The organism is Streptomyces sp. LMG1-1-1.1 (genome assembly GCF_040815545.1).
Lineage (GTDB): Bacteria > Actinomycetota > Actinomycetes > Streptomycetales > Streptomycetaceae > Streptomyces.
In genome coordinates, this window is the sequence record NZ_JBFPNH010000045.1 from 1 (window position 1) to 53,706 (window position 53,706).

The window sequence follows — 53,706 nt, forward strand, 5'->3', positions numbered from 1 at the left end:
CCCCGGCCGCCAGGCACCCGGCGGTGCGCGCCCGCCCCGGCCGCCAGGCGACCCGGCGGTGCGCGCCCGCCCGAGGGGCGTCAGGCGACCCGGCGGTGCGCGTACTCCGTGATCTCGGCCATCGGGGGGCGCTCCTCCGTGTCCACGGCGTACGTGCGCGGCTCGAAGCCCCGCTCGCCGCGCTCGAACTGGGTGAGCCGGGGCCGCACGAGGTGGCCGCGGGAGAGCCGGAGCTGCGCCGTCCGGTAGATCGCGGCGGCCATCCGGCCGAGCGCCTGACCGTCCTGGTGCCGGTGCTTGCGCACCCCGACGTCCACCTGGGCGAGCGCGTCCAGGCCGACCGTGTGGAGCGCGTCCACGAGCAGCCCCAACTCCACTCCGTAGCCGACGGGGAACGGCAGCCGTTCGAGGAGCGAGCGCCGCGCCGCGTACTCGCCGCCGAGGGGCTGCACGAAGCCGGCCAGCTGCGGCCAGTGGAGGTTGAGGAGGGGCCGCGCCACCAGCTCGGTGACCCGGCCGCCCTGACCAGGGGTGTCCCCGAAGGGGCGGTCGTACATCGCCTTCACGAAGTCGACGTCCGGGTCGGTGAGCAGCGGGCCCACGATCCCGGTGACGAAGTCGGCGGAGAAGTCCCGCAGGTCCGCGTCGACGAAGCACACGACGTCCCCGCTCGTCACCATCAGTGACCGCCACAGCACCTCGCCCTTGCCGGGGACGGCCGGTATCCGGGGCAGGATCGCGTCGCGCGCGACCACCCGCGCCCCGGCCGCCGCCGCGACCTCCGCCGTGCGGTCCGTGGAGCCCGAGTCGATCACCACCAGCTCGTCGACGAGCGGCACCGCCTCCGACATCAGCTCGCGGCGGATCACGGCGACGATGTCCCCGACCGTGGCCTCCTCGTTCAGCGCGGGCAGCACGACGCTGACCTTCGTGTTGCGCTTGGCGGCGAGGATGCGCTCCAGCGGCCGGTCCGCCACGGACCAGGACCGGCGGTCCAGCCAGCGCTCCACCTCTTCCAGCACGTGATCTCCATCTCGCGTTACGGACGGCCCGTCCAAGCATCCGGGCCTTCGGTTACAGTCTTGAACAACGCGGATCCCCGATGCACGTCGGGGTGCCGACCGCGTGGGAGCGCAGGAACGAAGTCCATCGCGCTTCACAATCGAATACCGCTCATCCAGAGGGGCAGAGGGAAACGGCCCGTTGAAGCCCCGGCAACCCTCCAGTCGGTTTGTCTCGCCCACCCGTCTCCCGGCCACCACCCCTAGTGGTGTCCTGACGGACGTAGTTTGTTTGCGCGAGGTCCCCGGCTAGGGAAGGTGCCAAATCCGTCTCATGGCGAAAAATTCGTCATGGGAAAGATGAGGAGAAAGGGCCTCGCCTCCATGGCTGCACAGACTGTCGCCTCTGCCACCACCGTCGACCTCGGTCCCGCGTCCGGGCTTTCCTGTCGCGAATGCGGTGAAATCTTCCCGCTCGGTCCGATCTTCGCCTGTGAACTCTGTTTCGGACCTCTCGAAGTCGCGTACGACCTGCCCACCGGTGACCCCGAGGCGCTGCGCAAGCGGATCGAGGCCGGCCCGGCCAACATCTGGCGCTACGCCCCGCTGCTGCCCGTCCCCGCGGACGTCGCCGAGAAGCCGAACCTGAACCCCGGCTGGACCAAGCTCGTCCAGGCCGACAACCTCGCCCGCGAGATCGGCGTCGCCCCCGGCAAGCTGTTCGTCAAGGACGACTCCGGCAACCCGACCCACTCCTTCAAGGACCGGGTCGTCGCCCAGGCCCTCGAAGCCGCCCGCGCCTTCGGCTTCACCACCCTGTCCTGCTCGTCCACCGGCAACCTGGCCGGCGCCGTCGGCGCCGCCGCCGCCCGCGCCGGCTTCCGCTCCTGCGTCTTCATCCCGCACGACCTGGAGCAGGGCAAGGTCGTCATGGCCGGTGTCTACGGCGGTGACCTGGTCGCCATCGAGGGCAACTACGACGACGTCAACCGCTTCTGCTCGGAGCTCATCGGCGACCCGCTCGGCGAGGGCTGGGGCTTCGTGAACGTCAACCTCCGCCCGTACTACGGCGAGGGCTCCAAGACGCTGGCGTACGAGATCTGCGAGCAGCTCGGCTGGGTCATCCCCGACCAGCTCGTCATCCCGATCGCCTCCGGCTCCCAGCTCACGAAGATCGACAAGGGTCTGCAGGAGCTCATCAAGCTGGGCCTCGTCGAGGACAAGCCGTACAAGATCTTCGGCGCCCAGGCCGAGGGCTGCTCCCCGGTCTCCGTCGCCTTCAAGGCCGGCCACGACGTCGTCCGCCCGCAGAAGCCGAACACGATCGCCAAGTCGCTCGCCATCGGCAACCCGGCCGACGGCCCGTACGTCCTCGACATCGCGCGCCGCACCGGCGGTGCCGTGGAGGACGTGAACGACGAGCAGGTCGTGGACGCGATCAAGCTGCTCGCGCAGACCGAGGGAATCTTCGCCGAGACCGCGGGCGGCGTGACCGTCGGCGTCACGAAGAAGCTGGTGGAGGCGGGTCTCATCGACCCGGACCTGACCACCGTCGTCCTCAACACGGGTGACGGACTCAAGACCCTGGACGCGGTGGCCGACACCTCTCAGGCGACCGTCACCATCCGCCCGAGCCTGGACGCCTTCCGCGACGCCGGCCTGGCGATCTGAGTCCGCCCGCTTTCCCGGTCCTCCGAAAGGTTACGAAGACATGGCCGTGAACGTCCGCATCCCCACCATCCTCCGCACCTACACGGGCGGGCAGTCCGAGGTCCAGGCCGAGGGCGCGACCCTCGCCGAGGTCATCGCCGACCTGGACAAGAACCACACCGGCATCGCCGCCCGCGTCCTGGACGACCAGGGCAAGCTGCGCCGCTTCGTCAACGTCTACGTGAACGACGACGACGTGCGCTTCGAGCAGGGCCTGGAGACCGCCACCCCGGCCGGTGCCGGCGTCTCGATCATCCCCGCGGTGGCCGGCGGCTGCTGAGCCGTTCCGCGTCCCGTCTTTCTTGAATTGCCCCTTCCGCGCCTATAAGCGGAAGGGGCAATTCTGCATGGTTGAGCGGGGTAGAGTTGGGGAAGTCCCCTCCGCTGCTCATGCCGGACGCATATGAGAAAGCGTCTCCGTGCGACAAGAAGCAGCCAAAGTGCCTGCGCGTTGTGTACGTTCTGCGCCTTTTGCCGGGCCCGACTTGCCCCGGCATCCAGGGGATTCTCCCCAATTCCCCTTTCCGTCGCGCCGAGAATTCTCGCTCGAATGACCTGTTGCAGAGGGCAGTTGGGCAGATACATTCAGCGGCGGTCGACGCGTTCCGGCGCAGGGTCTGACCCGGGTCCGCGAAGTGCGGTCCCGCGCAAGGGCCAGTAATAGGGGAGTTAGGCATGGCTCAGGGCACCGTCAAGTGGTTCAACGCGGAGAAGGGCTACGGCTTCATCGCGGTCGACGGTGGTGCGGATGTTTTCGTCCACTACAGCGCGATCCAGATGGATGGCTACCGCAGCCTCGAAGAGGGACAGCGAGTCGAGTTCGAGATCTCGCAGGGCCAGAAGGGTCCGCAGGCGGACATGGTCAAGCTCGCCGTCTGAGCGCGGCGCGATCGGCCACCGACGCAACGCCGTCGAGGGGTCCGCATCCCTGAGGGGATGCGGACCCCTCACGCGTTCCCGCACGCCCCCGCGCGCCCCTCCTTCCACGTCCCGATCGCCGAGAGTCGCTTGCGCCCTCCCGTCACCCGACCGCCCGCCCCTCATCGACGTTCCTTCGGAACGGCTTGCACTCTCCTATGCCGAGTGCTAATCATTGGCGTTAGCACTCGGCAGGTGAGAGTGCTACTACGAGGATCGGGCAGATGAGGCCCGCGGCCGGACGGGGCAAGGAACCGTCGGGTGCGCAGGCCGTCCGTCGCGGGCATCGGCGCGGTCCTGGAGCGTTATCCACCCCATGTCCGGGAGGACCACTTCACATGGCCAAGATCATCGCGTTCGACGAGGAGGCCCGGCGCGGTCTCGAGCGCGGCATGAACCAGCTCGCTGACGCCGTCAAGGTCACCCTCGGCCCCAAGGGTCGCAACGTCGTCCTCGAGAAGAAGTGGGGCGCCCCCACGATCACCAACGATGGTGTCTCCATCGCCAAGGAGATCGAGCTCGAGGACCCGTACGAGAAGATCGGCGCCGAGCTGGTCAAGGAAGTCGCCAAGAAGACGGACGACGTCGCCGGCGACGGTACGACCACCGCCACCGTCCTCGCCCAGGCGCTCGTCCGCGAGGGTCTGCGCAACGTGGCCGCCGGTGCCAACCCGATGGCCCTCAAGCGCGGTATCGAGAAGGCCGTCGAGGCCGTCTCCGGCGCCCTGCTCGAGCAGGCGAAGGATGTCGAGACCAAGGAGCAGATCGCTTCCACGGCCTCCATCTCCGCCGCCGACACCCAGATCGGCGAGCTCATCGCCGAGGCGATGGACAAGGTCGGCAAGGAAGGCGTCATCACCGTCGAGGAGTCCCAGACCTTCGGTCTGGAGCTGGAACTCACCGAGGGCATGCGCTTCGACAAGGGCTACATCTCGGCGTACTTCGCCACCGACATGGAGCGCATGGAGGCGTCGCTCGACGACCCCTACCTCCTGATCGTCAACTCCAAGATCTCCTCCGTGAAGGACCTGCTCCCGCTCCTGGAGAAGGTCATGCAGTCGGGCAAGCCGCTGCTGATCATCGCCGAGGACGTCGAGGGCGAGGCCCTGTCGACCCTGGTCGTCAACAAGATCCGCGGCACCTTCAAGTCCGTCGCGGTCAAGGCCCCGGGCTTCGGCGACCGTCGCAAGGCCATGCTGAACGACATCGCCATCCTCACCGGCGGCACGGTCATCTCCGAGGAGGTCGGCCTCAAGCTGGAGAACGCGGGCCTCGACCTGCTGGGCCGCGCCCGCAAGGTCGTCATCACCAAGGACGAGACCACCATCGTCGACGGTGCCGGTGACAGCGAGCAGGTCGCCGGTCGCGTGAACCAGATCCGCGCCGAGATCGAGAACTCCGACTCGGACTACGACCGCGAGAAGCTGCAGGAGCGCCTGGCGAAGCTCGCCGGCGGTGTTGCGGTCATCAAGGCCGGTGCCGCGACCGAGGTCGAGCTCAAGGAGCGCAAGCACCGCATCGAGGACGCCGTTCGCAACGCGAAGGCGGCCGTCGAGGAGGGCATCGTCGCCGGCGGTGGCGTCGCCCTGCTGCAGGCGTCCAGCGTCTTCGAGAAGCTCGAGGCGTCCCTCGCGGGTGACGAGGCCACGGGTGCGAACATCGTGAAGCTGGCCCTCGAGGCTCCGCTGAAGCAGATCGCCGTCAACGCCGGCCTCGAGGGTGGCGTCGTCGCGGAGAAGGTTCGCAACCTGCCCGTCGGCCACGGCCTGAACGCCGCGACCAACGAGTACGTCGACCTCATCGCCGAGGGCATCATCGACCCGGCGAAGGTCACGCGCTCCGCGCTGCAGAACGCCGCGTCGATCGCCGCGCTGTTCCTCACCACCGAGGCCGTCATCGCCGACAAGCCGGAGAAGGCGTCCGCGCCGGCCGGCGGCGGCATGCCGGGCGGTGACATGGACTTCTGATCCTCCGGGATCGGTGGTTCATCGCTGAACGCGACCGAGGGCGGCACTCCCACCAGGGGGTGCCGCCCTCGGGCGTTCGGCGGATGCTGGAAGAGGCGGTCACGGCGGAGGGCCGCCGCGGGGGCCGCACGGAAGGGGCCGCGACCATGGTCACCCTGCTGACGACGCCGGCCGATCGCGAGCTGGTCATCACGCGCACCTTCGACGCGCCGCCGGCCCGGGTCTGGGAGGCCTGGACGGTCCCCGAGCACGTGCGGGAGTGGTACGGGGCGGCCGTCCTGACGACGACGGTCGTCGACATCGACCTACGGCCCGGCGGCGCCTGGCGTTGGGGACAGACCGCGCCGGACGGGCAGGAGATCGTCTTCTCCGGCACGTACGAGGACGTCGTCCCCGTCGAGCGGCTCGACTACACGGAGGTGTTCGAGCAGATGCCGGACGCCGATCCGGTCCGCGTGAACCTCGCCTTCGACGCGACGCCCGACGGCGGCACGGCCCTGACCAGCACGTCCTTCTGGCCCTCGAACGACATCAGGGACCAGGCGCTGGCCGCGGGCATGGAAGCCGGCGTCCGCGAGCAGTACGACCGCCTCGCGGACTACCTGACGTCGATGTGAGGGCCGGGCCCCTCGGGCAGGGCACCAGGCCGGACAGGGGCGCGGGGACTACTCGGGGCGTCGGAACAGGCCCGTCCAGAGGAAGGACTCGCCGAACGCGGGGGACTCCGCGGGCTCGTCGCGCATCCGCCGTAGCTCGACCTCCGTCAGGCCGGCGAAGATCGCGCGCAGCGAGTCGTCCGAGTAGGCGAGGCCGCCCTCCAGCTTCCCGCGCCGGTAGAAGTCGGCGTCCGGCAGCTCCGAGCCCATCCCGCCCTCGCCGGCCGCGAACGCCGTCAGGGCGAAGTGCCCGCCCGGTGCCAGGACCCGGTCCAGGAGCGCGAGGTAGCCGACGCGGCGGTGCGGCGGCAGGTGGTGGAAGCAACCGGAGTCGTACACGAGGTCGTACGGGCCTTCCAGGCCGGCCGCGAAGGCGTCTCCGCACACGAACCGGACGTCCTTCTCGACACCCGCCTCCCGCGCCCTCTCCCCGGCCCATCCGATCGCCCCCGCGGACAGGTCGACCGCGTCCACCTCGTACCCCAGTGACGCCAGGTACAGCGTGTTCCTGCCCGGACCGCACCCGAGGTCGAGGGCCCTTCCGCCGCCCGGCACCAGGCCCCGCCCCACGTACGACACCAGGCTCTCGTCCGGCTTCCCGACGAAGAACGGCACCGGCTTCTCCCGGTCCGCGTAGAACCCGTCCCACCAGTCCGCGCCCGCCTCCGTCCACCGGTCCGCTTCGGGTGCGAACAGGCCGTCGAGCAGGGTCATGACGTCGTCGATCGTGCGGATGTTCCGGTCCATGTGGATCTCCCCTCCGAGTCCCTCAAGAATAGTGGGAGGAGGGGTAAAAGCCCAGGTCAGAGGTGGTGTGCGGGGGTGCTGTGCGGGTCGTGGAGGGTGTGCGGCGCCACGGGTGGGCCCGCCCCTCACGCCCCCGCCGTCCCGCCCCTCGCAGGGCGCCTCCAGGCCCGTGGAGGGGCTGTTCAGGGCCGGGCGCGGGTCTCTGATCCAAGTGTTTTCCCGCGGTGTCCCCTCCGCGGCGGCAGGGAGGAAAGGCGTCAATCTGCCGGCCGCCCCGCCGTCGCGCCCCGGCCGAAAGCACCCCGGTGTGAATGCGGTCGTAACCGGCCGGAAGGGTCGTCCGGGACGTGTGGTGCTGTCCGGTGCTGTCCGGCTCTGTCCGGTAGGTGACGGAGGGGATTGGCCGGACTGCCGGGTTGTCCTCGACTCCGGGCCCCGCTAGCGGTATTGGCGGCCCCGGTCGGGGTCCCCATCATCGTCCCGGGTGTGACGGACCGGCACCCGGGGAGGGGAGGAGCCGTGGGGATGGCGGACGTGGTGAGGGTGGGCGACAGGTGAGTTCGTTCACCGGGCGGCGGCTGGCGGGGCTGATCGCCGAGCGGACGGGGCAGGCGGCACTCGGTCACGATGCCGAAGTCGTCGGCCGGGTCCTGCCGTTCAAGGTCAGCACGCATGTGGCCGACGAGCTCGTCGACTGGGCGCGGGCCCCCGACGATCCGCTGTACCGGCTGGTCATGCCGCACCGGGACATGCTGGCGCCCGCCGACTTCGCCGCCGTCGAGGCGGCGCTGCGGAGCGGGGACAGGGTTCGGCTGCGGCTGGTCGTGGACGGCCTCAGGGAGCGCCTCAACCCGCACCCCGGGGGGCAGGTGCACCTGAACGTGCCGGAGGACGGGTGGGGGCTCCAGCACAAGTACCCCGAGACGCTGCTGGTCTTCCCGCGCCAGGGGCAGACCTGTCACGGCTACTGCGCGTACTGCTTCCGCTGGCCGCAGTTCACCGGGGAGTCGGCGCGCCGGCAGGCGGTGGGCGGGCCCGAGGTGATGACCGGGCATCTGGCGCGGCACCCGGAGGTCACCGACGTCCTGCTGACCGGCGGCGACCCGCTGGTCATGCGGACCGAACTGCTCGACACGTACGTCGCACCGCTTCTCGACCTGCCCCAGGTCCGTACCGTCCGCATCGGCACCAAGGCGGTGGCGTTCCAGCCCGAGCGCTTCCTCACCGCGCCCGACGCCGACGACCTGCTCCGCCTCTTCGAGCGCGTCGTCGCCTCCGGCCGGCACCTCGCCCTGATGCTGCACGTCTCCCACCCGCGGGAGCTCCACCCCGAGCCGGCCCGCCGCGCCCTGCGCCGGCTCCGCGCCACCGGCGCGGTCCTGCGGACCCAGGCCCCCGTCGTCCGGCACGTCAACGACGACGCCGCGGTGTGGGCCCGCATGTGGCAGGAGCAGGTCGAACTGGGGCTCGTGCCCTACTACATGTTCGTGGAGCGCGACACGGGCCCGCGCCGCTACTTCGGGCTGCCGCTCGCCCGCGCCCTGGACGTGCACGCCGACGCGATCCGCCGGGTCTCGGGCCTCGCGCGGACCGCGCGCGGCCCGGTCATGTCCACCGAGCTCGGCAAGCTCGTCCTCGACGGCATCGCCCACCTTCCCGACGGTCCCGCGTTCGCCCTGCGCGCCCTCCAGGCCCGCGACCCGTCCCTGGTCGGGACCCTCGCCCACGCCCGCCTCGACCCGGCGGCCCAGTGGTGGGACGAGCTCATCCCGTACGGGCCCCGGGACCGTGCCCTGATCCCGGGGAAGCCGCTGACGCTCGAAGGCGTGGTGGGGTGAGGCCCCCCGGGGTGCCGGATCGCCTCGGGCCGGCGGGGGCGGGGGCGGAGGCGGGTGACTACGCGGCGGCGGCCCGGTGGGCGCGGTCCAGGCGGGTCAGGTCCTCGGGGGTGAGGCGCAGGGAGCCGGCGGCGACGTTGGCGGCGAGGTGGGCGGGGTCGCCGGTGCCGGGGATGGCGAGGAGGTGGGGGCCCTGGTGGAGGGTCCAGGCGATGCGGACCTGGGCGGGGCTCGCGCCGTGGCCCTCGGCGACGGCGAGGACCTCGTCGTGCTCGGTGGCGGTGACTCCCGTCTCGCGGGCGGCGGCGGCGATCGCGTAGAAGGGGACGAACGCGATGCCCTGCTCGCCGCAGTGCCGCACGAACTCCTCGTACTCGGGGCGGACCCCGATCCCGTACATGTTCTGGACGCAGACGACCGGGGCGATGGTCCGTGCCTCGGCGAGCTGGTCGGGCGTGACGTTGGAGAGGCCGAGGTGGCGGATGAGGCCCGCCTGGCGCAGGTCGGCGAGGGCCCCGAAGCGTTCGGCGATCGAATCGGTGCCGAGGACGCGGAGGTTGACGACGTCGAGCCGGTCCCGGCCGAGCTGGCGCAGGTTCTCCTCGACCTGTGCGCGCAGCGCGGCGGGCGTGCGGGCGTGCTCGCTCCAGGCGCCGGAGAGGTCGCGCGCGGGGCCGACCTTGGTCGCGATGACGAGGTCGTCGGGGTAGGGGCCGCCGAGGGCGCTGTTGATCAGCTCGTTCGCGGAGCGGAGCGGCGAGAAGTAGAAGGCCGCCGTGTCGATGTGGTTCACGCCGAGGTCGACTGCCTTGCGGAGCACGGATATCGCCCGGTCGCGATCCATCGGTACGGCGTTCTCGACGAGCGCCGCGCCGTGCTGCGGCAACCGCATGGCGCCGAAGCCGAGCCGGTGGACGGGCAGGTCGCCGCCGAGGAGCCAGGTTCCGGAGGCGGTTGCGTGTGCTGCGGGTTCCATGGGGGATCCACCTTGTGGTTCGAGGGAGACGATCATTGTGCGGAAGAGGCCGGGCCGGTGCACCGGGGTTTCCGAAGTGGGGGCGGCCGTAGGGGGGTTGGCCCCACCCGCGACCCGCCTGTCTGCCGGATGGGAGCCGTCGGCGCGGAACGAGAGGCTGTGCGCATGACGACGAACCGTGGACGCAAGGCCCTGATGCTCGCCCTCTCCGCCACCGCCGTGGCCGGTGCCGCCCTCGCCGGGGGCGGGATCACTCCCGCCGCCGCGGCGACGGGGCTCGACTGGGGTGGCTGCGCCCCGGCGGTGAAGCCGCTGCCCGGACAGCAGTGCGCGATGCTCTCCGTACCCCTGGACTACGCCCGACCCGACGGGGAGCAGATCCAGCTCGCCGTCTCCCGGCTGCGCGGCGACCGCCCCGAGGCCCGGCGCGGCACGCTGATGGTCATCCCCGGCGGCCCGGGCAGCTCCGGGGTCCAGCGGCTCGGCCAGAAGGGCGCGGCCCTGGCCGGGGAGCTGAACGGGGCCTACGACCTGGTGGCCTTCGACCCCCGGGGCGTCGGCGGATCGGCGAAGGCCCGGTGCGGGTTCGCGGAGGACGACCGGCGCCTGGTGACCCTGCGGTCCTGGCCCGCGGCCGACGGCGGCATCGGGGAGAACATCGCCCGCTCCCGCCGGATGGCCGAGGCCTGTGAGCGCAACGGCGGCGCGATGCTGCGCGGTCTGACGACCGCCAACCAGGTCCGCGACCTCGATCGGCTGCGGCAGGCCCTCGGCGAGCGCAAGCTGTCGGCGTGGAGCGTCTCGTACGGCACGTACGTGGCCGCCGTGTACGCGCAGAACTTCCCCCAGCACACCGACCGCTGGGTCCTCGACAGCAGCGCCGACCCCGACCCGAAGCACGTCGCCCAGGGCTGGCTGGCCGGCATGGCCCGCGGCGCCGAGGACCGCTTCCCGGACTTCGCGGCCTGGGCCGCCGACCCGGCCCGCCCCGCCGCCCTCCGTCTCGCCGAACACCCGGAGGACGTAAGGCCTTTGTTCCTTGACCTCGCCGCCCGGCTCGACCGCGCCCCGCGCCCGTCGACGACCCCCGGCGTCCCGCTGACGGGCACGGTCCTGCGCCAGGCCCTCCAGCAGGCGCTGTACTCCGACACCGCCTTCGAGTCCTTCGCCCGCCTGATGTCCCAGGCCCTCGACCCGAAGGGCGCGCCCGTCCTGCCGCCCGAGCTGACCGGGCCGATGCCCGACGAGGCGGCGGCCGTGAGCGTCGGCGTGATCTGCAACGACGTCGACTGGCCCCGCTCCGTCCCCGCGTACGAGCGGGCCGTCGCCGCCGACCGCGTCCGCCACCCGCTGACGGCCGGCATGCCCGCCAACATCACCCCCTGCGCCTTCTGGAAGGGCGGCGCCGTCGAGAAGCCCACCCGCATCACCGACCGCGGCCCCTCCAACATCCTCATGATCCAGAGCCTCCGCGACCCCGCCACCCCCCACTCGGCCGGCCTCAAGATGCGCGAGGCCTTCGGCGACCGCGCCCGCCTCGTCTCCGTCGACAAGGGCGGCCACGCCGTCTACCTCGGCAGTGGCAACGCCTGCGGCGACCAGTCCGTCACCCGCTTCCTGACGGAGGGGGTGCGCCCGGCGGAGGACGTCCTCTGCCGGTGAGTTCTCCGCGCACGAGTACGGGAAAGGGCCCGGCCGACTGGTGTCGACCGGGCCCTTCCCCCGTACTGCTTCGGGCTACGTGAAGGCCCTGACGCTCCGCCAGTCGATGGAGAGCACCGTCTTGAACGCCGCCTTGGTGTTGGTCGTCGACGGGTAGTAGACCTTCATGTTTCCGGTCGCCCCGTCCCGGGTCCACAGGTCCGGGACGCCGTTGCTTTCGACGTCCAGGGACCTGCTCACATCGGGGATGCCGATGACGGCCGAGACGTTCGCCTGCGTCCAGCCGGTGCCGTACGAGACGTCACCCTGCCGGGAGGCGGCGGACGTCATCAGGGAGGCCAGGGTGACGCTTCCGGTGACGCTGCCCGGCTTGCCGTGGCGGATGTACATGACGCCGGTGTTGACGTCCCGGAACAGCAGGTCGGGGGTGGTGTCCTTGTCGATGTCGGCGAGGTTGACGATGTCGCGGCTGGTCCAGGTCTCGCCGGTCATCTGGGTGGCCGTCTGGAAGTGGGCGCCCGTGTAGCCGGAGAGGACCCAGAAGTTCGCACCCGCGCGGACGAAGACGTCGGGCAGCTTGTCGCCGGTGATGTCGCCGACCGCCTTCATCTGCGTCCAGGTCGACGGCGCCGGTGCGTTCGACGGCAGCTGGACGGAGACCCGGTCCTCGACGTTGAACGTGCCGTAGCCGTCGCCGGGGTAGATCCAGAAGGTGCCGTCCGGCGCGAAACCGGCCGGCTCGACGCGGCCACCCTCCCCGCCGTCGGCGCCCTCGCCGCCGAGAAGCTCGTCGTCCGCTACAACAAGGACGGCCTGCCCCTCTCCATATCCGGCAAGGACTGGTACGGCGCCGAGACCGTCTACTCGCCGTACGGCCAGGTCATGCGCTCCACGCTCGGTGCCCAGCCGTACCGCGTGTGGACGCAGAACACCTTCGACGAGGCCAGCGGCGAGCTCCAGGAACAGCAGGTCTACCGCGAGCAGACCGGCGACACCTCCCTCGTCGGCGGCATCCTCGTCTCCAAGCGCTCCTACGCCTACGACCCGGCCGGCAACGTCACCGGGATCCAGGAGCACTCCACGGGCATCGACGAGCGGCAGTGCTTCTCGTACGACCCGCTGGGCCAGCTGAAGAAGGCATGGACCGACAAGAACCTCACCTGCTCCTCCGGCCCGACGAGCGCCGACGGTTCCGTCATCAACGCCACCTCCGGCGCCGGCAAGACCCTCGGCTCCGGCTACTGGCAGGAGTACGAGTACGACCTCCTCGGCAACCGCAAGAAGCTGACCGAGAAGAACCTCGCCGGTGACACCACCAAGGACGCCGTCACCGACTACACCTACGGCAAGGCGGACGGCTCCCAGCCGCACACCCTGACCAAGGTGTCCAAGGCGTACAAGACGCCGGCCGGCGCGGCGGTGAAGGCCGAGACCGAGCGGCTCTACGAGCTCACCGGCGAAACCAAGACGATCACCGACCCCATGACCGGTGACAGCCAGTCGCTGAGCTGGACGGTGGACGGCCAGATCGACCGGATCACCGGCCAGGGCACCGGCGGCAAGACTCCGTACACGGGCCTCGCCGCCAAGTGCCTCGACCTCAAGTCCGGATGGGCCGTCGCCGGGCAGCCGATCCAGCTGTGGGACTGCAACGCCTCGGCGGCGCAGAACTTCCGGTTCACCCCGACACCGGGGCAGGCCGACCCCAACCTGGGCACCCTGTCCGTGCACGACACCTGGTGCCTCCAGCCGACGGCGAACACCGCCGGCTCCGAGGTGCAGATCCAGAAGTGCAACAGCACGCCCGCGCAGCAGCTGCGGCGGAACGCGGTGGGGCAGCTCACCCACGTCGCCTCGGGCCTGTGCGTCGCCGTCAGGGACGCGGCCACGACCAGCGGCGCGCTTGCCGTCCTGGCCACCTGCAACAGCGCCTCCACCGCCCAGCAGTGGGTTCCGCAGAACGACACCCGTCACATCTACGGCCCCGACGGCGGTCGGCTGCTGACCATCAAGGGCAACCAGGCGACGCTCCACCTGGGCGAAGCCGAGGTCACCGTTCAGAAGAACGGCGCCACGGCCACCCCGATCAACTCCCAGCGCACCTACTCCGCGCCCGGCGGCGCGGTCGTGCGCGTGGCGTACGGCAACAGCGCCACCTCGTCCCTCAGTGCCCTCACGATGGACCACCAGGGCACCCCGTACGCCGAGGTCGCCCTCTACGGCGGCCAGACCGTCCGCATCCGCAAGCAAGACCCCTTCGGCAACCCGCGAGCCGCGTCGGTCACCACCGCCGGCCTGCAGACCCAGAAGGGATTCCTGGGCGCCACCGAGGACGACGCCTCCGGCTTCACCCCGCTCGGCGCCCGTCTCTACGACCCCGTCGTCGGACGCTTCCTGTCCGTCGACCCGATCGTCGACCTCACCGACCCCCAACAGTCCAACGGCTACGCCTACGCCCACAACAACCCGGTCACCCACGCGGACCCGACCGGTCTGGCCATCTCCCTCACCGCCTCCGAGAAGGCAGCCGCCCTCGCCGGCGCCGGCCTCAGCGCCGCCGAAGTCGCCCAGGCCCAGGCCACCATGGGCAAGTCCCTGAGCTCCGTGATCCTCTCGATCGCCTGGGAGACCCTCAAGGACTTCATCGGCATCAACGACGCCATGGCCTGCTTCGGCGGTGACATGTGGTCCTGCGGCAGCCTCATCATCGACGCCATCCCGTGGGGCAAGATCGGCAAGATCCCGTCCGTCCTCAAGGCCATCGACCGCACCATCGACGCCATCCAGGCCTTCAAGGCCGCCAAGAAGGCCGCCGAAATCGTCCTCAAGGCGGCGAAGGCCGCCGAGGCGGCCGCCCTCAAGGCCAAGAAGGCGGCGATCGAACGGGCCAAGAAGGCCGCCCAGGCCGCCAAGAAGAAAGCCGCCGACCAAGCCAAGAAAATCAGCGACGCAGCCGTCCAGAAAACCAAGAAAACCGGCAACCCCGTCCAGAAGCAGGCCCAGGCCAAGGCAGCCCCCAAGGCCTCGTCCGCGGCAGGCTCCGGCAAGGGCGGCGGCAAGTCCGGCGGCGGTGGCGGCGGAAAGGCCAGCACGACCAAGGCCGGCGGCTCCAACGGCGGTTCGTCCCGCAGCAACGGCGGGTCGAGCGGCGGTTCATGCCCGGGCAACAGCTTCGTCCCGGGCACCAAGGTCCTGATGGCCGACGGCTCCACCAAGCCGATCGAACAGGTCAAGGCCGGAGACAAGGTCATCGCGACCGACCCGGAGGCGGGTGAGACCCGCGTCGAGACGGTCACCGCGGAGATCAAGGGACAGGGTCGCAAGCACCTGGTCAAGGTCACCATTGACACGGACGGCCCGTCCGGCTCGAAGACGGCTCAGGTCACCGCGACCGACGGCCACCCCTTCTGGGTTCCTGAGCTGTCCAAGTGGATCGTCGCCACGGACCTGAAGTCGGGCCAGTGGCTCCAGACCAGTGCGGGCACGTACGTTCAGATCGCCTCGATCGAACGCTGGACCGCCCAGTCGGCCGTGGTCCACAACCTGACGGTCTCCGACCTCCACACGTACTACGTGCTGGCGGGGGTCGCAGCGGTCCTGGCCCACAACGCACTTCCGTGTCAAGCGGATATGGAGGATGGCCTCAACCGGGCACACCAGGCGGCGGACAATTTTGAGAACCCTGGTGGAATGTCAGGTCACGCCATCCTTGATGACGGCACCCGGTTTGACCTTTCGTCGGGAGGGGATGGCCGCAACCTTAGGTCTGACCATGTTGCGCCTCCCGGAACGACATCCGAGAACTTCCACCATCTCGAGAACCAGACTGCGGCCATCATGCGCCGTACCGGTCAGAACGCCACTCTTTACATCACCGGCACCTACGGAGCGTGCAGGTACTGTCTTCCGAGCATGAGGGCGATGGTGCCGCCTGGAGGCAGGCTGTTGCTGATCTGGCGGAACGACAATGGAGTGATCAGCAATCGGATGTTCATTGGAGGGGCTGACGACTAGCGACTGATGGAGTCCCCCTGGTCGGCAAACCAATGCCGACCAGGGGGCTCTGCTGTTTTCGCTATGTCCGGAAGGATTAGGAGTTCATGGCGGACGCGGGCATATGAGTGCCATAATGACCGAATGATCAATCCGTCTGATATCGATCTGTTCGACCTCCTCGGTCGCTGGCGTGGTGCGGGTCGCCTCCCCACGGCTCAACCGGAGGACCTGCCCCTTGGCCTGCCTGTACCGCTCGTGGAGTGGTACAGGATCACGTCTGGCTGGCCAGAGGTTCGTTCGGCTGGCACGAAAATTTACGAACCGTCCAGTGTGCGAGTGGGGGTGGACCGCGTTCCTTTTATGGAGGACTTGACTGGCGATTGGGTTTGGGTATTTGATCCGAGTCAGTCGAATGTGGTCTACGAGGGAGATCCCGGCGGTAGGCTGAGTGAGTCACCTGAAGGTCTTGCGGAACTCCTTCTGCATGCGACTATGAGGTCCATTATCTTGCTCTCTGGGTCTAGCAGGCTCGGTGCCCAGGTGCCGGACGTGGAGTTGCCTCGCATCCTTGATGGGTTGAAGCGTGTTGGTTTCGGAGGATGGAAATGGCCGCGGCCCGGGTATCGCCTCTTCGTTTCCGACAACCTCTTGGCGGAAGTTGGCCCGGCAGTTGATCCTGCGGCGCCGTGGCTCAGTAGGCCAGAGTATTCTGCCGTGCGAATTGCAGGCCTGAGTGGCTGCGACCTCTCCTATCTGGATTCGTTCGCTACGGTCTCGTGGATTGATACGGGATTCGATGGGGAGTGAACTTTTGATGAGGTGAGTTTCGGGCCTCTTTCGTTTGCTGTCGCAGATTTGGATGTGTGCAGAACGGGATGACCGGCCTGGCTGCTGCGCGGCTGGAGTCGGAGCCCCACGAGGACCTCGTGGGGCTCCGACGTTTCTGGGATGCGTATACGGCGGACCGCTGGGATTTCGCCTCTCGGCGTGGTCAGACCTTGGCGGGTTGTGGGGCCGGGTCCGGGGTCGGGGCAGGGGCGCCGTTGCCTGCCGCAACCGGTGCTTCCGTTGCTTCCGTCTCCGGGTTGAACTCCGCCAGGAGTTCCTGGCTGAAGCCCCAGAAGTAGGTGGCGACGAAGCCGACGAGGTAGCCGGTGAGGAGGCCGCCGGCGTAGATGGCGAGGGTGGCGCCGAGGTCGTGGTTGCCGTGGAGGAGGGGGAAGAGGGCCCAGCCGGAGGGGCCGATGGCGGTGGAGCCGACGGTGGTGCCGAGCATGGAGAAGAGGCCGATGAAGGCGCCGCCGGCGGCGCCGCCTACGCAGGCGGTGATGAAGGGGCGGCCGAGGGGGAGGGAGACGCCGTAGATGAGGGGTTCGCCGACGCCGAGGAAGCCGGCGGGGAGGGCGGACTTGATGGTGCGGCGGATGGAGCCGTTGCGTGGGAGCTTCAGGTAGACGGCCATCGCCGCGCCGACTTGGCCCGCGCCCGCCATCGCGAGGATGGGGAGGAGGGCGGTGTAGCCCTGCTGCTCGATGAGGGTGGTGTGGATGGGGATGAGGGCCTGGTGGAGGCCCAGCATCACGAGGGGGAGGAAGAGGCCGCCGAGGAGGAGGCCGGCGCCGGCGCCCGCGTGGGCGAGGAGCCAGTCGGCGAAGTCGCCGATGGCCTGGGAGATCTCACCGGCGACGAACATGAGGCCGAAGATGGTGACGAGGCCGGAGATCAGGACCGTCAGGGTCGGGGTGACGAGGACGTCGAGGGATTCCGGGACCCAGCGGCGGCACCATTTCTCGACGTACACCGCGAGGACCGCCGCGCCGAGCGCGCCGAGGACGCCGCCCTGGCCGGGGGAGAGCGTCTGGCCGAAGGCGTCGATCTTGGCGACGCCGGGGAAGACGATGATCGCCGCGACCGCGCCGCCGAGGATCGCCGTACCGCCGAACTCCTTGGCCGTGTTGTAGCCGACGAAGACCGCGATGAGCGCCATGAAGCCGCTGGCGATGGCGGCGAGGGCGGGGGTGACGCCGGGCAGCCAGCCGAGGTTGACGAGGAGGCCGTTGAGGCCGGCGATGATGCCGCAGCCGATGAGGGCGGGGATCAGCGGGACGAAGATGTTCGCGATCCGGCGGAGGAAGAGCTTGAACGGGGTGGCGTTCTTCGCCTTCTGCGCCGACTTCAGGGCCGCGCCCTGCGCCGCGAGATCCTCCGCCGAGTGTGTCCGCTGTGGGGCCGCCGCCACCAGTGCCTCGATCTCCGGGGTCACGCGGGCGACGGTGCCGGGGCCGAGGACGATCTGGTACGTGTCGTCCTCCACCACACCCATCACGGCGGGCAGGGCCTTGAGGGCGTCGTCCTGGACGAGGGAGCGGTCGTGCAGCCCCAGCCGGAGGCGAGTCATGCAGTGGGCCACGGTGCTGAGGTTCCCGGCGCCGCCGACGAGGGGGAGGATCGCGGCGGCGATGGCGCGGTTCTTGTCGTCTGTGCTCATGGTGCGGTGGTGCCTTGCTGTGAGGGGTGCCTCTGGGGGGGAGGGGTTACGGGGCGGTGGGGTCGGTCGCGTGCAGCGCCGCGCGCAGGTGGCCTCGGGAGTCGGTGAGCCGGCGGGCGGCCGTCGGGGCGTCGATGTCGGCGAGGAGCATGAGGATGGCGTTCTTGACCTCGCCGTCGGCGGCGGTGAGTGCGGTCTCGATCTGTTCGTCGGGGGCGCCGGTGGCGAGGGCGACGATGCGCCGGGAGCGGGCCTGGAGCTTCTCGTTGGAGGCGCGGACGTCGACCATGAGGTTTCCGTAGGTCTTGCCGAGGCGGATCATGGTGATGGTCGAGATCATGTTGAGGACGAGCTTCTGGGCGGTACCGGCCTTGAGGCGGGTGGAGCCGGTGAGGAGTTCGGGGCCGGGGACGACTTCGATGCCGTGTTCGGCGGCGGCGGCGAGCGCGCTGTCGGCGTTGCAGGAGAGGCCGATGGTGAGCGCGCCGAGGGTGCGGGCGTGTTCGACGGCGCCGATGGCGTACGGGGTGCGGCCGGAGGCGGAGATGCCGACCACGGTGTCGTCGGGGGTGAGGCCGAGTGCGGTGAGGTCCTGGACGGCGAGTTCCTTGGAGTCCTCGGCGCCCTCGACGGCCTTGATCATGGCGGAGGGGCCGCCCGCGATGAGGCCGACGACCTGGGCGGGGTCGGTGTTGAAGGTGGGCGGGCATTCGCTGGCGTCGAGGACGCCGAGGCGGCCGGCGGTGCCGGCGCCCATGTAGACGAGCCGCCCTCCGCGGGCCATGCGGGCGGCGGTGGCGTCGATCGCGGCGGCGATGGCGGGGAGCTGGCGGGCGACGGCGGCGGGGACGGTCTGGTCCTCGCCGTTCATGGTCCGGGCGATGTCCAGGGTCGGGAGCTGGTCGATCTCCGCGAGCTCGGGCCGGAACGCCTCGGTGGTGAGGGTGGCGAGCTGGGCGCGGAGTTCGGAGTACGTGGAAGCGGACATGGGCGGCTCTTTCGGTGCGTGGACGTCGTCGGCGGCGTCGGCGTCGACGTATGACGCTCGGCTGGCGGGGGGTTTCAGCGGTTCCGGGGTGAGTGGCGGTGGGCGAGGGCTTCGTACGAGGCGGCGAGGGCAGGGGCCGCCGTCTCGTACGTGCGCTGGGTGACGCAGGTGAACAGGCAGTCGATGACCAGGAGTTGGCTGGTGCGGGACGACATGGCCGCGGGGCGCAGTTCGCTCTCGCGGGCGGTGGAGGTGGTGAGGACGTGGTCGGCGTACTGGGTGACGGGGCCGTCCGGGCGGCCGGTGATCGCGACCGTGGTGGCGCCGTGGTCGAAGGCGACGCGGAGGGGTTCTATGACGTCGCCGGTGGAGCCGGAGTGGGTGATGGCGATGGCGACGTCGCCGGAGCGGAGCTGTACGGCGTTGGTGACGGCGAGGTGCGGGTCGCTGTGGGCGTGGGCGATCAGGCCGATGCGGAGGAGTTTCTGCGCGAGGTCCTGGGCGACGAGGCCGGAGGCGCCGACGCCGTAGATGTCGACGCGGCGGGCGGTGGCGAGGGCGGCGACGGCGGCGCCGAGCTGGACGGTGTCGAGTCCGGCGGCGGTGTCGGCGAGGGTCTGCTGTTCGTCGTGGGCGAGTTTGGCGACGACGTCGGCGATCGGGTCGTCGACGGCGATGTCGGCGGTGACGGCGGGTGCGCGGCCGGACTGCTGCTGGGCGGCGAGGCCGGCGAGGGCGAGCCGCAGGTCGCGGTAGCCGGGGTAGCCGAGGAGGCGGGCGGTGCGGACGACGGTCGCCTCGCTGGTGCCGGTGAGCTCGGCGAGGCCGGTGACGGTGAGGGCGGCGCAGCCGGCCGGGTCTCCGGCGACGGCTTCGGCGACCCGCTGCATGGAGCGGGTCATGGAGGGTGCGAGGGTGCGCACCTTGGCGGCGAGCGCGGCGGGCGGTGGCGGCGCGTCGCTTGTGAAACTTTCCTTCACGTCATTGGTCACATCTGAAAGATACTTTCGGCCCGGTGGGGCGACAAGACCCCCTCCGTCCCGGACGGGTCCCGGAAACGGACGGGCCGGGTCCCGGAAACGGCCGGGACCTTCGTCCTTTCCCCGCTCCGGGTGACAATGAGGGCATGGACGACATCGACCCCGTGGAGCAGGCGCTGCACTCTGCGCGTGCGCTGGTGCTGGCCGACCTGGTGGCCCGGGACGTGGCCGCCGCCGAGGTGGTGTCGATGGTGGAGGACGCCGTGACCCACCGCCGCTGGTGGGTCGAGCAGTGGCCCGAGGGCATCGCGTACGTCGCCGGGCTCGTCGCCCAGGACGTGCAGGACGCCCTGCTCGAACAGTACGGACGCTGGCCCCTCTGCCCCGTCTGCTCCTCCGGCGACCCGCACGCCCTCGACGTCGAACCCGAGCTCGGCCCGGACCCGCACTGGGTCTGCGGCAAGCAGGGCGTGGTGGTGGCGCCGGTGGGGGCCCTGAAGTGACCCGCACGACGGAGGTCGACGCGTGACCCTCTACATCGACCCGCCGACCTGGCCGGGCCACGGCCGCATGTGGTCCCACCTCGTCAGCGACGTCTCCTTCGACGAGCTCCACGCCTTCGCCGCGTCCATCGGTGCCCCGCCCCGCGCCTTCGAGCGCGACCACTACGACATCCCCTCCGACCGCTACGCGGACGCGGTGGCGGGCGGCGCCGTCGAAGTGGGCTCGAAGGAACTCCTGCGCCGCCTCACGGACGCGGGACTGCGCCGCCCGAAGAGCCGGCCCGCGTCCTGACGTGCCCGGGGGACTCGGTGGGGCGGGCGTCCGGCACCTGCGCCTCGTCGGCCTCGGTGCTCTCGGCGGACACCCCGGTTTCGGCGGACACCCCGGTTTCGTCGGATACCGCGGTTTCGGCGGACACCCCGCTTCCGTCGGCCTTGGTCCGGCGCCTCACCACGTGGGCGGAGGCGATCAGCAGCACGGCGACGGTCCCGGCGATGGCGGGCCAGTACACGTAGCGGTAGTTGGACTCGGGCGAGGTGGGCAGGTAGGCCAGCACGTACAGGACCGAGCTGGCACCGAGCAGCCGGAGCTCCCGGGTGTAGGGGCCGATCCACCGGCGGCGCAGCATGAGGACCAGGGAGACGGCCAGCCAGAACCAGCCCTGGAAGAGGAACGGCACGTCGCGGACGAAGCCGAGCACGTAGTACCGCAGGCTTGACTTCAGCGTCTCGTTGGCGGGTGTGTCCACGATGGCGTCGGGCTGGTCCGCGGGCTGGGCCCGCGTGCCGTCCTGGAAGGGGTAGTTGCTCTGGAAGAGCAGCTTGGCGAAGAGCTGGAGGCGGTACTCGGCGTAGCCCTTCCAGTGCTTGGGCATCTGCTGGGTCCACATCTCCAGCATGACGTCGACGTTCCGCGGGGACAGGGGGTCCGGTGCGGTGTCGCGCCGGTAGCAGTGGAAGTAGGCGTCCGAGGGGATCTTCTTCGCCTGGCACGTGGTGGCGGCCGAGGCGAGGGCGTCGCGCAGGGCCGGATCGGCGCCTGCCCGGTCGGCGGCGGCGCGCACCTGGGCCGGGGTGAGTACGTGGACGAGGTCGTCCAGCGGGATCTGCGCGTACTGGCGGGAGGGCAGTGGATCGGCGACGGCGTTCACGGCCGCATTGGCGCCGGCGGTGACGGCGAGGAGCACCCCGGTGGCGACGAGCCAGCGGCGGCGGCCCGGGGCGGGCCAGAGCGCGAGGACCAGCAGGACGAAGACCGGGATGACGGCGGGGAAGGCGTTCTTGCGGACCAGGATGGCGTACGCGAGGAACAGCACGCCCACGACGAGGAGTGCCCAGCGGGTCTTGGTCCGGCCGGCCGGCAGTTCGTGTGCGAGGAGCGCGACCGCGCAGGCCGCGAGCAGGACGTACGCCATGTGCACGTCCTTCCACACGACGCCGGTGAAGGTCACGACGTGCGGGGCGAGGCCGACGGCGAGCATCGCGAGGGAGAGTCCGCGGCTGCCGGTCCTCTTCCACACCAGGACGGCGAGGAGCCACAGCGACGCCCACAGGACGACGGCCTGCAGGGCGGCCATGGCCGACACGGCGCCCGTGGAGTCGATGAGCATCTTCCACAGCAGGGCCATCACCGGGGGGTGCCAGTCGTGCATCGGCGTCTCGCCCAGTGCTTCCCTCAGCTGGACGAGGCTGTCCGCACTGAAGTATCCGGGGTGGAACACGACGGACACGGCGTAGGCGCAGACCGCGGCGAGGGCCGCGAGGGCCCACGGCCAGAGCGCGCCGCGCCGCCGGGTGTCGCGTAGCGATGCGGTCCACCGTTCGATGCTGCCGGGCACGTGGGTCGGGTCCTCTCCTGAGCGGGTGAACACGAGGCTGCGGTAGGCGACGAAGCGGAGCAGTGTCGCCGCCGCCCAGCCGACGAGCCGGGCCGCGTTGTCGCCGAAGGGCGACCCGAGGCCCAGGAGTTCGTGGGACACGTACACGGGGAGGGCGGTGACCGCCATGCCCACCAGGTTGACGCCCACGAACAGCGTGAGCTCACGCCGGTCGACGGCGCCGCGTCGGTCGCGGTAGGTCCAGTAGCGGTTGCCGACCCAGCTCACGGTCATGGCGAGGAGGGTGGCGAGGACCGAGGCGAGGACCGGTGCGCTGCCGAGGGCCCCGCCGTCGGAGGACGGGGAACCGAAGATCAGGAGATTGAAGCTCGCGGTCTCCACGACGAACGCGAGTGCCCCGACGACGCCGAAGGCCGCGACCTCACGCCCGATGTTCCGTGCCCACGCGGGCGCGTGTCGGCTCCAGGCCGTCAACCGCATCATGGCGGAAACGTAAACTTGTGCGACCGAAATACACAAACGCGAGGTAGCATCCCCACGAATTTCACGGACAGGCCACGCTGCTTGTCGTTACTGGGGGGAACCTTCGCATGAGTCCGGTGATCGCCTGTGTCGTGCCTTGCTACAACGAGGAGGCGGCGATCGGGAAGGTCGTCCGCGACCTGCGCGCCTCGCTCCCCGAGGCCGTCATCTACGTGTACGACAACGCCTCCACGGACAACACCCTCGCCGAGGCCCTCAAGGCCGGCGCGATCGTGCGGCAGGAGCCGCGCAAGGGCAAGGGCAACGTGATACGCCGGGCCTTCGCCGATGTCGAGGCCGACGCGTTGCTGATCATCGACGGGGACGACACCTACGACGCCTCGCGCGCCCGCGAGATGGTCGACCTGCTCTTCGAGGGCCCCTACGACCAGGTGGTCGGCGCCCGTCGCGAGATAACCGACACGGCTTACCGGGCCGGTCACGCGGTCGGCAACAAGATGCTCACCGGCGCCGTGCGGTCGCTGTTCGGCAACGACGTCAGCGACATGCTGAGCGGCTACCGGGTGTTCTCCCGTCGGTACATCAAGTCGTTCCCCGCCCTCTCGCGGGAGTTCGAGACCGAGACCGAGATGACGGTGCACGCCCTCAGCCTGCGTCTGCCCACCGCGGAGCTCCAGGTCGACTTCAAGGACCGGCCGGCCGGCAGTGTCAGCAAGCTCCGCACCTACCGTGACGGCTGGCGCATTCTGAAGCTGATCCTGGGCCTCGCCCGCCGCCAGCGGCCCTCCCTGTTCCACTCCACCATCGCGGGCCTGCTGGCCCTCGTCTCGCTCGCCCTGGGCGTCCCGGTGATCGCCGAGTTCGTGGAGAGCGGCACGGTTCCGCGCTTCCCCACCGCCATCCTGGCGGCCTCCATCATGATCATCGCGGTGCTCGTGCTCCTGGTCGGGTACATCCTCGAATCGTTCATGCACATGCGCCAGGAACAGTCCCGCCTCGCCCACCTCATGTACCCGGCACCGTCCTTCGCCGCGGACTTCGTGCCGGACGCGCTCCCGGAGCCCGTCTCCGGCTCGGACGTCCGTACCGCCTGACGCGCCTGACGCGCCTGACGCGCCTGACCGTCGCGAGCGGCGCCCCGCCCGGCGCGCCGGGCACTCCCGGGCCTTCGCCGTCCCGTGCTCCCGTCCCGCCCCGGTCAGCCCAGGCGGGACGCGATGGCTTGGGCGCAGGTCAGGGATTCGGTGTGGGTGGTGTCGACCTCGATGTCGTAGGCGACGCCCTGGTGGACGAGGGGGGCTTGCCGGGCGGCCATGCCGGGGGTGCGGTCGCCGCGGGCGATCTCGCGGGCGGCGGCGGTGGCGGGGTCGCAGTGGACGGCGACCCAGAGGGTGGGGAGGTCGCCGAGGGCGGTGCGCCAGCGCTGCTGGGAGGCGGCGCCGCCGAGGAAGACGTCGTCGACGACGATGCGGGCGCCGGCGCGGGCCATGGTGACGACGCCCTGGGTCCAGGCGGCTTCGAGGGCGCGGAAGTCGTCGCCGACGCTGACGCCGCCGTCGTCGTCGAAGACGATGCCGCCGGGCGAGGACCACAGCTTCTTGGGCAGGGCGTCGACGAACGAGTCGCATCCGAAGGTGAGCCAGGGGTCCGGCAGTACGGACTGGAGGCACCGTACGATGCCGGACTTCCCTGAGCTTGAGGCGCCGTTGAGGATGATCATTCGAGTCGTCACGGTGTCACCGTACGGATGTCGGGGCGGGCGCGCAGCGGGATTTCACCGGGCCCGGACGAGCACCGTCTCCTCCGGCGGGCCGGTGAGCAGTTCGGGTCCGGCGGCCATCGCGGCCGCGAGGTGCGGGCTCTTCAGGTGCGCTTCGAAGGAGGCCCGGTCGGTCCACTCCTCGACGACGATCCAGGAGCCGGGTTCCAGGGGGTCCTCGTACGGCCGGTAGGAGAGGCAGCCGGGCTCGGCGAGGGTCGGCGCGACGAGCGAGAGCGCCTGCTCCCGGACGGCGGCCTCCTTGCCGGGCGCGGCCTGGAGTCGTGCGATGAGGGTGAGGGCGGTGTCGTCGCCGGTGGTCACGGATTCCCCCCGTGGTGGTCGTGTGCGGACTGTCAGCGGGACGATACGGTCTTCCGCTCCCTCGGGGAGCCGGAAGTCACCACGCGGGACGGCGACCGGTGGAGCTTGAGCGCCACCGCGGCCGTGGCGAGGCCGAGGGCGGTCATGGCGGCGCCGGCCCAGGCGGTGGAGGCGAAGCCGAGGCCGGCGTCGATGACGGTGCCGCCGAGCCAGGGGCCGCCGGTGTTGCCGAGGTTGAAGGCGGCGGTGGTGGTGGCGCCGGCGAGGGTGGGGGCGGCGCCGGCGACGTTGAACATGCGGGCGTTGAGGGCCGGTGCGGTGTAGAAGGTGGACACGCCGAGGAGGAACGTCAGCACGATCGTGGCGGCGGGGCTGGACGCGAAGAGGGCCAGGGCGACGAGGAAGACGGTGGAGGCGGCGATGCCGCTGAGCAGCACCCCGAAGAGGTGGGCGTCGGCGACGCGGCCGCCGATCGTCGTGCCGACGACGGCGCCGATGCCGAAGAGTGCGAGGACACCGGAGACCCAGCTCTCGTCGAGGCCGGAGACGTCGGTGAGGAGCGGGGCGAGGTAGGAGAAGGCGCAGAAGACGCCGCCGGCGGCGAGGGCCGTGACGACGATCGAGAGGAGTACCTGGCGGTCGCGGTAGATGGTCAGCTCGCGCTTGACGCGGGGCTTGGCCTCGGGCCGCGGGATGTGCGGGATGCGGGTCACCACGCCGACGAGGGCGATGGCGGAGGCGGCGCCGACGGCCCAGAAGGCCGAGCGCCAGCCGAGGTGCTCGCCGAGGAAGGCGCCGGCGGGGACGCCGAGGACGTTGGCGATGGAGAGGCCGCCGATCATGACGGCCATGGCCCGGGCGCGCGCGCCGACCGGCACCATCGCGATGGCTACTGCGGCGCCGACCGCCCAGAACCCGGCGCAGGCCAGCGCGCTCACGATGCGGGAGGCGAAGAGCACGGCGTAGTTCGGGGCGAGGGCGCCCGCGACCTGGCCGAGGCCGAAGACGGTGATGAGGGTGACGAGGGTGGTCTTGCGGGGGAGCCGGAGGGTGGCGACGGCGAGGAGCGGGGCGCCGACGACCATGCCGATGGCGAAGGCGGATATGAGGAGTCCGGCGCTCGGGATGGAGACGTTCATGTCCTCCGCGATGGGCGGCAGGAGTCCGGACAGCATGAATTCGCTCGTGCCGAGCGCGAAGACGGAGAGCCCGAGGATGTGGACGGCCAGGGGCATGCGGGTGGCGGTCGCGGGCGGGGTGGTCGTGGCGGGTGGGGTGGGCTCGGCAGAGGGAGACGGCATGACATGCGTCAACCCTCGGTTTGTTCCTGTCATTCCGCGGTGACGGGAATGTCTTGGGATGCGAGACGGACGGGCCCCGGCCTGCGACCCTGACGCCAGGTAGCGCCTGGTGGCGCCGAGTGACGCCGCGGTCGGCATCGCCACCTCCGTGACGGACACCGGCCACCGCCGGAACGGCGTCGCCGAGCCGTCCGGGCCGGTCCGCTCAGTCCTTGCCGGACGTGTCCGCCAGCTCCTTGAGTTCCCGTTCCATGTTCTCCCGCGCGCGTTCCTCCCAGACCGCCGCGCCGTAGGGGGTGCGGAAGAGGCGGGGGAGGGAGAGGAGCTGGCGGAGGACGGCCGCGCGGCCGGTGCGGAAGGCGTCGTCGGGGACGAAGGCGTACTCGTCGCGGACGGCTGCGGCATACCCCCGGTACGTATCGGGGGCGGTGGCGAGGATGGCGAGGTCGGCGTCGCAGAGGGTCTCGCCGTTGAGGTCGCCGGTGTCGGGGTCGTGGCTGGTCGTCAGCCGGACGAGGCGGGCGACCTCGGTGACCTCGTGCGGGGTGAGTCCGGCTTCGGTGAGGGCCTTCTCGGCGAGGGCCGCCGAGCGTTCCTCGTTCTCGGAGCGGTCGGGTCGGTAGACGGCGTCGTGGAACCAGGCGGCGAGCCGTACGAGCTCCAACTCGCCGCCTTCGCCGCCCTGGTCGGCGAGTTCGTCGATGCGGTCGAGGACCGCGCGGAGGTGGTCGACCGTGTGGTAGCGGCGCTGCGGCTCGGCCCAGCGGGCCAGGAGGTTCCGGCCGTAGGGGGCGGGGTCGGGGCCCTCGCGGCCGGCGCGGGCGGCGAGCAGGGTGGCGGTCCAGCGCCGGAGGAGCGCGGGTTCCTGGTCTGCGGTCATGGGGGCATTGTGCCCGCCGGGGCGCCCGGAGCGGGGGCGTCCGCCGTGTGGCCCAGGTGCCGGACGGCTGCTCTCCGGTCGAGGGCCGGGCCCGCTCCCCGCCCGCTCTTACATACCCCCCATGGGTATGCTACGGTGCTCCGCGCAGGTACCCCCTAGGGGTATACCCCGGCTCTGGTCCGGGGCCGACGCGAGCGAAGGGTCAGGGCAATGTCAACCGTCAATCCCCGGCGCTGGTGGGCACTTGTCGTGCTCGCAGCAGCCCAGTTCATGGTCATCATGGACACGTCGATCATCGGGGTCGCGCTCCCCGAGATGCAGAAGGACCTGGGCTTCACGCAGGGCGAGCTCCAGTGGGTCTTCAACGCGTACGTGATCGTCTTCGGCGGCCTCCTGCTCCTCGGCGGCCGCCTCTCCGACCTCATCGGGGCCCGGAAGATCTTCGTCACCGGCTGGGCCGTGATGATCGCCGGCTCGATCCTCGCCGCCGCCGCGCAGACCGCCTGGGTCGAGATCGCCGGCCGCGCCGTCCAGGGCGTCGGCGGCGCGCTGATCGCACCCTCCGCGATGACCCTGCTGATGATGCTCTTCATGCACGACCCGAAGGAGCTCGGCAAGGCGATGGCGCTCTACGGCGCCGCCGCTCCCGCCGGCGGTACCGCGGGCGTCTTCCTCGGCGGTGTCTTCACCGAGTGGGCGGCGTGGCAGTGGGTCTTCATCATCTACATCCCGATCGGCCTCGCGACCCTCGCCGCGACCAGGCTGCTCCCGGACGTCGGCTCGCGCCGCGGCTCCGTCGACGTGCTCGGCGCCGTGGCCGTGACCGCGGGCCTCGCGCTCGCCGTCTTCGCCGTGGTGCGTGCCCCCGAGGTCGGCTGGGGCGCCACCGCCACCATCCTCGAACTGGTCGGCGCCGTCGTCCTCCTCGCCCTCTTCCTGGTGATCCAGAAGTCCATCCGCGAGCCCCTCATGCCGCTCAGCGTCTGGCGGGTCCCGCGCCTCGGCTCGGCCAACCTGGCGATGACGCTGCTCGGCGCCGCCTGGATCCCGATGTGGTACTTCCTCAACCTGTATCTCCAGCAGGTCCTGGGCTACGGCGCCTTCGCGTCCGGCGCCGCGCTGCTGCCGATGACCGTGCTCCTCATGATCTTCATGACGGCCATCACCGCCCGGCTCATGGGCAGGTTCGGGGCGAAGCCGCTCATCGGCGCCGGTCTCCTCGTCCTCGCCGCCGGCCTGGTCTGGCTCGCCGCCGTCCCGCCGACCGGCACGTTCCTGGTCGACGTCCTGCCGGCCTCGCTGGTCGCCGCGCTCGGTATGTCCCTCGCGTACATCCCGGCGATGATCGCCGCCATGTCGGGCGCCCCGCAGGAGCAGGCCGGTCTCGCCTCCGGCATCGTCAACACCACCTACAACGTCGGCTCCGCGCTCGGCCTCGCCGCGCTCACCGCCGTCGCCATGTCCCAGGGCGCCGACCAGCTCGGCAATCTGCCGAAGCTGACCGACGGCTTCTCGGCCGCCTTCATCGGCGCCGCGATCATCGCCGCCGTCGGCGGTGTCGTCACCCTCCTCGTCATGAAGAGCGACAAGGCGGTCGCCGCCGAAGCCGCCGCCGCGTCCGCGCCGCAGGGCGAGAAGGTCGCCGCCTGAACCGCCCCGAAGGGGCCGCCCGATGTCCGACCCCGGACGTCGGGCGGCCCCTTTTCGGCGCGGGACCCCGGGGCCCTTGGAGGCCCACCACGGGGCCTGTCTGTTACCGAGCCAGTGCCGGGAGGAGCTGGTTCCGCCTGCACTCGCCGCACAAGGTCTCCCCCTCCTCGCCCCGGAAGAGCATCGGCTGCGTGTGCCCGTCTCCCGCGCACTCCCGCGCTCCCTCCAGCCGCACCGACAGCCGATGCCTGACCGGCGCCGAGACGAGTTCCGACGCGGGTTCGGCCGCCGGTACCGGCCCCGGTTTCCGGGGCGGTACGTCCCTCAGCAGGTACCTCACCAGGCCGCCGGGCCGGTGTACGGGCGTCCCGGCGCCCGGGAGTCCGCGCAGGACGTGTGCGTGGACGTCGGAGGGGGTGTATCCGGCGTCCAGCCATCGGGCGGCGAGCCGGGCGAGTTCGTCGCGCATGCCGGGCGGGATGTGCCGGAGGGCGGGGGCGAGGAGGTGCAGTACGGCGACCAGGGCGCGGGCGTCTTCGAGGCGGGGGCTGTCGGGCGTCACGGCGGGTTCACCTGCCCCGCCCGTCACCGCATCCGGAGCCGGAGGTTCACCCGCCCCGTCCCCGTCCACCGCCGCACCCGGAGCAGGTGCACCGGCCCCGCCCTCCACGCCCGCCCCCGTCGGAGCGGGTTCACCGGCCCCGCCCTCCGCCCCCGCACCCGGATGGTCGGAGGTGTCTTCCTTCGGGTGTTTCTTTGGATGACCGTCGGTCGACGGGGTCACCGGTTCGCCGGCCGTCGGTTCGCCGGCCGCCGACTCACCGGCGGCCGGGTTTCCGGGACTCGGTGCGAGCTGCGGCGATACGCGTTCCGCGCAGGCGGGCGGCGGTGTCCGGCCGAGGATCTTCGCCGCTTGGTCGGTGGTCAACGGGGTGCTGGAGACGAGTTGTTGGGTGACCCAGTGGCCACCGGCGCCCTGTGTGCGCCGCTCGTGCACGAACCCCTCTTCCTTCAGCTGGCGCTTCGCGCGGCTGAAGGCGCATGCCCCGATCCGGGCACGTTCGGCGGTTCGCGACAAGGATTCGCGGGCGCCTTGGGGGAGGGAAAGCTGCCAGGTCAGCAGGCGCACGGCGTCGGAGCTGAGCCGGGGGTGCCGGATGAGCTCGTGCGAGAGCTGGGTGAAGGCGCGGGAGGGCGGGCTAAAGTGCCGGTAGATCACGGTGGACTCTTATTCCACTAGTGGTTCAGGCCCCCGTCGATGGTTGCGAGCCACGACGGGGGCCGTTTTGCGCGAACGTACCGCGCGAACCACGCCCTCCCACCGGCATATCGTGCGAGAACCCCCGTACGAGTGATGGGCCCTCCCGCCGGGTACGTGCCGACCCTTGGGAAGCCGGGATGCGGTCACTTCCCGGTGCGGTAGGCCTCCAGGCGGTCGGCGACCTCTGTGGGGTGGCCGAGCATGAGGCAGTGGTCGCCCGGGATTTCGTCGGGCGTGATGCCCAGGCGTTCCCGCACGATGCGGCGCATGAACGCGGCGGGGAAGAAGCGGTCGTCCCGGGCCAGGAGGAACTTCGTGGGCACGTCCGGCCACGCGGCCAGGGGCCATGGCTTCGTCATCGGGGTGGCCGACTGTCCACGCGTGTGCTTGTCGGCCTCGGCGGCCAGCTCCGGCGGGGTGTCGTGGAAGAACAGGGCGGTCTCGTCGTCGGGTTGCCTGCCGTCACGCTCGTCCTGTTCGCGCCGGGCCTGCTCGTAGCCGGTGGCGGCCCACCACTGGCCGGGGCTCTCGCCCGGCGCGGGGATCTGGGCCTGGAGCATCACGAGCAGGTCCACCGGCAGGCGGTCGCACACCAGCGGCGCGGTGAACCCGCCGAAGGAATGGGCCACCAGGATCAGATCGGAGCGGTCGCCCACGGCCTCGACCACCGCGTCGGCGTACTCGTCCAGCCCGGCCGAGTCGTCGTCGCACGGCAGGTCCACCGCCACCACGTCATGCCCCCGCCCCCGCAGCTCGGCCTCCACCAGATGCCAGTACCACGGGCCCGAAGCGGCCCCGGGAATCAACACGTACGTAGCCATCGTCAGTGACTCCTTCGCTCGGGCCTGTTCTATCAGGTGGTTCGTCGGCCGCGAGGGGCGCCGAGTGGGGCTGCCCGGGGTGAGCGCGTTCGGGGTGCCACGCGCGACGGAACGGCCAAGTCGGGTCAAGGGTCTCGGAGTCCGGCGCGCCGAGAAGCCCCAGGCCCATGGCGGGTCCTGGGGCTTCGTCCCTACGGGAAGGCGGGGGTGCGGCCCGTCAGCGGTTGAGGACCGCCTCGACCTTGGCGGCCACCCGCTCGGCCTGGATGTCACGGCCCTTCTCGTTGGGGTGGGCGTACCAGGGAATCCAGTTTTCTTCACCGAAGGCGAGCTTGGAGTTCTCCAGCAGGCCGCCGATGCCCCGGTCGGCGCCGTCGCACGCCGTGTTGCTTCCGGTGTTGGCGTAGAGGTCCACGAAGTCGGCACCGCTGTCCGCGGCGACCTTCTTCATGACGTCGTCCAGCCGCTTCTGCGCCTGGTCCAGGACCGGCAGCGCGTCCTGCGGGATGTCGGCGAACGGCAGTTCCGTCTGGCCGGGGGCCGCGGTCAGGCACTTCGTCGTGTCCGCGGGCACGAGCCTCGGGTAGCCGACCAGGACACGCTCGGCTTCCGGGGAGAAGTAGCTCATGCGATCGAGCATCTCCTCCAGATCCACTTCGGCCTGCTCGACCCGGTAGTCCAGCCACGCCTTTCCGTCTTCCGACGTGAAGAAGTCCTTGCACTCGCCGGCCGGCTTGTCCCCCGATGTCCGATGGTCACTGGGTGTGACGGCGGTGATCAGGGTGTCGGCCGCGCGGGCGACGGCGACGTGCTGATGACCCGTACGGCTCCGCGCGGCGTCAGGCTCTCGCGTTCCGCCGGGCTCGCCGTCCAGCACTGCTCCACCGCCGCCTCCCAGAGGTACCCGCTGGGCCGCACGAGCGTCAGCGAGTTCCCGTGCACGCCGAGCACTTGGCCGCTGAGCGCCCGCTGCGCGTCCGTCACGACGTCCCCCACCCGGTACCTCACCCGACACCCGGCCTGACCGCCGCGCGCAGCAGCGCGGTGAGCCGCTTGGCCGCGCCGATGCCGACGACCCCGAGCCCGTACCGGTGGACATCGCCACCGGGCCCGCGCGTCACGTCCCGGTAGAGCCCGTTCGTGGGGAGGCCGGCGGTGTCCATGGCGGCCTTGAGGTCGAGGTAGACGCGGGCGGCTTCGGGCTCGGAGACGGGGCGGAGTGGGGGAGCGTTCGGGGGTGTGCGCATGGTGGGCTCTCTTTCTGATGGATCTCCACCGGGATGCCTCGACGATGACGCCGACACCCCTACTCTCGCCAGGAGTTGGGTTTCCCCAGGGGATCAGGAAACGAGGCATATGCCAGCCCAGAGCGAAATCGACCCGAGCGAGAGCCTGGAGAGCTTCATCGCCGACATGATCCGGGACGCTCGCAAACGCCGTGAGTGGCGGCAGCAGGACCTTGCCGCCAAGGTGTTCAGCAGTACGACCCGGATCTCCGAGATCGAGAACGGGGACCCCCCGGACCTCAAACTCGGGCGGCAATTGGATCAGGTGCTTGAGCTCGGTGGGGCGTTGGTCAATCTGCTGGTCATTCGAGACCGTACGGCCTTCCGTGACTACGCGCAGGGGTTCCTGCGAGACCAGGCGCGGGCGCGGACCATACACGAGTTCTCGCTCGTCGTTCCCGGCCTGCTGCAGACGCCGGAGTATGCGCGAGCGATCATGCAGCAGGCGGATCCCGGTGGCAGCAACGACATCGACGGGGCTGTGCGTCGACGTGCCGAGCGGCAGGCCGTGTTCGACGGCCCGCATCCTCCGTGGTTCTGGGTGGTTCTCGACGAGAACGCGCTGTCGAAGGTGATCGGGTCGAAGCAGGTGATGCGCGGGCAGATCGAGCGATTGCTCGAAGCCGTCGAGAGGCCGTTCATCAACGTCCAGATCCTGGAGGCGGACCGTGCCGGCATCTCGGGATCGGTGAGTCTCCTCACCCTCCCGTCCGGCGAGCGCACCGCTTACACGGAGGGCTTCAGTACCGGTCGCTACATGGTTGAACCGGCTGACGTCGACCGCTTCCAGCGGATCTATGATCGGCTCCACGCCGACGCCCTCGGGACCGTTGAGTCAGAAGAGATCATCCGCGAAGCACTGGGGAAGCACGATGACTGAGCCCAACTGGCACAAGAGTACGTACAGCGGCGACAACGACAACTGCATCGAGGTCGCCGACGATGTCCCCAGCATCGTCCGCGTGCGCGACACCAAGGACCACACCAAGGGCGAGCTCACCGCCACCCCCGCCGCCTGGTCCGCGTTCACGCGGTTCGTGAGGTCGCGCGCGATCTGACCTCGCCGGCGAGCCCGCCCTCGGCCCCTGCCTGTCTCGGCGGGGGCCGTTGTCGTCAGACGAGGGCGGCGACCAGGAAGGTGAAGGCGGCGACGATGACGGCGACGCGGGCGTAGTGGTAGCGGTCCCAGCGGTTCATCTGCTCCTTCCAGTCCGCGGGGCGGTTCTCGGGGGTCCAGGTCTTGCCCTGGTTGTTGATCGGGACGAGGAGGACGAGCGACATGATCACGCTGACGACGAGGAGTACGGCGGCGGTGACGACGCGGCCGGTGCCGGGCTCGTCCCATGCGGCGAAGGCCCAGACGCCGCTGAGGACGAGCGAGGTGATGTACCAGACGGGCATCAGGGCGCCGAGCATGCGGCCGCCGTGGGACCGGGCCTGCTGGTCGGCGTCTTCGGGGAGTGCGCCGAAGATGCGGTTCATGACGAAGGCGACGGAGAACTCGACTCCGACCATCAGGCCGACGGTGACGGTGGTGAAGACCTGGAGTGCGTTGAGCATGGTGACGACCCCTCCTGGGATCTAGCGCCGCTAGGTGATGAGGCAACGCTAGTACTGCTGCCGCTCGATTGTCTAGCGGTGCTAGGATCGAATCATGTCGGTACAGGAACGCAAGCAGCGTGAACGGGCGGACCGCGAGCGCCTCATCGTGGCGACGGCCCGCGAACTCGCCGAGCAGCAGGGCTGGGACGCGGTCACCACGCGTCGGCTCGCCGAGCGCATCGAGTACAGCCAGCCCGTCCTCTACAGCCACTTCAAGGGCAAACGGGAGATCATCGGCGCCGTCGCCCTCGAAGGCGCCGCCGAGATGGCCACCGCGGTGCGCGCCGCGGCCGCCGGCGCGGACGGACCGCGCGCCCGCGTCGCCGCCCTCGCCCACGCCTACCTGGACTTCGCCGAGCGCAACCCGGCGGTCTACGACGCCATGTTCCAGCTCGACGGCGGCCTCGCGTTCGCGCGGGAGGACACCCCGGAGGCGTTGAAGGACGCCTTCGCCGCCCTCCTGGAGACCCTCGCCGAGGTCGCGGGGGACGGCGTCCAACCGGGACTGTTCACGGAGACGTTCTGGGCGGCCCTGCACGGACTGGCCACCCTGACCCGCGCGGGACGGCTGCCGGCGGAGTACGCCCAGGTGAGGGTGGAGCTGCTGGTGGACCGGCTGGCCGTGGTCTGACGCACCGCCCTGGTGGACACACCGCCCTGGTGGACACACCGCCGTGGTGGACACACCGCCGTGGCGGATACGCGGACACGCGGACACGCGGCCGGAGGGGTCGGCGCCGCGGGGGCTCGCTCGTTCGGGGGCTGTTGTCGTGCGGGGGTGGGGGGTGGCTGTTGTGCTGGTCGGGACCCCCACCCCGGACGTACAGGAGCACGAGCATGGAGCTGAAGAAGGGCGTCGTCGTCACCGTGGAGATTCCCGGTGGGACGTTGGAGCAGTACGAGAAGACGACGCGGCTGATCCAGGGGGCGGAGTGGTTTCCGCCGGAGGGGTTCATCGCGCATTCCTCGGGGCCGGACGGGACCGGGGGGTGGCGGGTCGTGGACTTCTTCGACACGGAGGACCACTTCCGGGCGTTCATGGAGAAGGCCAGGCCGTTCTTCGAGCAGACGGGGATGCCGCCGGTCATGCCGACCGTGCGGGACGCCGTGAACGTGATCTCGTGGAAGGACCGCGACTGAAAATGCTTTGCGGGGCGGGGCGCGGGACGCCACGCTCTCGGGCATGACCAGTCATCCTTCCCGCCCCGTCGCGGACCTCTTCTCCGCCGACGGGCGCCTCAAGGCGATCCCGCGCAAGCCCGCACGCCGTGAGGCGCTGCTGGCGCACCTTGCCGCGACGCTCTTCGAGCCGGACCGGACGTACCGTGAGCGCGAGGTCAACGAGGCGCTGAGCACGGTGCACGAGGACTTCTCGGCGTTGCGCCGGTATCTGGTGATCGGCGGGTTCCTGGCCCGCACGAAGGACGGGGCGGACTACCGCCGACAGCAGCAGCCCGGCTCCCCCGGAGGCGCGATCCCCGCCGTCGCGTGATGGGCGGGGCGGTGGTGGCCGGTCTGCTGGCCGGCTACGGCATCGCGATTCCGGTGGGCGCGGTCGGCGCCCATCTGGTGGCGGTCGCGGCGCGCTCCCCGTGGCGTACGGGCGCGGGCGCGGCCCTGGGCATCGCCGCGGCGGACGGGCTGTACGCACTGCTCGCCGTGCTCGGCGGGGCGGCGCTCGTCCCGGTGATCACTCCCGTGACGACCCCGCTGCGGTGGGTCTCGGCCGTGGTGCTCGTCGGGCTCGCGGTACGGGCGACGTGGACGGCCGTACGGGCGTACCGGGCGCGCTCGGTACCGACACGGGACGGGGCGGACACCCCGCTCACCCCGGTCCGGGCCTTCCTCGCCTTCCTCGGTATCACGGTCCTCAACCCGATGACCGTGATCTACTTCGCCGCCCTCATCCTCGCCCGAGGCCCCTCGGCCGCCTCGACCGTCATCGAAGACGCCGTCTTCGTCGCCGCCGCCCTGCTGGCCTCGGTCAGCTGGCAGCTGCTGCTCTCGACGGGCGGCACGCTCCTCGGCCGGGTCCTGACGGCCCCCCGGGGCCGCCTCGTGACGGCCCTGGCGTCGAGCACGCTGATCGCGGTGCTGGCGGTGGGTCTGGTGGTGTGACGGCACTGGGTGGTGTGACGGCGTCGGCGCCCGGGAGCCGTGGCCCCCGGGCGTCGACGCCTGACCGTCAGTACCACCCGGTCATGGAGGCGTCGCCGCCGTCCTGGGTCTCGGCCGCGCGGGCCGTGATGCCGGCGTCGTTGACCATGCGGGTCCAGCCGCCGCCCCAGGGGCTGACCGTCGCCAGGTACTGGTCGTAGTTGGTGTTGACGACCGTGATGTACGACGTGTGGGACCCGTTGTTCTGCTTCCGGGCCCAGGCGGCACGGCAGGTGGGGCTGTAGCGCAGCTCGATGCCGGTGGAGCCGGTGGAGACGGTCCGGGCGTCGTTCTGGCAGATGGTGGTGCTGGGGTCCAGACCGTTGCAGCTGGTCGCGTAGCAGCTCGTCGCCGCCGACGCGGGGGAGGCGACACCCACGAGGCCGGAGGCGGCAAGGGCGACCGCCCCGCCGAGCGTGGCGAACTTCCTCGTCGTCGAACGCACGGTTGTCTCTCTTTCGTGTGGAGCGGATGACTCAGTAGCGGGTCGGGACGTAGTAGTCGCAGCCGGTCCCGTTGCCGCCGTAGGTGGCGATGATCAGTGCGGTGCCGGTCGTCGGGCCGACGATGCCGTCCACGTCGAGGTGCTCCGACTGCTGGTAGGCCTTGATCGCGCCGGCGGTGTCCGGGCCGAAGATGCCGTCCTCGGCGACCTGGTGGTAATTGGTCTGCATGTAAAGGCTGTTGATCAGGTGCTGGACGCAGCGCACGCCGTTGTACGTGTTCGTCTGGCCGTATCCGATCCACGGCGCGGACGGGTTGGCCTGAGCGGGTGCGGCCCACGCCGCCACGGCGAGCGCGGTGCTCGCGGCGACGAATCCGAGCCGGACCATCGGCGTCTTGAAGTTCACGTGAGAATCCTCGTTTTCCGAAGCAGCGTCGGCGTGGTGGCTGCCCTGGATCCCCGTACCGGGGCAGCCGGGGGGCATCGGTGGAGTGCTAGTTGCTGGGGATGTAGTAGTCGCAGCCCCGGGTGCTGCTGTCCTCGCTCCAGTAGTCGGTGATGCTGAGGAGGGCGTCGCCCGTATTCGGCCCGACGATGCCGTCCACGGGAAGGTGCTTCCACTTCTGGAAGGCCCTGATGGCGCCGTCGGTGTCCGGGCCGAAGACGCCGTCCTCGGCGATGGGGTGGTAATTGGTCTGCCACCAGACGTCGTTGAAGATGTCCTGGAAGCACGCCACCCCTATCCGGTCGTTCGGCTGCCCGTAGCCGATCCACGCGGCCCAGGGGTGGGCCTGGGCGGGAGCGGCCCACGCGCCCAGGGCGAGAGCAGCGCTCGCGGCGACGAATCCGAGCCGGGTCATCGGTGTCTTGAACTTCACGGGTGGAGCCTCGATTCCTGAAGAGTGTCGGCGTGCCGGCCGCTCCGCACCCCCGTACCGGAGCAACCGCCCTCAGCCTCCCGCTTCCCTCCAACAACCCACCAACAGACGATCAACGCCGGTGTCCCGGCGTCCCGGAGCGCTCCTGCTCTTCCAGGAAGCCGAAGTCGAGGAAGTCCTCGGCGTTCTCCTGGAGCCACCGCAGTGCGCGGGCGCGGTCGTCCGCGCTGATCGACGCCGCGATGGCCAGCGCGCGATTGATCGTGTCCCGCTTGGTCCGGGTGCCCAGCTGCTGCTGCGCGAGGGCGAGCATGTCGTCGTCGATGTCGACCAGGGTCTTGGACATCAGGGCGGGCCTCCAGCAGGTCGTACCTATCGATCTGTGGAGTATGTAGCGCGCGTCCTCGTTCCGCGTCGTGTGCCGCTCAGCGTCTTCTCGGGATGTCTCAAGGCCTGGAAGTGGGTTGCTCGTGGCCGGGAGTAGGCGTCAGGCTCCTGCGCTGATCGTTCGGAAGTGGTTCGGGCGGCGTGGGACGTACGGGGGACTGTGATGGAGCGGGAGTTGGGGGCGGGGTTGCGGCAGCGGCATCTGGCGATGATCGCGTTGGGTGGGGCGATCGGGGCGGGGCTGTTCGTGGGCTCGGGGTTCGGGATCGCGGCCGCGGGGCCGGGGATTCTGGTGGCGTACGCGCTGGCCGGGGTGCTGACGGTGCTGGTGATGCGGATGCTGGGGGAGATGTCGGCGGCGCGGCCGGTGACGGGGGCGTTCGCGGAGCACGCGCGGCGGGCGTTCGGGCCGTGGGCCGGGCTGTTGGCCGGGTGGATGTACTGGGCGCTGCTCGTGGTGAGCGTCGCGGCGGAGGCCGTGGGGGCGGCGCACATCGTGGCCGGGTGGGTGCCGGGGGTGCCCGGGTGGGCGTGGGTGGCGGTGTTCATGAGCGGGTTCACCGTGAGCAACCTGGCCGGGGTGCGGAACTTCGGGGAGATGGAGTTCTGGTTCGCGGGGCTGAAGATCGCCGCGATCGGCGGGTTCCTCGTCCTCGGGGTCGTCGTGGTCGCGGGACTGCTGCCCGGTCACCCGTCGCCCGGCGTCGGTCATCTCACCGGTGACGGCGGGTTCCTGCCGCACGGGTGGCACGGGGTGGCCGTCGGGATGGTCGCGGCGGTGTTCGCCTTCGGCGGCCTGGAGACCGTGACGATCGCGGCGGCCGAGTCCGACGACCCGGTCCGCGCGGTGCGGGCGGGCGTGCGGGCGGTCATGTGGCGGGTCGCGGTCTGCTACCTCGGCTCGATGGCGGTGATCGTCACCCTCGTCCCGTGGAACGCGCCCGGCGTGGCCGACGGCCCGTACGCCGCCGTGATGGACAGCATCGGCGTCCCCGGCGCCGCCGACGTCATGAAGGCCGTGGTGCTCGTGGCGCTCCTGTCGGCGATGAACGCCAACATCTACGGTTCCTCGCGCATGCTGTACGCCCTGGTCGGGCGCGGTGACGCGCCCCGCGCCGTGGGCCGGCTGCGTACCGGCGTGCCCTACGCGGCCGTCCTGGCCTCCGCGGCCTTCGGCTTCGTGTCGGTCGTCCTCAGCCTGCTCTGGCCGCAGACGGTCTTCCCGTTCCTGCTCAACTCGATCGGGGCCGCGATCCTGCTCGTCTGGGCCCTGATCGCCGCGTCGCACCTACGCCTGCACGGGCCTTCCGTCCCGTCCTTCCTCGCCCTCGCGGGCATCGGCGCGGTGCTGCTCTTCATGCTCGGCGACGCCGCCAGCCGCACCCAGCTCCTGACGACCGGCGGCTGGGCGGCCGCCCTGCTGGCCTGGGCGTGGATCAGGAACCTCAGGAACGCGCGTACCGGGCCAGGAACAGATCCACTCCCGAGCTGATCACCCGCGTCAGCTCCGCGTCGTCGATCTCGGCGTCGGGCGAGAACGTGCGGACGAGCTGCGGCACGCCCAGCGTCGCCGCCACCAGCTGCTGCACGGCGAGCGCCGGGTCGGGCGCGTCGAGTGCGCCGCGCGCGTTCAGCTCGGTGAACGCCTCGACGAGCGGGCCGTTGTTCATGTCGTAGCTCACCCGGTACCAGAGCTGGCCGAGCTGCGGGAAGCGGTCTATCTCGCCGATCACGAGCCGGCGCAGCGACATGATGTCCGGGCGCAGCAGGATCCGCGCCCAGTCGGTCGTCAGGCGGATGAGGGCCGCCCGCAGGTCGGGCGCCTCGGCGATGGTCGAGTTCGACGGCTCCAGATCCGCGTACGTCTTCGGCAGGACACCGCCGATCACGGCGAGGAACAGGCGCTCCTTGCTGCCGAAGTGCTTGTAGATCGTCGCCTTCGAGACGCCCGAGCCGCGGGTGATCGCGTCCATGGACGCCGCCGAGTAGCCCTCCGCGAGGAACTCGGCGAGCGCCGCGTCGATGATCGACTGACGCTTGCGCGAGGCCGCGTCTGCGGGGTCCGGGATGATCGGGATGCCGTACTCGTCGATGGCGTCCTGGGTCTCGGCTCCGGCTCCCATGGGGTGTCCTTACGAGGGGTGATGGGGAACCGCCAGTATATGAACTGAACGGTTTGGTCTGCAAAGCTCACCGGCCGTTCACCGGTCGCTGATCGGTTCGCTCACGACGTGGGCATTGCCAGGGCCGCCAGCGCCGGGCCCGCGGCCACGCCGATCAGGAACGCCAGGTTGAAGAGACTGATCGCGAGGCCGTGGCGGGCCGGCGGAAGGCCGCCCGTCGCCGCGCCGGTGAGGAGCCCCTGGCCGGCGGCGGTGACGAGGGAGCTGGCCCCCGAGCCGACGAGCACGGCGGCCGGCCAGGGCGCGGTCACGGCGAGCACCAGCGCCGTGGGCGCGCCCACCGCCAGGACCACGCGCACCCGGGGCGCTCCCAGGACCAGCGCCGACCGGATCAGCAGCCACGACAGCAGGGCCCCGGCCAGCGCCGCCAGCGAGGCGGCCGCGCCCGTCTGCACGGAAGTCCAGCCGGTGAGGGCGGCGACGCGGCGCGGAGCCGCGTACATCAGGGCGAAGTTGACCGTGGAGACGGCCAGCATGAGACCGGCGGCGGCTCGGAAGCGGGGGTTGCCGAGGATGTCGAGGGGGAGGGGGCCGGGGGTCGCCGTTGGAGTGGGGGAGGTCCTCGGTGTGGGAGGGGGAGTCGGGGTGGGGGTCGGGATGGGGCGGGATTCCTGGCTCTGTTCGGTCCGGCGGAGGGTCGGGAGGAGGGCGAGGAGGCTGAGGAGGGGGAGGACCAGGGCGGCGCGCCAGCCGAGCGCGCCGGCGACGGCCGCGCCGGCGAAGAGGCCGGCGGTGCCGCCGGCGGCGCTGCCTATGGCGACCAGCCCGGGGGTGCGGCCGGTGGAGTCGCGGCCGGCGAGTTGGAAGGCGGCGACGTTCAGGCCGGCCGCGCCCGCCGCTTCGAGGGCGCGCCCGGCGAGGGCGAGGGGCAGGGCGGAGGCGACGAGGACGAGCAGGGCGCCGAGGACGACGAGGACGGCGCCGGCCCGGATGACACCGGCGGGGCCGTACCGCCGGCCGGCCGTCGCCGACAGGAGCGGGGTCCCGGCCGCCATGCCGAGCCCGTACGCCGTCATCAGCCAGGCCGCCGACGCCGGGGAGACGGCCAGTTCGGCCGCCGCCTCCGGCAGGGCGAGGCTCGGGCCGGACACGCCCATCGCGGCCGGTGCGGCCAGCGCGGCGAGGAGCAGTCCGGTCCTGATCCCGCCGCGCGCGGCAGCGGTACGCGTGGGCGTCGACAGCGCGGTCATGCCGGCATCCGCCCCATCAGACCGCTCCTGAAGTCCAGCTCCGCCTGGCGGAGTTCGACGGCGGTGTTCATCACGAACGGGCCGCTGCGGGCGACCGGTTCGCCGATCGGCTCACCGGCGAGGACGAGCACTTCGACCGCGACGGCGGCGGCCCCGCCCTGCCCGCCCGGGCCCGCCTCGCCCGGACCCGCCTCGCCCGGGCGCGCCTCGCCCGGGCCCGCCGTGTGCGAGCCCGCCGTGAGCGGTCCCGCCTCGCTCGGGGCCGTCCCGCCCGGCCCTGCCTCGCCCCGGCCCGCCTCCACGGTGAAGCGCTCGCCGTCCCGGGCCAGGACCGCGAGGTGGCCGTCGGGGAGGGGTTCGCCGGCGACGCGGGCCGCGCCCCGGAGGACGTACACCATCGCGTTGTGCCCGGCGGGGACGGTGAACTCGGCGCGGCCGCCCGGTGCGAGCCGTGCGTGGACGACGAGGAGCGGCGTACGGGTCTCGAAGGGGCCCGTGACGCCGTGGCTGGTGCCGGCGAGGACGGTCAGGGCGGCGCCGTCCGGGGTGACGGCGACGGGGAGGTCGGCGGCCTCGGCGTTCTGGCTGTGCGGCGGTACGGCCTTGAGGCGGGCGGGCAGGTTCACCCAGATCTGCAGCATGTGCTGCCGGCCGCCCGCGGCGAGGAACTCCTCGGTGGGCAGGGCCTCGTGGACGATGCCGGACCCCGCGGAGAGCCACTGGACGCCGCCGGAGCGTATGACGGCGCGGTGGCCGCGGGAGTCGGCGTTCGCGACGGCGCCGTCGATCACGTACTGGATCGTCTCGAAGCCGCGGTGGGGGTGCGGGGGCGCGCCCTTCGCCTCGCCGGGGCCGAGGTCCAGCGGACCGACCTGATCGACCATCAGGAAGGGGTCGACGAAGGGGAGGTCCTCGGTGGGGAAGGGGCGGCGGACGGGGAATCCCGCGCCTTCGCGGGTGAGGAGGGGGCGGGTGACGCGGGCGACGGTCCGCGTGCGGGAGGAGGGGGCGGTGCTGGCAGGCGTGGCGGCGGCGGGCGCGGGGTCGATCACGGGAGAGGCCATGCCTCGAATGAACTACACCATTCAGTTCACTGTCAAGACTGAACTGTTCGGTTGACAGACTGAACTGACCTGTTTAGTTTCATGGCTGTCGAGCCCGGCACCCGCCGGCTCACCCGACGAACTGGGGGGTTCCCATGTCCGCGTCCACGATCCTCGCCCTCTCCGGCTCGCTCCGCGCCGACTCGCACAACACGCAACTGCTGCGCGCCGCCCAGAAGTTCAATCCCGGCAAGCACGAGATCGAGATCTACGACGGCCTGCGCGACCTCCCGCCGTACGACCTCGACATCGACACCCCCGAGCTGCGCCCGGCCGCCGTCAACGAGCTCCGCCGCCGCGTCGGCGAAGCCGCCGGACTGCTCATCGCCACCCCGGAGTTCAACTACTCCATCCCTGGCGTCCTCAAGAACGCCCTCGACTGGCTGAGCACCGACTGGACCCGCACCGAGGGCCTGCCCCTCCGCCGCAAGCCCACCGCGATCCTCGGCGCCGGCCCCGGCGCGTTCGGTACCGTCCGCGCCCAGCTCGCCCTCCGCCAGATCCTCGTCTGCACGGACAACGACGTCGTCGTGAAGCCCGAGGTCCACGTCTTCCGCTCCCACGAGCGCTTCGACACCGACGGCAACCTCACCGACGGCCTCACCATCGAGCTCCTCCAGGACCTCCTGTCCGCACTCCAGACCAAGATCGACACGACGGCGGCCGGGGCATGACGCTTCCCGAGCGCGTGTCGGAGGCAGGGACCGGGGCCGGGACCGGGACAGGGGCCGGGACAGGGGCCGGGGCAGGGCTCGCGCCCGCGACCGTGACGTACGTGGGGACGGCGACGGTGCTCCTCCGGCTCGGCGGCCTCACCGTCCTCACCGACCCCGCCTTCGACCCGGCTCCCGCCGAGTACCCGGGGGCCCGGCCCCTCCGCCGCACCGCCGGGCCCGCCCTCGCCGCCGACCGGCTGCCGCCCGTCGACCTGGTCCTGCTCTCCCACGACCAGCACGCCGACAAACTCGACCACACCGGCCGGGAGGTCCTCGGCCGGGCGGCGACGGTCCTCACCACCCCCGAGGCCGCTCAACGTCTCGGCGACGACGGCCTGACGAAGGGCCGGATCGAGGGCCTCGCACCCTGGGAGAGCCGGGAGATCACCGCCGGCGGCACCACGGTCACGGTGACGGCCACGCCCGCCCGCCACGGACCGGCGGGCACCGAGCACGTCACCGGACCCGTCACCGGCTTCGTCGTCGAGTACGACGGCGGGACCCTCTACGTCTCCGGCGACACCGTCCGCCACGACGCCCTCGACGAGATCGGCGCCCGCTTCGCCGTCGACACGGCCTTCCTCCACCTCGGCGACGCCCACTTCCCCAGCACCGGCGACCGCGCCTTCTCCCTGAGCGCCCACGAAGGCGCCGCCCTCGCCCGCACCCTCGGCGCCCGCACCGTCGTCCCCCTCCACTTCGACTCCTGGGACCACCTCGCCGAAGACCCCGCCCGCATCACCGAGGCCTTCGCCGCCCCCGACCTGACGGGCCGCCTCCGCACCCTCCGTCCGGGCGTAGCCGAGCCGCTCTGAGACACGTCCGGCCTTCCCTGTCGCGTACGGGGGAGGCCGGGCGTCTTTCAGAGGGTGCGGCGGCGGGAGGCGGTGGTGAGGGCGAGGCCGGCGGTGAGGGTGCCGGCGAGGGCCAGGGCGGCGCCGGCGGCGAGGACGCCGCGGTGGGAGCGCCAGGAGAGCACGGACCACGTGGAGGTGGCGGAGAGCAGGGAGCCGGCGCTGGCCCAGGAGCCGACGGAGCCGATGGAGAGGGCGGAACCGACGGAGCCGACGGACAGGAAGGAACCGACGGACCCGATGGAGAGCGTCGAGCCGACCGAGCCGACGGACAGGAACGAGTCCCGGGACCAGAGGGACAGGGACGAGGGGCATCGCTGAGTGGTCATGCGGCGATCCTAGGCAGGGCCGGGGCGCCGACGCGGGGTATCGGGGCCGCGTCGCCGGGGCCGCGCCGCGGGGCGCGCCGCCGCCGCGGGAGCGCCGGGGTCGGGAGGGCGCCCGGGCCGGGAGGGCGCCCGGGCGGGTGGGTGATCGGGTTTCGGGGCGGCCGATGAGTTCGGGCGGGTTCGGGAGTCAGCCCTGGAGTCCCCGGAGAGTCGTCACGGGGGAGGCGCCGACGGCGCGGTATCACCGTGGTCGGGAGTCCAGGAGGAGGACGTACGTGGAGCAGTTGCTGAGGGTCATGAACTTCAACGTGTCGAGCGACGGGTTCGGGGCGGGGGTGGGGCAGAGCCTGGAGCGGCCGTTCGGGCACGCGGAGCCCGGGGAGATGTTCGCGTGGGCCGGGGCGACGGCGAGCTGGCCGATGCGGACGGAGGCCGGGGGGAGCCGGGGGCTCGACGACTACTTCACGCGGGACTTCGCGCGGAACATCGGCGCGGAGATCATGGGGCGGAACAAGTTCGGGCCGCAGCGGGGGCCGTGGACGGACCACGAGTGGAAGGGGTGGTGGGGGGACGAGCCGCCGTTCCGGACGCCGGTGTTCGTCATGACCCACCACCTGCGGCCGTCGTTCACGCTGTCGGACACGACGTTCCACTTCGTGGACGAGGAGCCGGTGAAGGTGCTCGCGATGGCGCGGGAGGCGGCGCAGGGGAAGGACGTCCGGCTGGGCGGCGGAGCGACCACGATCAGGGAGTTCCTGGACGCGGACCTCGTGGACACGCTCCACGTGGCGGTGTCGCCGGTGGAGCTCGGGTCCGGGGCGCGGTTGTGGGAGTCCCCGGACGAGCTGTTCGACCGCTTCGAGCACGAAGCCGTGCCCAGCCCCACCGGCGCGGTGACGCACCACCTGTTCTGGCGGTGAACCGGCCGGGGTGAGCGCCGGCGGCTCCGGCGGTGCCGTAGGACCGGGGTAGGTCGGTGCCGCCGGGCCGGGGTCACTCGGCCGTCGGGCCGGGGTCAGCCGTCGGTCGCGTCGGGCAGCAGGGGGGACAGCGGGCGTTCGAAGAAGGTCTCGAGGACCACCGTGGCCTGGGTGCCGCTGACGCCTTCGATGGCGTAGATGCGGCGGAGGACGTCCTGGAGGTGTTCGGTGGTGGTGGTCCTGACCTTGACGAGGACGGAGGCGCTGCCGGCGATGACGTGGGCTTCGAGGATCTCGGGGAGGGCGGCGAAGGCGTCGGCCGAGTCGCCCATCCAGGAGGTGGAGTCGACCATCACGTAGGAGAGGACGGCGCTGCCGACGGCGGCGGGGTCGACCTCGGCGGCGGTGCGGCGGATGGCGCCGCGCTCGCGGAGTTTGCGAACGCGCTCGTGGGCGGCGCCGGCGGAGAGGCCGACGGCCTGGCCCAGGGCGGCGTAGGACTGGGTGGCGTCCTGCTGGAGTCGGGCCAGTAGGACGCGGTCGATGTGATCCACAACTCTCCGTTCGGCGTCTTCTTGTGAGGACCGTAGCTCATCCTGCAATCTTCGCTGTGAGCGGGATGAGGTTCGGTCCGTGAGGGATGGCGGCTGATCGGTGGAGGGGAAGAGTTCATGAGCGGCGAACGCCCTGGGCTGTACGAGATGTTCGACGACCGGTTCCGCAGTGGGCGCTGCATGAACGGGGACGAGGCGCTGGAGGTCCTGTACACGGGCTGCCGTTGGGCGGAGGGGCCGGTCTACGTGCCCGCGTGGCGGCAGCTGGTGTGGAGCGACATCCCCAACGACCGGATGCTGCGCTGGGACGAGGAGACCGGCGCGGTCGGGGTGTTCCGTCGCGGCGCCGGGCACACGAACGGCAACACCCTGGACCGGCAGGGCCGGTTGGTCACCTGCGAGCAGGGCAACCGGCGGGTGACGCGCACGGAGCACGACGGCACGGTGACCGTGCTCGCGGACCGGTGGGACGGGAAGCGGCTGAACAGCCCGAACGACGCGGCGGTGAAGTCGGACGGGTCGATCTGGTTCTCCGACCCGGACTTCGGCATCACGAGCGATTACGAGGGGTACCGGGCGGAGAGCGAGATCGGCGCGAACAACGTGTACCGGATCGATCCGGTGACGGGCGAGGTCCGGTTGGTCGCCGACGGGTTCGGGGCGCCGAACGGGCTGGTCTTCTCGCACGACGAGGGGCAGTTGTACGTCTCCGACACCCGGGCCGGGTTCATCCGGGTCTTCGACGTGCGCGAGGACGGGACCCTGTCGGACGGGAAGGTGTTCGCCGAAGCGGCGCGGCGCGAGCACGCGCGCTTCGACAACCTGCGCTTCGACGACGAGGGCCGCCTGTGGGCCGCCGCCATGAACGACGGCGTGCACTGCTACGACCCCGACGGCACCCTCATCGGGAGGCTGCGCGTCCCGGAGGCCGTCGCCAACATCGCGTGGGGTGGCGCGAAGCGCAACCGGCTCTTCATCGCCGCCGAGACCAGCCTCTACTCGGTCGTCATGGCCGTCACCGGCACCCATCCGACGGGCCCGGGCCGCCGACCGTGGCTCGCCCCGACGCCCACCGCGTGACGACCGCCGGCTGACGACCACCGTCTGGCGACCACTGTCTGGCGACCCCGAGAGCGCCGGACTCAACCCCCGACGCGCCCCCGACCACCCCTGAGGCGCCCCCGGGCCACCCCTTGAGGCCCGCGCCCGCCCCTACGGCCGCACGAGCCCCCCGAGCCGGGTCATCGCCTCCTCCAGTTCGCGGCGGGCGCCGAACGGTACGAGGGCGGCGCGGCCGGGGACGCGGACGCCGCCGGTGAGGGCGACGCGGGTGCGGTCGTGGTCCTCGGCCGCCGCGGCCATGCCGATGACGAGGAACCGGCTCTGGAGCCAGCACCAGCCGGGGCGCAGGACGCCGTGGAAGTGGGCGCGGGGGCCGTAGCGGCTGCGGGCGAGGGCTTCGATCCGGTCGCCGTCGGTGCGGAGGACCCTGACCGAGCGCATGTCCGGCTGGAAGCGGCCGAAGGCGCCTTCCAGATCGCCCATGACGCTCCAGACGCGGGGGAATTCGGCAGGGAGGACCCGTTCGGCGACGTGTGCGCCGCGGAGGGCGGCGGCCAGGACGCGGAGCCGCCGCACGTCGTCGATCACGATGTCGGGTGCGTCGTCGGCCGTCATGCGGACCATGCCTTTCGGAAGCTCTGCCGGGCTCGGTGCAGCCGGGACTTGGCGGTGCCGGCGGGGATGCCGAGGGCGGCCGCCGTCGACTCCTCGTCGAGGCCTTCGACGTCGCGGAGGACGAGGACGGCGCGGTGGTGGGGTGAGAGCCGGGCGAGGACGTCGTCGATGTCGCTGGCGAGCTGCGGATCGCCGCGTTCGGGTACGTCGGACAGCTCGGCGGGGCGCGGCCGGGAGGCCCGTATCGCCTCGCGCACGGCGATCGTGCGGACCCAGCCGTACAGCGCCTCGGGGTCACGCAGGGAGCGGAGGCGGGTGAAGACGGCGACCAGGGCCTCCTGGGTGGCGTCCGGGCCGTCGTCGAGGGCGATGGGGCGGCAGACGCGGGCGATGTACGGGGTGAGGTGGTCGAGCAGGTCGTGGAGGGCGAGGGTGTCGCCGCGCCGGGCGGCCCGGGCGAGCGCGACGCCCCGCTCCCGGGCGGGGTCAGCGGCGGAGCTCACGGAGCACCGCCCAGCCGAGCCCCAGGCAGAGGGGCGTGTAGAGGAGGGCGTTCAGCCACGGGAACACCGGGCCGGACCCGTCCTTGCCGAGGATCGTCCAGGCCACGCCGGCGGCTCCGCGCGCGAGGAGCCCGGCGGTGAACGCGGCGGTGATCAGCCGGGGGATCCGGCCGCGGGGGTTCCTGCCGTACGCGTACACCCCGGCGCTCGCGACGCCTTCGAGGGCGGCGAGGGGGAGCACGACGGCCGGGCCGAAGGAGACCGCGCTGCCGAGGACGGCGAGCGAGAGGCCGTGTTCGCTGTGGGCGGGCCAGGTGGCGCCGGTGGCCCAGTACACGTGGACCAGGGCGAGGACGGCGAGCAGTGCCGCGCTCGCCCTGGTCGTCGCGGTCGTTCCGGGCGTGGGCTTCTCTTCCGTGACCGCCGTCGTCGTCGCCATCGCTGTCTCCTCGTCTCCTGCGGGTCGAATGCCGACACCCGGAGGAGGAGGCGGGGAGGCGGGACGTTCCCTGTGTTCCGCGTCACAGGGGGCGGGGGTCGGTCAGTGCTTCCAGAAGTCGAAGCGGCCGCGGTTGTCGTCGTCGGTGTCCTGCTGGTCGGTGGAGATGGTGCGGACGACGTCGCGGAGGGGGCCGTCGAGGTGGTCGGCGAGGGCGCGGGTGGCGAGGTCGAGGTCGTGGACGAGGGGGGTGTACTCGGCGGCGACGGCGCTGCCGACGGAGCCGCTGGCGGCGAGGGCGTCGAGGTCGTAGAGGGCGCGGGCGAGGGCGGTGGTGGTGTCGCCGCGGAGGTGTTCGGCGGCCTTGGCGAGGCCGTCGGCGGCGCGCTTGTGCTCGTCGTGGTCGACGAAGACGTTCCAGTTGCCCGCGTTGGTGCCGGAGACCGGGCCGGCGACGCCGGCTCCCCCTTCGACGCCGGGGGCCAGGGCGCCGGCGACACCGGCGCCCGCGCCGATCCCGCCGGCGATGCCGTTGCCGCTGCCCAGGTCGCCGCCGACGGCGCGGCCGAGGAGGCCGGCGAGGGTGGTGGGGACGGTCTTGAGGGCGACGACGTCCTCGGCGCTGCGGGCCCGGGCCGCGCCCTCGCGGGCGTCGCCGAGCGTCATCGTGACGTTGCCCTCCAGGTCGTCCCTGGCGACGTCGATGTGCCGCTGGAGTCGGGCGTCCGGGGTGGCGGTGCCGACGTCGGGGTTCATGTCGCGGAGGTACGAGACGATGTCCTGGGCGCGGTCCTTGCCGATGACGATGGTGTCGCCGCAGCTCTGGATCTCGCTCGCGATGTCGAGGGCGGCCCTGGTGGTCTGCCCGAAGCAGGCGTGGACGCGGGACCAGTGCTCGCCGAGTGCCTTGAGCGCTTCGCCGCGTCCGCTGGAGATCAGCCGTTCCACGGCCTTCGTCGCGTCGGCCCCGTCGCCCTCCAGGGACGACAGGTAGGTGCGGAGGTGTCCGTCGGCGTCGGACGAGCGGTCCTCGTTCGCCTCGATCCAGGGCAGCGCGTACTGGTCCATCACTGCCCGGTCGCCTTCCATCGGTTCGACTGCCATGAATCCCCCCTGATTCTCCGTCAGTTCAGCGAAACGGTCTCATGGGGTGGGGGTGCGGACAAGGGTCCCCCGGGGCCGTCGGGAGGGCCCGGGGGCGGGAAGCTCCTGCAGATCGCCAAGCGGTCTGTCGGGTCGGCCGGCGGGCGGCGGAGGGCCTCGGCGATTTCGGTGTTGATGTCGCCGAGGATGCGGCGGACCTGGCGTTCGGACACGGCGGCGACGGCGGCCTCCGCGGCGCGGCGCAGGCGTCTGATGATGTCTTCCTTGTGCTGTCCGTAACCGGCCACGACGGGCTCCTCGGTGATCAGGGGTTCACGGGGCGGGGTGTCAGCGGTCGGCGGCCTGGAAGCCGCGCAGCCGGAGGCTGTTGCCGACCACGAAGACCGAGGAGAAGGCCATGGCCGCGCCCGCGATCATCGGGTTGAGCAGGCCGGCCGCGGCGAGCGGCAGGGCGGCCACGTTGTAGGCGAAGGCCCAGAAGAGGTTCGAGCGGATCGTGCCGAGGGTCTTGCGGGAGAGCCGGATGGCGTCGGCCGCGGCCCGCAGGTCCCCGCGGACGAGGGTCAGGTCGCCGGCCTCGATGGCGGCGTCCGTGCCCGTGCCCATCGCCAGGCCCAGGTCGGCCTGGGCGAGCGCGGCGGCGTCGTTCACGCCGTCGCCGACCATGGCGACCGAACGGCCCTCCGCCTGGAGCCTCTTGACGACGTCGACCTTGTCCTGCGGCATGACCTCGGCGATGACCTCGTCGATGCCGACCTCGGCGGCGACGGCCTCGGCGACCGCCTTGTTGTCGCCGGTGAGCAGGATCGGGGTGAGGCCGAGGGCGCGGAGCCGCCTGATGGCCTCCGGGCTGGTCTCCTTGACCGCGTCGGCGACCTCCAGGACCGCGCGGGCCTCGCCGTCCCAGGCCACCGCGATGGCGGTCCGGCCGGCCCGCTCGGCGGTGTCCTTGGCGGTCTTGAGCTCTGCCGGGAGGGCCATGGCCCAGTCGTCGAGCAGCTTCTCGCGGCCGACGAGGACGGCGTGGCCGTCGACGACGCCCTGGACGCCGAGACCGGGGATGTTGGCGAAGTCCTCGGGGGTGGGCAGGGTGCCGACCTCGGCGGCGGCGCCGGTGGCGACGGCCTGGGCGATGGGGTGCTCGGAGGAGTGCTCCAGGGCGCCGGCCAGGCGCAGGACGTCGGTCTCGGAGGTGCCGTCGGCGGTGTGGACCTTGAGGAGGGTCATCCGGCCGGTGGTGACGGTGCCGGTCTTGTCGAGGACGATCGTGTCGACCTTGCGGGTGGTCTCCAGGACCTCGGGGCCCTTGATCAGGATGCCGAGCTGGGCGCCGCGGCCGGTGCCGACCATGAGGGCGGTCGGGGTGGCGAGGCCGAGGGCGCAGGGGCAGGCGATGATCAGGACGGCGACGGCCGCGGTGAAGGCGGCGGTCAGGCCCTGGCCGGTGCCGAGCCAGAAGCCGAGGGTGCCGAGCGCGAGCGCGATGACCACGGGCACGAAGACGGCGGAGATCCGGTCGGCGAGCCGCTGGGCGGCGGCCTTGCCGTTCTGGGCGTCCTCGACGAGCTTCGCCATCCGGGCGAGCTGGGTGTCGGAGCCGACGCGGGTGGCCTCGACGACCAGGCGGCCGCCGGCGTTCAGGGTGGCGCCCGTGACCGGGTCGCCGACGGAGACCTCGACCGGGACGGACTCGCCGGTGAGCATGGAGGCGTCCACGGCGGAGGAGCCCTCGACGACGGTGCCGTCGGTGGCGATCTTCTCGCCCGGGCGGACCAGGAACCGGTCCCCGACCTGGAGTTCGGCGGTCGGTACGGTGACCTCGCTGCCGTTCCTGAGGACCGTCACCTCCTTCGCGCCCAGCTGCATCAGGGCCTTCAGGGCGGCGCCCGCCTTGCGCTTCGAGCGGGCCTCGAAGTACCGGCCGGCCAGGATGAAGGCGGTGACGCCGGCGGCGGCCTCCAGGTAGATGTTCCCGGCGCCGTCGGTGCGGGCGATGGTGAACTCGAAGGGGTGCGTCATGCCGGGGGTGCCGGCCGTACCGAAGAACAGCGCCCACAGCGACCACAGGAACGCGGCGATCGTGCCCACCGAGATCAGGGTGTCCATGGTGGCCGCGCCGTGCTTGGCGTTGGTCCAGGCGGCCTTGTGGAACGGCCAGGCGGCGTAGACGACGACCGGCGCGGCGAGCGTGAGGCTCAGCCACTGCCAGTACTCGATCTGGAGGGCCGGGACCATCGCCATCGCGATGACGGGCACGGCGAGCGTGACGGCGGTGACCAGGCGCTGCCTGAGGGGCCGCAGCTCCTCGTCGGCCTTCTCCTCGTCGGTGGGGCCGTCGGGGGCTCCGGCGGCCGCCGGCCGCTCGGGCTCCGGCTCCTTGGCGCTGTAGCCGGTGGCCTCGACGGTCGCGATCAGGTCGGCGACGTCGACGTCGGCGTCGAAGGTGACCCTGGCCTTCTCGGTGGCGTAGTTGACGGTGGCCTCGACCCCGTCCATGCGGTTGAGCTTCTTCTCGATCCGGGCCGCGCACGAGGCGCAGGTCATGCCGCCGATGGCGAGCTCGACCTGGGCGGTGCCCGGAGTGGTCGTGGTCATTTCCTGCTCCTCGGTGTAGCGGGATCGGGGGCCGGGGCCCGGGCGTGGCGGGCGGGCCCCGGCGGCCGGGGTGGTGCGGGCGGTCGTCCGCCGGCCGGGCGGACCGTCGGGTACCCGGGACGGGGGACGCCGGTGGGCGTCGGTCTGCCCGGCGGCGGATCAGGCCCGGCCGGTCAGCTCGTAGCCCGCGTCGTCGACGGCCGCGGTGATCGCGGCGTCGTCGGGCTCGCCGCCGGTGGTCACGGTCACCAGGCCGCCGTCGACGTCGACGTCGACGGAGATGACGCCGTCGAGCGCGCCGACGGACTTGGTGATCGCGGTCCTGCAGTGGCCACAGGTCATGCCGGAGACGGCGTAGACGGTGGCGGTGCTGTCGGCGACCGCGACGGCGGCGGTCTCCGTGGTGGAGCAGCTGTTGTCGGGGGTGCAGCAGGAGCCCATGGCTTCCTCCTCGGTCGATTCCACTTTCACCGATACCCTTGGGGGGTATCCGGTCGTGAGTCCATGTATACCCCCCTGTGGTATCCGATCGCAAGCAGATCCCCGACTTGACTCGATACCCCCCAGGGGTATGGTGAAGGGCATCGAAGGGGGGCACGCCGTGTCTCACCCCCGCCCCCTCACGCCCACTCACGCACGGGAGAGCAGTCATGAACACCGGAGTGAAGATCACTGCCTTTGCCGCCGCGCTCGCCGCGACCTTCGGGACCGCGTACGGGGTCGGCAAGGGGGTCGGGCCCGTCGACGAGCCGACGAAGGCCGGGCACGGCGAGCACGCCGCCGCGCCCGCGCCCTCCGAGAACCCGGCGGCCGGCGGGCACGCCGGCCACGAGGAGGGCGCCACCGCCGGCACCTCCGCCGCAGACCTCCCCGGCGGCCTCCAGATCTCCCAGGACGGCTACACGCTCGCCCTGGAGACGTCCACGCCCGCCGCCGGCAAGAGCGTCCTCAAGTTCTCGATCAAGGACGCGGCCGGCCGGAAGGTCACCGCCTTCACCACCGAGCACGGCAAGGAACTGCACTTCATCGTCGCCTCGCGCGACCTCGACACCTTCCGCCACCTGCACCCGGTCAAGGCCGCCGACGGCACCTGGTCGGTCGACGCGGACCTCCCCGCCGCCGGCGGCTACAAGGCCTTCGCCGACTTCAAGCCCGCCGGACCCGGCGCCAAGGGCGTCACCCTCGGCGCCGACCTCGCCGTCCCGGGCGCGTACGCCCCCAAGCCGCTCCCCGCCGTCGCCCCGACCGCGACCGTCGACGGCTACCAGGTCCGCCTCGGCGGCACCCTCGACCCGGGCAAGGCCGGCGAGCTCCGGCTCACCGTCACCAAGGCCGGAAAGCCGGTCACCGACCTGGAGCCCTACCTCGGGGCGTACGGACACCTCGTCGCCCTCCGCGACGGCGACCTCGCCTACCTCCACGTACACCCGAACGAGGGCGGCCCCGGCCCGGACGTCTCCTTCACGGCGACGGCGCCCAGCGCCGGCACGTACCGTCTCTTCCTGGACTTCCAGCACCAGGGCAAGGTGCGCACGGCCGCCTTCACGGTCACCACGGGGAGCGGCAAGGCCACCGTTCCCGCAGCTGGTGAGACCACGCACGGTGCGGGAGGCCACGCGCACGGCTAGTCTGGTCATTGGACTAGACCTGTAAGCGTCATTCGTGGAGGAATGGGCTCGATGAGCAACCGTGCAGTCCTTGAGGTGATCGCCCTCGACGAGGAAGACGCGGTCGCCGCCCAGACCGGTGGCGCCGACCGCCTCGAACTCGTCACCGACATGGCGGCGGACGGCCTCACCCCGTCCACGGCGGCCTTCGGCGCCATCCGCGCCGCCGTGGACATCCCGCTGCGCGTGATGCTCCGCCTCACCGACGGCTTCGCCGCCGGCGACGTCGACGCCCTGGCCGGGCGGGCGCAGGAACTGCGCGCCGCCGGCGCCGACGAGTTCGTCCTCGGCTTCCTCACCCCCGACGGCGAGCCCGACCTGGTCGCCGTCGAGCGGCTCATCGCCGTCCTCGACGGATGCCGCTGGACCT

Annotated in this window: 58 protein-coding genes, 1 pseudogene and 1 riboswitch (1 of these 60 only partly in view); of the genes and pseudogenes, 25 read left to right on the forward strand and 34 right to left on the reverse strand. The window is 71.5% G+C overall.

The annotated features are described in order from the left end of the window. Positions 1–80: 80 nt before the first annotated feature. Complete coding sequence (locus MRBLMG1_RS26080) at positions 81–1,022, reverse strand: glucosyl-3-phosphoglycerate synthase (protein ID WP_367826554.1); 942 nt, start codon at positions 1,020–1,022, stop codon at positions 81–83. Positions 1,023–1,170: 148 nt separating this feature from the next. Next, positions 1,171–1,368, forward strand: a riboswitch (SAM riboswitch). On the opposite strand from MRBLMG1_RS26080, the gene thrC reads away from it, so the two are divergent. The 5 genes from thrC (at position 1,362) to MRBLMG1_RS26105 (ending at position 6,213) form a co-directional block, all read left to right on the forward strand. Further along, complete coding sequence (gene thrC, locus MRBLMG1_RS26085) at positions 1,362–2,672, forward strand: threonine synthase (RefSeq protein WP_367826608.1); 1,311 nt, start codon at positions 1,362–1,364, stop codon at positions 2,670–2,672. (Overlaps the previous riboswitch by 7 nt.) Before the next feature lie 40 nt (positions 2,673–2,712). Continuing rightward, the gene (locus tag MRBLMG1_RS26090) at positions 2,713–2,991 is read left to right on the forward strand and encodes a MoaD/ThiS family protein (protein WP_367826555.1); all 279 of its coding nucleotides are present in this window, start codon (positions 2,713–2,715) and stop codon (positions 2,989–2,991) included. 395 nt (positions 2,992–3,386) lie between these two features. Beyond that, positions 3,387–3,590, forward strand: coding sequence for a cold-shock protein (locus tag MRBLMG1_RS26095; RefSeq protein ID WP_015035246.1), 204 nt, complete (start codon positions 3,387–3,389; stop codon positions 3,588–3,590). 377 nt (positions 3,591–3,967) lie between these two features. After that, on the forward strand, positions 3,968–5,596 hold the full coding sequence (gene groL, locus MRBLMG1_RS26100) for a chaperonin GroEL (protein WP_367826556.1): 1,629 nt from the start codon (positions 3,968–3,970) through the stop codon (positions 5,594–5,596). A 146-nt stretch (positions 5,597–5,742) separates the two neighbouring features. Continuing rightward, positions 5,743–6,213: an SRPBCC domain-containing protein gene (locus MRBLMG1_RS26105; RefSeq protein WP_367826557.1), complete on the forward strand. Its 471-nt coding sequence runs from the start codon at positions 5,743–5,745 to the stop codon at positions 6,211–6,213. 48 nt (positions 6,214–6,261) lie between these two features. Here MRBLMG1_RS26105 and MRBLMG1_RS26110 read toward each other — a convergent pair whose 3' ends face one another. Further along, positions 6,262–6,999, reverse strand: coding sequence for a class I SAM-dependent methyltransferase (locus tag MRBLMG1_RS26110; protein ID WP_367826558.1), 738 nt, complete (start codon positions 6,997–6,999; stop codon positions 6,262–6,264). Positions 7,000–7,553: 554 nt separating this feature from the next. Between MRBLMG1_RS26110 and MRBLMG1_RS26115 the strand changes: the two genes are divergently transcribed. Beyond that, on the forward strand, positions 7,554–8,837 hold the full coding sequence (locus tag MRBLMG1_RS26115) for a KamA family radical SAM protein (RefSeq protein WP_367826559.1): 1,284 nt from the start codon (positions 7,554–7,556) through the stop codon (positions 8,835–8,837). A 58-nt stretch (positions 8,838–8,895) separates the two neighbouring features. Here the strand turns inward: MRBLMG1_RS26115 and MRBLMG1_RS26120 are convergent, their stop codons facing one another. Beyond that, positions 8,896–9,813 (reverse strand): aldo/keto reductase, encoded by a 918-nt coding sequence (locus MRBLMG1_RS26120; protein ID WP_367826560.1) that lies wholly within the window; start codon positions 9,811–9,813, stop codon positions 8,896–8,898. Positions 9,814–9,978: 165 nt separating this feature from the next. Between MRBLMG1_RS26120 and MRBLMG1_RS26125 the strand changes: the two genes are divergently transcribed. Further along, complete coding sequence (locus MRBLMG1_RS26125) at positions 9,979–11,475, forward strand: alpha/beta hydrolase (RefSeq protein ID WP_367826561.1); 1,497 nt, start codon at positions 9,979–9,981, stop codon at positions 11,473–11,475. Between the two features lie 75 nt (positions 11,476–11,550). On the opposite strand, the gene MRBLMG1_RS26130 is transcribed toward MRBLMG1_RS26125, so the two are convergent. After that, on the reverse strand, positions 11,551–12,084 hold the full coding sequence (locus MRBLMG1_RS26130; RefSeq protein WP_367826562.1) for an FG-GAP repeat domain-containing protein: 534 nt from the start codon (positions 12,082–12,084) through the stop codon (positions 11,551–11,553). A gap of 117 nt (positions 12,085–12,201) precedes the next feature. On the opposite strand from MRBLMG1_RS26130, the pseudogene MRBLMG1_RS26135 reads away from it, so the two are divergent. Continuing rightward, a pseudogene (locus MRBLMG1_RS26135) lies at positions 12,202–15,489 on the forward strand (ricin-type beta-trefoil lectin domain protein); the annotation flags it as partial. Between the two features lie 973 nt (positions 15,490–16,462). On the opposite strand, the gene MRBLMG1_RS26140 reads toward MRBLMG1_RS26135, so the two are convergent. The 3 genes from MRBLMG1_RS26140 to MRBLMG1_RS26150 form a co-directional block, all read right to left on the reverse strand. Further along, positions 16,463–17,959 carry a PTS transporter subunit EIIC gene (locus MRBLMG1_RS26140; RefSeq protein ID WP_367826563.1) on the reverse strand — a complete coding sequence of 499 codons (1,497 nt, stop codon included), beginning with the start codon at positions 17,957–17,959 and terminating at the stop codon, positions 16,463–16,465. A gap of 46 nt (positions 17,960–18,005) precedes the next feature. Then, a complete protein-coding gene (gene murQ, locus MRBLMG1_RS26145) occupies positions 18,006–18,947 on the reverse strand; it encodes an N-acetylmuramic acid 6-phosphate etherase (protein ID WP_367826564.1) in 942 nt (313 codons plus the stop codon). Between the two features lie 74 nt (positions 18,948–19,021). Next, entirely contained in the window at positions 19,022–19,939 is a 918-nt protein-coding gene (locus MRBLMG1_RS26150) for a MurR/RpiR family transcriptional regulator (RefSeq protein ID WP_367826565.1), read from the reverse strand. Positions 19,940–20,073: 134 nt separating this feature from the next. On the opposite strand from MRBLMG1_RS26150, the gene MRBLMG1_RS26155 reads away from it, so the two are divergent. Together MRBLMG1_RS26155 and MRBLMG1_RS26160 are read left to right on the forward strand one after the other, a co-directional pair. After that, positions 20,074–20,430 (forward strand): hypothetical protein, encoded by a 357-nt coding sequence (locus MRBLMG1_RS26155; RefSeq protein WP_367826566.1) that lies wholly within the window; start codon positions 20,074–20,076, stop codon positions 20,428–20,430. 22 nt (positions 20,431–20,452) lie between these two features. Then, a complete protein-coding gene (locus tag MRBLMG1_RS26160) occupies positions 20,453–20,722 on the forward strand; it encodes a DUF4031 domain-containing protein (RefSeq protein ID WP_367826567.1) in 270 nt (89 codons plus the stop codon). On the opposite strand, the gene MRBLMG1_RS26165 is transcribed toward MRBLMG1_RS26160, so the two are convergent. Continuing rightward, positions 20,676–22,751 carry a GtrA family protein gene (locus tag MRBLMG1_RS26165; RefSeq protein ID WP_367826568.1) on the reverse strand — a complete coding sequence of 692 codons (2,076 nt, stop codon included), beginning with the start codon at positions 22,749–22,751 and terminating at the stop codon, positions 20,676–20,678. The genes MRBLMG1_RS26160 and MRBLMG1_RS26165 overlap by 47 nt on opposite strands. 107 nt (positions 22,752–22,858) lie before the next feature. On the opposite strand from MRBLMG1_RS26165, the gene MRBLMG1_RS26170 reads away from it, so the two are divergent. After that, positions 22,859–23,845, forward strand: a complete 987-nt coding sequence (locus MRBLMG1_RS26170; RefSeq protein ID WP_367826569.1) for a glycosyltransferase family 2 protein — start codon at positions 22,859–22,861, stop codon at positions 23,843–23,845. A gap of 104 nt (positions 23,846–23,949) precedes the next feature. Here MRBLMG1_RS26170 and cpt read toward each other — a convergent pair whose 3' ends face one another. The 4 genes from cpt to MRBLMG1_RS26190 all read right to left on the reverse strand — a co-directional run bounded on the left by cpt (position 23,950) and on the right by MRBLMG1_RS26190 (position 27,015). Continuing rightward, the gene (gene cpt, locus MRBLMG1_RS26175; RefSeq protein WP_367826609.1) at positions 23,950–24,471 is read right to left on the reverse strand and encodes a chloramphenicol phosphotransferase CPT; all 522 of its coding nucleotides are present in this window, start codon (positions 24,469–24,471) and stop codon (positions 23,950–23,952) included. A gap of 54 nt (positions 24,472–24,525) precedes the next feature. Then, positions 24,526–24,834 carry a putative quinol monooxygenase gene (locus tag MRBLMG1_RS26180; RefSeq protein ID WP_367826570.1) on the reverse strand — a complete coding sequence of 103 codons (309 nt, stop codon included), beginning with the start codon at positions 24,832–24,834 and terminating at the stop codon, positions 24,526–24,528. Positions 24,835–24,866: 32 nt separating this feature from the next. Continuing rightward, positions 24,867–26,069, reverse strand: a complete 1,203-nt coding sequence (locus MRBLMG1_RS26185; protein WP_367826610.1) for a Cmx/CmrA family chloramphenicol efflux MFS transporter — start codon at positions 26,067–26,069, stop codon at positions 24,867–24,869. A gap of 271 nt (positions 26,070–26,340) precedes the next feature. Further along, positions 26,341–27,015 carry a hypothetical protein gene (locus MRBLMG1_RS26190; protein WP_367826571.1) on the reverse strand — a complete coding sequence of 225 codons (675 nt, stop codon included), beginning with the start codon at positions 27,013–27,015 and terminating at the stop codon, positions 26,341–26,343. 210 nt (positions 27,016–27,225) lie between these two features. On the opposite strand from MRBLMG1_RS26190, the gene MRBLMG1_RS26195 reads away from it, so the two are divergent. Beyond that, positions 27,226–28,665 (forward strand): MFS transporter, encoded by a 1,440-nt coding sequence (locus MRBLMG1_RS26195; protein ID WP_367826572.1) that lies wholly within the window; start codon positions 27,226–27,228, stop codon positions 28,663–28,665. A gap of 103 nt (positions 28,666–28,768) precedes the next feature. Here MRBLMG1_RS26195 and MRBLMG1_RS26200 read toward each other — a convergent pair whose 3' ends face one another. From MRBLMG1_RS26200 to MRBLMG1_RS26220, 5 genes are all read right to left on the reverse strand, one after another. Then, the gene (locus MRBLMG1_RS26200) at positions 28,769–29,227 is read right to left on the reverse strand and encodes a hypothetical protein (RefSeq protein WP_367826573.1); all 459 of its coding nucleotides are present in this window, start codon (positions 29,225–29,227) and stop codon (positions 28,769–28,771) included. Positions 29,228–30,069: 842 nt separating this feature from the next. Next, positions 30,070–30,747, reverse strand: coding sequence for an alpha/beta hydrolase (locus MRBLMG1_RS26205; RefSeq protein ID WP_367826574.1), 678 nt, complete (start codon positions 30,745–30,747; stop codon positions 30,070–30,072). A gap of 217 nt (positions 30,748–30,964) precedes the next feature. After that, entirely contained in the window at positions 30,965–31,375 is a 411-nt protein-coding gene (locus tag MRBLMG1_RS26210; protein ID WP_367826575.1) for a hypothetical protein, read from the reverse strand. A 149-nt stretch (positions 31,376–31,524) separates the two neighbouring features. Then, the gene (locus MRBLMG1_RS26215) at positions 31,525–31,731 is read right to left on the reverse strand and encodes a hypothetical protein (RefSeq protein ID WP_367826576.1); all 207 of its coding nucleotides are present in this window, start codon (positions 31,729–31,731) and stop codon (positions 31,525–31,527) included. Positions 31,732–31,751: 20 nt separating this feature from the next. Continuing rightward, positions 31,752–31,994: a hypothetical protein gene (locus MRBLMG1_RS26220; RefSeq protein WP_367826577.1), complete on the reverse strand. Its 243-nt coding sequence runs from the start codon at positions 31,992–31,994 to the stop codon at positions 31,752–31,754. A 109-nt stretch (positions 31,995–32,103) separates the two neighbouring features. On the opposite strand from MRBLMG1_RS26220, the gene MRBLMG1_RS26225 reads away from it, so the two are divergent. Both MRBLMG1_RS26225 and MRBLMG1_RS26230 read left to right on the forward strand, forming a co-directional pair. Next, on the forward strand, positions 32,104–32,913 hold the full coding sequence (locus tag MRBLMG1_RS26225) for a helix-turn-helix domain-containing protein (protein ID WP_367826578.1): 810 nt from the start codon (positions 32,104–32,106) through the stop codon (positions 32,911–32,913). Beyond that, entirely contained in the window at positions 32,906–33,091 is a 186-nt protein-coding gene (locus tag MRBLMG1_RS26230; protein ID WP_367826579.1) for a DUF397 domain-containing protein, read from the forward strand. The genes MRBLMG1_RS26225 and MRBLMG1_RS26230 overlap by 8 nt, the downstream gene beginning before the upstream one ends. A gap of 55 nt (positions 33,092–33,146) precedes the next feature. Here the strand turns inward: MRBLMG1_RS26230 and MRBLMG1_RS26235 are convergent, their stop codons facing one another. Next, positions 33,147–33,593: an anthrone oxygenase family protein gene (locus MRBLMG1_RS26235; RefSeq protein ID WP_367826580.1), complete on the reverse strand. Its 447-nt coding sequence runs from the start codon at positions 33,591–33,593 to the stop codon at positions 33,147–33,149. Between the two features lie 94 nt (positions 33,594–33,687). Between MRBLMG1_RS26235 and MRBLMG1_RS26240 the strand changes: the two genes are divergently transcribed. The 4 genes from MRBLMG1_RS26240 (at position 33,688) to MRBLMG1_RS26255 (ending at position 35,753) form a co-directional block, all read left to right on the forward strand. After that, on the forward strand, positions 33,688–34,266 hold the full coding sequence (locus tag MRBLMG1_RS26240; protein ID WP_367826581.1) for a TetR/AcrR family transcriptional regulator: 579 nt from the start codon (positions 33,688–33,690) through the stop codon (positions 34,264–34,266). A gap of 206 nt (positions 34,267–34,472) precedes the next feature. Beyond that, entirely contained in the window at positions 34,473–34,775 is a 303-nt protein-coding gene (locus MRBLMG1_RS26245) for a hypothetical protein (protein ID WP_367826582.1), read from the forward strand. 43 nt (positions 34,776–34,818) lie between these two features. Next, entirely contained in the window at positions 34,819–35,127 is a 309-nt protein-coding gene (locus tag MRBLMG1_RS26250) for a DUF2087 domain-containing protein (protein WP_367826583.1), read from the forward strand. After that, positions 35,127–35,753, forward strand: coding sequence for a LysE family transporter (locus MRBLMG1_RS26255; RefSeq protein ID WP_367826584.1), 627 nt, complete (start codon positions 35,127–35,129; stop codon positions 35,751–35,753). The genes MRBLMG1_RS26250 and MRBLMG1_RS26255 overlap by 1 nt, the downstream gene beginning before the upstream one ends. Positions 35,754–35,820: 67 nt before the next feature. Here MRBLMG1_RS26255 and MRBLMG1_RS26260 read toward each other — a convergent pair whose 3' ends face one another. From MRBLMG1_RS26260 to MRBLMG1_RS26275, 4 genes are all read right to left on the reverse strand, one after another. After that, on the reverse strand, positions 35,821–36,237 hold the full coding sequence (locus MRBLMG1_RS26260) for a DUF2690 domain-containing protein (RefSeq protein WP_367826585.1): 417 nt from the start codon (positions 36,235–36,237) through the stop codon (positions 35,821–35,823). A 31-nt stretch (positions 36,238–36,268) separates the two neighbouring features. Beyond that, positions 36,269–36,643, reverse strand: a complete 375-nt coding sequence (locus MRBLMG1_RS26265; RefSeq protein WP_367826586.1) for a peptidoglycan-binding domain-containing protein — start codon at positions 36,641–36,643, stop codon at positions 36,269–36,271. An 88-nt stretch (positions 36,644–36,731) separates the two neighbouring features. Further along, positions 36,732–37,115: a peptidoglycan-binding domain-containing protein gene (locus MRBLMG1_RS26270; protein WP_367826587.1), complete on the reverse strand. Its 384-nt coding sequence runs from the start codon at positions 37,113–37,115 to the stop codon at positions 36,732–36,734. A gap of 112 nt (positions 37,116–37,227) precedes the next feature. Then, a complete protein-coding gene (locus tag MRBLMG1_RS26275; RefSeq protein ID WP_367826588.1) occupies positions 37,228–37,461 on the reverse strand; it encodes a type II toxin-antitoxin system VapB family antitoxin in 234 nt (77 codons plus the stop codon). 204 nt (positions 37,462–37,665) lie between these two features. Between MRBLMG1_RS26275 and MRBLMG1_RS26280 the strand changes: the two genes are divergently transcribed. After that, on the forward strand, positions 37,666–38,994 hold the full coding sequence (locus MRBLMG1_RS26280) for an amino acid permease (protein ID WP_367826589.1): 1,329 nt from the start codon (positions 37,666–37,668) through the stop codon (positions 38,992–38,994). On the opposite strand, the gene MRBLMG1_RS26285 is transcribed toward MRBLMG1_RS26280, so the two are convergent. The 3 genes from MRBLMG1_RS26285 to MRBLMG1_RS26295 all read right to left on the reverse strand — a co-directional run bounded on the left by MRBLMG1_RS26285 (position 38,948) and on the right by MRBLMG1_RS26295 (position 41,939). Continuing rightward, positions 38,948–39,625: a TetR/AcrR family transcriptional regulator gene (locus MRBLMG1_RS26285; protein WP_367826590.1), complete on the reverse strand. Its 678-nt coding sequence runs from the start codon at positions 39,623–39,625 to the stop codon at positions 38,948–38,950. The genes MRBLMG1_RS26280 and MRBLMG1_RS26285 overlap by 47 nt on opposite strands. 101 nt (positions 39,626–39,726) lie before the next feature. Continuing rightward, positions 39,727–40,875, reverse strand: a complete 1,149-nt coding sequence (locus MRBLMG1_RS26290; protein ID WP_367826591.1) for an MFS transporter — start codon at positions 40,873–40,875, stop codon at positions 39,727–39,729. Beyond that, a complete protein-coding gene (locus tag MRBLMG1_RS26295; RefSeq protein WP_367826592.1) occupies positions 40,872–41,939 on the reverse strand; it encodes a pirin family protein in 1,068 nt (355 codons plus the stop codon). Before MRBLMG1_RS26295 ends, MRBLMG1_RS26290 begins: the two co-directional genes overlap by 4 nt. Before the next feature lie 134 nt (positions 41,940–42,073). Here MRBLMG1_RS26295 and MRBLMG1_RS26300 point away from each other — a divergent pair, with 134 nt between their 5' ends. Both MRBLMG1_RS26300 and MRBLMG1_RS26305 read left to right on the forward strand, forming a co-directional pair. Next, positions 42,074–42,652 (forward strand): NADPH-dependent FMN reductase, encoded by a 579-nt coding sequence (locus tag MRBLMG1_RS26300; protein ID WP_367826593.1) that lies wholly within the window; start codon positions 42,074–42,076, stop codon positions 42,650–42,652. 101 nt (positions 42,653–42,753) lie between these two features. Further along, a complete protein-coding gene (locus tag MRBLMG1_RS26305; RefSeq protein ID WP_367826594.1) occupies positions 42,754–43,509 on the forward strand; it encodes an MBL fold metallo-hydrolase in 756 nt (251 codons plus the stop codon). A gap of 47 nt (positions 43,510–43,556) precedes the next feature. Here the strand turns inward: MRBLMG1_RS26305 and MRBLMG1_RS26310 are convergent, their stop codons facing one another. Continuing rightward, a complete protein-coding gene (locus MRBLMG1_RS26310; RefSeq protein WP_367826595.1) occupies positions 43,557–43,877 on the reverse strand; it encodes a hypothetical protein in 321 nt (106 codons plus the stop codon). 275 nt (positions 43,878–44,152) lie between these two features. Here MRBLMG1_RS26310 and MRBLMG1_RS26315 point away from each other — a divergent pair, with 275 nt between their 5' ends. Beyond that, positions 44,153–44,797, forward strand: coding sequence for a dihydrofolate reductase family protein (locus tag MRBLMG1_RS26315; RefSeq protein ID WP_367826596.1), 645 nt, complete (start codon positions 44,153–44,155; stop codon positions 44,795–44,797). 95 nt (positions 44,798–44,892) lie between these two features. Here MRBLMG1_RS26315 and MRBLMG1_RS26320 read toward each other — a convergent pair whose 3' ends face one another. Beyond that, the gene (locus MRBLMG1_RS26320) at positions 44,893–45,351 is read right to left on the reverse strand and encodes an Lrp/AsnC family transcriptional regulator (RefSeq protein ID WP_367826597.1); all 459 of its coding nucleotides are present in this window, start codon (positions 45,349–45,351) and stop codon (positions 44,893–44,895) included. A gap of 117 nt (positions 45,352–45,468) precedes the next feature. On the opposite strand from MRBLMG1_RS26320, the gene MRBLMG1_RS26325 reads away from it, so the two are divergent. Then, positions 45,469–46,431, forward strand: a complete 963-nt coding sequence (locus tag MRBLMG1_RS26325) for an SMP-30/gluconolactonase/LRE family protein (RefSeq protein WP_367826598.1) — start codon at positions 45,469–45,471, stop codon at positions 46,429–46,431. Between the two features lie 132 nt (positions 46,432–46,563). On the opposite strand, the gene MRBLMG1_RS26330 is transcribed toward MRBLMG1_RS26325, so the two are convergent. From MRBLMG1_RS26330 to MRBLMG1_RS26360, 7 genes are all read right to left on the reverse strand, one after another. Next, positions 46,564–47,028 carry a hypothetical protein gene (locus tag MRBLMG1_RS26330; protein WP_367826599.1) on the reverse strand — a complete coding sequence of 155 codons (465 nt, stop codon included), beginning with the start codon at positions 47,026–47,028 and terminating at the stop codon, positions 46,564–46,566. Then, entirely contained in the window at positions 47,025–47,531 is a 507-nt protein-coding gene (locus MRBLMG1_RS26335) for an RNA polymerase sigma factor (protein WP_367826600.1), read from the reverse strand. Before MRBLMG1_RS26335 ends, MRBLMG1_RS26330 begins: the two co-directional genes overlap by 4 nt. Beyond that, positions 47,515–47,970, reverse strand: coding sequence for a DUF3995 domain-containing protein (locus tag MRBLMG1_RS26340; protein ID WP_367826601.1), 456 nt, complete (start codon positions 47,968–47,970; stop codon positions 47,515–47,517). The genes MRBLMG1_RS26335 and MRBLMG1_RS26340 overlap by 17 nt, the downstream gene beginning before the upstream one ends. A gap of 102 nt (positions 47,971–48,072) precedes the next feature. Further along, the gene (locus MRBLMG1_RS26345; RefSeq protein WP_367826602.1) at positions 48,073–49,074 is read right to left on the reverse strand and encodes a hypothetical protein; all 1,002 of its coding nucleotides are present in this window, start codon (positions 49,072–49,074) and stop codon (positions 48,073–48,075) included. A 20-nt stretch (positions 49,075–49,094) separates the two neighbouring features. Then, positions 49,095–49,361 (reverse strand): hypothetical protein, encoded by a 267-nt coding sequence (locus tag MRBLMG1_RS26350; protein WP_367826603.1) that lies wholly within the window; start codon positions 49,359–49,361, stop codon positions 49,095–49,097. A 40-nt stretch (positions 49,362–49,401) separates the two neighbouring features. After that, complete coding sequence (locus MRBLMG1_RS26355) at positions 49,402–51,669, reverse strand: heavy metal translocating P-type ATPase (protein WP_367826604.1); 2,268 nt, start codon at positions 51,667–51,669, stop codon at positions 49,402–49,404. A gap of 159 nt (positions 51,670–51,828) precedes the next feature. Beyond that, positions 51,829–52,110, reverse strand: a complete 282-nt coding sequence (locus MRBLMG1_RS26360; RefSeq protein WP_367826611.1) for a heavy-metal-associated domain-containing protein — start codon at positions 52,108–52,110, stop codon at positions 51,829–51,831. Positions 52,111–52,319: 209 nt separating this feature from the next. Here MRBLMG1_RS26360 and MRBLMG1_RS26365 point away from each other — a divergent pair, with 209 nt between their 5' ends. Both MRBLMG1_RS26365 and MRBLMG1_RS26370 read left to right on the forward strand, forming a co-directional pair. Then, positions 52,320–53,297: a hypothetical protein gene (locus tag MRBLMG1_RS26365; protein ID WP_367826605.1), complete on the forward strand. Its 978-nt coding sequence runs from the start codon at positions 52,320–52,322 to the stop codon at positions 53,295–53,297. Between the two features lie 51 nt (positions 53,298–53,348). Beyond that, positions 53,349–53,706: the 5' portion of a copper homeostasis protein CutC gene (locus tag MRBLMG1_RS26370; RefSeq protein ID WP_367826606.1), read on the forward strand. The gene runs 332 nt beyond the window's last position; the window shows 358 of its 690 coding nt (coding positions 1–358); the start codon lies at positions 53,349–53,351; its stop codon lies beyond the right edge, outside the window.

Excerpts from the sequence above, each read along its gene's own strand:
- thrC (WP_367826608.1), top strand. The coding sequence starts at position 1,362 with ATGAGGAGAAAGGGCCTCGCCTCCATGGCTGCACAGACTGTCGCCTCT.
- MRBLMG1_RS26090 (WP_367826555.1), top strand. The coding sequence starts at position 2,713 with ATGGCCGTGAACGTCCGCATCCCCACCATCCTCCGCACCTACACGGGC.
- MRBLMG1_RS26095 (WP_015035246.1), top strand. The coding sequence starts at position 3,387 with ATGGCTCAGGGCACCGTCAAGTGGTTCAACGCGGAGAAGGGCTACGGC.
- groL (WP_367826556.1), top strand. The coding sequence starts at position 3,968 with ATGGCCAAGATCATCGCGTTCGACGAGGAGGCCCGGCGCGGTCTCGAG.
- MRBLMG1_RS26105 (WP_367826557.1), top strand. The coding sequence starts at position 5,743 with ATGGTCACCCTGCTGACGACGCCGGCCGATCGCGAGCTGGTCATCACG.
- MRBLMG1_RS26110 (WP_367826558.1), bottom strand. The coding sequence starts at position 6,999 with ATGGACCGGAACATCCGCACGATCGACGACGTCATGACCCTGCTCGAC.
- MRBLMG1_RS26120 (WP_367826560.1), bottom strand. The coding sequence starts at position 9,813 with ATGGAACCCGCAGCACACGCAACCGCCTCCGGAACCTGGCTCCTCGGC.
- MRBLMG1_RS26125 (WP_367826561.1), top strand. The coding sequence starts at position 9,979 with ATGACGACGAACCGTGGACGCAAGGCCCTGATGCTCGCCCTCTCCGCC.
- MRBLMG1_RS26130 (WP_367826562.1), bottom strand. The coding sequence starts at position 12,084 with ATGAAGGCGGTCGGCGACATCACCGGCGACAAGCTGCCCGACGTCTTC.
- MRBLMG1_RS26140 (WP_367826563.1), bottom strand. The coding sequence starts at position 17,959 with ATGAGCACAGACGACAAGAACCGCGCCATCGCCGCCGCGATCCTCCCC.
- murQ (WP_367826564.1), bottom strand. The coding sequence starts at position 18,947 with ATGTCCGCTTCCACGTACTCCGAACTCCGCGCCCAGCTCGCCACCCTC.
- MRBLMG1_RS26155 (WP_367826566.1), top strand. The coding sequence starts at position 20,074 with ATGGACGACATCGACCCCGTGGAGCAGGCGCTGCACTCTGCGCGTGCG.
- MRBLMG1_RS26165 (WP_367826568.1), bottom strand. The coding sequence starts at position 22,751 with ATGATGCGGTTGACGGCCTGGAGCCGACACGCGCCCGCGTGGGCACGG.
- MRBLMG1_RS26170 (WP_367826569.1), top strand. The coding sequence starts at position 22,859 with ATGAGTCCGGTGATCGCCTGTGTCGTGCCTTGCTACAACGAGGAGGCG.
- cpt (WP_367826609.1), bottom strand. The coding sequence starts at position 24,471 with ATGATCATCCTCAACGGCGCCTCAAGCTCAGGGAAGTCCGGCATCGTA.
- MRBLMG1_RS26185 (WP_367826610.1), bottom strand. The coding sequence starts at position 26,069 with ATGCCCCTGGCCGTCCACATCCTCGGGCTCTCCGTCTTCGCGCTCGGC.
- MRBLMG1_RS26190 (WP_367826571.1), bottom strand. The coding sequence starts at position 27,015 with ATGACCGCAGACCAGGAACCCGCGCTCCTCCGGCGCTGGACCGCCACC.
- MRBLMG1_RS26195 (WP_367826572.1), top strand. The coding sequence starts at position 27,226 with ATGTCAACCGTCAATCCCCGGCGCTGGTGGGCACTTGTCGTGCTCGCA.
- MRBLMG1_RS26205 (WP_367826574.1), bottom strand. The coding sequence starts at position 30,747 with ATGGCTACGTACGTGTTGATTCCCGGGGCCGCTTCGGGCCCGTGGTAC.
- MRBLMG1_RS26210 (WP_367826575.1), bottom strand. The coding sequence starts at position 31,375 with ATGAGCTACTTCTCCCCGGAAGCCGAGCGTGTCCTGGTCGGCTACCCG.
- MRBLMG1_RS26220 (WP_367826577.1), bottom strand. The coding sequence starts at position 31,994 with ATGCGCACACCCCCGAACGCTCCCCCACTCCGCCCCGTCTCCGAGCCC.
- MRBLMG1_RS26225 (WP_367826578.1), top strand. The coding sequence starts at position 32,104 with ATGCCAGCCCAGAGCGAAATCGACCCGAGCGAGAGCCTGGAGAGCTTC.
- MRBLMG1_RS26230 (WP_367826579.1), top strand. The coding sequence starts at position 32,906 with ATGACTGAGCCCAACTGGCACAAGAGTACGTACAGCGGCGACAACGAC.
- MRBLMG1_RS26235 (WP_367826580.1), bottom strand. The coding sequence starts at position 33,593 with ATGCTCAACGCACTCCAGGTCTTCACCACCGTCACCGTCGGCCTGATG.
- MRBLMG1_RS26240 (WP_367826581.1), top strand. The coding sequence starts at position 33,688 with ATGTCGGTACAGGAACGCAAGCAGCGTGAACGGGCGGACCGCGAGCGC.
- MRBLMG1_RS26245 (WP_367826582.1), top strand. The coding sequence starts at position 34,473 with ATGGAGCTGAAGAAGGGCGTCGTCGTCACCGTGGAGATTCCCGGTGGG.
- MRBLMG1_RS26250 (WP_367826583.1), top strand. The coding sequence starts at position 34,819 with ATGACCAGTCATCCTTCCCGCCCCGTCGCGGACCTCTTCTCCGCCGAC.
- MRBLMG1_RS26255 (WP_367826584.1), top strand. The coding sequence starts at position 35,127 with ATGGGCGGGGCGGTGGTGGCCGGTCTGCTGGCCGGCTACGGCATCGCG.
- MRBLMG1_RS26275 (WP_367826588.1), bottom strand. The coding sequence starts at position 37,461 with ATGTCCAAGACCCTGGTCGACATCGACGACGACATGCTCGCCCTCGCG.
- MRBLMG1_RS26280 (WP_367826589.1), top strand. The coding sequence starts at position 37,666 with ATGGAGCGGGAGTTGGGGGCGGGGTTGCGGCAGCGGCATCTGGCGATG.
- MRBLMG1_RS26285 (WP_367826590.1), bottom strand. The coding sequence starts at position 39,625 with ATGGGAGCCGGAGCCGAGACCCAGGACGCCATCGACGAGTACGGCATC.
- MRBLMG1_RS26290 (WP_367826591.1), bottom strand. The coding sequence starts at position 40,875 with ATGACCGCGCTGTCGACGCCCACGCGTACCGCTGCCGCGCGCGGCGGG.
- MRBLMG1_RS26295 (WP_367826592.1), bottom strand. The coding sequence starts at position 41,939 with ATGGCCTCTCCCGTGATCGACCCCGCGCCCGCCGCCGCCACGCCTGCC.
- MRBLMG1_RS26300 (WP_367826593.1), top strand. The coding sequence starts at position 42,074 with ATGTCCGCGTCCACGATCCTCGCCCTCTCCGGCTCGCTCCGCGCCGAC.
- MRBLMG1_RS26310 (WP_367826595.1), bottom strand. The coding sequence starts at position 43,877 with ATGACCACTCAGCGATGCCCCTCGTCCCTGTCCCTCTGGTCCCGGGAC.
- MRBLMG1_RS26325 (WP_367826598.1), top strand. The coding sequence starts at position 45,469 with ATGAGCGGCGAACGCCCTGGGCTGTACGAGATGTTCGACGACCGGTTC.
- MRBLMG1_RS26330 (WP_367826599.1), bottom strand. The coding sequence starts at position 47,028 with ATGACGGCCGACGACGCACCCGACATCGTGATCGACGACGTGCGGCGG.
- MRBLMG1_RS26340 (WP_367826601.1), bottom strand. The coding sequence starts at position 47,970 with ATGGCGACGACGACGGCGGTCACGGAAGAGAAGCCCACGCCCGGAACG.
- MRBLMG1_RS26345 (WP_367826602.1), bottom strand. The coding sequence starts at position 49,074 with ATGGCAGTCGAACCGATGGAAGGCGACCGGGCAGTGATGGACCAGTAC.
- MRBLMG1_RS26355 (WP_367826604.1), bottom strand. The coding sequence starts at position 51,669 with ATGACCACGACCACTCCGGGCACCGCCCAGGTCGAGCTCGCCATCGGC.
- MRBLMG1_RS26360 (WP_367826611.1), bottom strand. The coding sequence starts at position 52,110 with ATGGGCTCCTGCTGCACCCCCGACAACAGCTGCTCCACCACGGAGACC.
- MRBLMG1_RS26365 (WP_367826605.1), top strand. The coding sequence starts at position 52,320 with ATGAACACCGGAGTGAAGATCACTGCCTTTGCCGCCGCGCTCGCCGCG.